Here is a 56,758-nt window from a genome sequence, read left to right as displayed (position 1 = left end):
CACTTCGAATGTTTTTGCGGTATCGCCTTCAAAGCCCAACAGATGCCCGACGATAATCATGTGCCCCGTACTGGAGACGGGAAGAAACTCGGTAAGCCCCTCAACGACACCAAGAATGGCCGCCACCAGCAGGGAGTGCATATCGCTCATCAAATAAACCCCTAAAAAGATATAAAAAACGGCTCATCCAGTGGAGAAGCCGCGAAAAGCCGTATCTATGACCTGAATACTAGCGTTTGGTTTAACGATGATGAATTTAAAAACTTTTTTTCGGATTTAGGCCACGCTCGATAATCACGCCGACATTTTTTGCCCGCGCCACTGCGCCAGGTTTGCTCAGCTTGATGCGCACCCAGGGGGAGTTAAAGCGCGCAAGCAGCAACTCTGCCACCTCTTCCGCGACGCGTTCGACCAGCGCAAAACGCGCGCCTTCGACATGCCCGACCACGGTATCGGCAATGTCTGCATAACTCAGGCAATCCTTAACATCATCACTTTTTGCCGCCTGGCGGTTATCCCACGCCATTTCGATATCGAACACCAACTGCTGTTCAATGGTCTGTTCCCAGTCGTAAACACCAATGGTGGTGATCACAGAAAGCTGTTCGATAAATACAATGTCCATTTTTCTCCGCCTGCTTACTTGCGCCTGGGCCATGCCGCCAGGCCGCTTATTGAGTGGTTATCTTTCAGAATTTGCACAAAACCCGGATACCACTTTGCGTAATTTATGCGTATTATCCACGGATGCAGAGAATAAAACGACATTTTCAAAACGGAACAGCGTTATGAGTGCAATCGCGCCTGGGATGATTTTCCTTGCGTACCTTTGTGGCTCAATCTCCAGCGCCATCCTTGTCTGCCGCCTTGCAGGTTTCCCTGACCCGCGAGAGAGTGGCTCCGGTAATCCCGGTGCTACCAACGTATTACGTATTGGCGGCAAGGGCGCAGCCGCAGCGGTACTGATTTTTGATGTTTTAAAAGGCATGCTGCCGGTCTGGGGTGCCTATGCGCTTGGCGTTACGCCCTTCTGGCTGGGTCTTATCGCTATCGCCGCCTGTCTGGGCCATATCTGGCCGGTATTCTTTAAATTTAAAGGCGGTAAAGGCGTGGCCACCGCGTTTGGCGCGATTGCGCCGATCGGCTGGGATTTAACGGGCGTAATGGCAGGTACCTGGCTGCTGACGGTGCTGTTAAGCGGCTACTCGTCGCTGGGCGCGATTGTCAGCGCGCTGATTGCGCCGTTCTATGTCTGGTGGTTTAAACCGCAGTTCACCTTTCCGGTGGCGATGCTCTCATGCCTGATCCTGCTGCGTCATCATGACAATATTCAGCGTTTGTGGCGGCATCAGGAGAGCAAAATCTGGACGAAGCTGAAAAGGAAGAAGCGGCAGGATAAAGCGTAGATTTGCCCGGCGCGTGAAAACACCGGGCAACACTCATTTACGCGGCGGGAAGTTCCGCCAGCGGCCAGCGCGGACGCACCGTCACGCCAAGCCCGACATCATGACCCGCTTTCAGGCGCACCATGCCAGCATAAGCAATCATCGCCCCGTTATCGGTACAGAATTCCGGGCGCGCATAGAACACTTCCCCGCGACGTTTTTCCATCATCTGACCCAGTTTCGCACGCAGCGTACGGTTAGCGCTGACGCCGCCCGCCATCACCAGCCGGGTAAAACCGGTTTGATCCAGCGCGCGCTTGCACTTAATCATCAGCGTATCGACCACCGCATCCTCAAAGGCGCGCGCGATATCTGCCCGGGTCTGATCGTCATTACCACTATTACGAATAGTGTTAGCGGCAAAGGTCTTCAGGCCGGAGAAGCTGAAATCGAGCCCTGGTCGGTCGGTCATTGGACGCGGGAAGACAAAGCGCCCCTCTGTTCCTTGCGACGCCATCTTCGATAGCATCGGCCCGCCCGGGTAATCAAGACCCAGCAGTTTGGCCGTTTTGTCGAACGCTTCGCCGGCAGCATCATCAATAGACTCACCAAGCAGTTCATAATGACCGATGCCGGTCACGCTAATCAGTTGCGTGTGACCGCCGGAAACCAGCAGCGCGACAAACGGAAACGCTGGCGGGTTCTCTTCCAGCATCGGTGCCAGCAGGTGCCCTTCCATATGGTGCACGGCAATCGCCGGAACATCCCAGGCGAAGGCCAGCGAACGCCCAATGGTCGCACCGACCAGCAGCGCGCCGACAAGGCCTGGACCCGCGGTATAGGCCACGGCATCAATCTGTTTGGCGGTTAATCCGGCCTCTTTTATAGCAGCCTGAATCAGCGGCACGGTTTTGCGCACGTGGTCGCGGGAAGCAAGCTCCGGCACCACGCCACCGTAATCGGCGTGCAGTTTTACCTGACTGTAGAGTTGGTTAGCGAGAAGACCCTTCTGGTCGTCATAGATAGCGATGCCGGTTTCATCGCAGGATGTTTCAATACCCAGTACGCGCATGGCTCTGTTTACCTCTTTGCAATAGCGCGCAGTGTAGGGCGAATGCGGGGCGATGTAAAACTTTGCTCACTTGTGCAGCTGAGTTCGTGTATACTCCTCACCCTTACAAAAGTCCCCTTTCAAAAAGGGCGGCGGTGCTTTACAAAGCAGCACCAGTTGCAGTAAAATTCCGCACCATTTTGAAATAAGCTGGCGTGAACGCCAGCGGCAAACCGATTTAATCAAAGGTGAGAGGCACATGCCGGTAATTAAAGTACGTGAAAACGAGCCGTTCGACGTAGCTCTGCGTCGCTTCAAGCGTTCCTGCGAGAAAGCAGGTGTTCTGGCGGAAGTTCGTCGTCGTGAGTTCTATGAAAAACCGACTACCGAACGTAAACGCGCTAAAGCATCCGCTGTGAAACGTCACGCGAAGAAACTGGCTCGCGAAAACGCACGCCGTACTCGTCTGTACTAATTACTGAGGGCGAGCGCCCTCTGTGTTAGACCGAGTTGTAGTTGTAAGGCCGTGCTTCCGAAAGGAATGCGCGGCTTATTTTCGTTTATAACCTGATATAATTTTCGCCTTTTCAGCAACTTACCGCTGATGAGCATAACGAAAACTATATAAGATCAAAACGGGGCCTATGGCTGGACGAATCCCACGTGTTTTTATCAATGACCTGCTGGCACGTACCGACATCGTCGATCTTATCGACGCGCGCGTAAAGCTAAAAAAGCAGGGCAAGAACTACCACGCGTGCTGTCCATTCCATAACGAGAAAACCCCCTCTTTCACCGTGAACGGTGAAAAACAGTTTTACCACTGCTTTGGTTGTGGCGCGCACGGCAACGCCCTCGACTTTTTAATGAACTACGACAAGCTCGAGTTCGTCGAAAGCGTCGAAGAGCTGGCGGCAATGCACAACCTCGAAGTGCCGTTCGAAGCAGGCAGCGGACCGAGCCTGATAGAGCGCCATCAACGGCAAACACTCTATCAGTTGATGGACGGGCTGAATGCTTTTTATCAGCAGTCGCTGACCCAATCCGCCGCAGAGCCTGCTCGTCAGTACCTCTCCAGGCGTGGTTTGAGCAGTGAAGTCATTACGCGATTCGCTATTGGTTACGCGCCGCCCGGTTGGGACAACGTTTTAAAGCGTTTCGGCAACAATAGCGAAAACCGCAAGTCGCTGATCGATGCAGGCATGCTGGTCACAAACGATCAAGGACGCAGTTACGATCGCTTCCGCGAGCGGGTGATGTTTCCGATTCGCGACAAGCGCGGCCGGGTGATTGGTTTTGGTGGACGCGTGCTGGGCAACGATACGCCCAAATACCTGAACTCCCCGGAAACGGACATTTTTCATAAGGGCCGCCAGCTATATGGCCTCTATGAAGCGCAGCAGGATAAGGATGAACCGCAGCGGCTGTTAGTGGTCGAAGGTTACATGGACGTGGTGGCGCTGGCGCAATATGGCATTAACTATGCCGTTGCATCGCTTGGCACTTCCACGACGGCGGATCATATTCAGCTGCTGTTCCGGGTGACCAAAAACGTCATCTGCTGTTACGACGGTGACCGTGCCGGCCGCGAAGCCGCATGGCGGGCGCTGGAAACCGCGCTGCCCTATATGAGCGACGGGCGTCAGCTGCGTTTTATGTTTCTGCCGGATGGCGAAGATCCGGATACGCTGGTGCGTAAAGAGGGCAAAGAGGCGTTCGAAGCGCGGATGGAGCAGGCTCAGCCTCTCTCCACGTTTCTGTTTAACAGCCTGTTGCCGAAGGCGGATCTCACCACGCCGGATGGGACAACACAGCTTGCCGCGCTGGCACTGCCGTTGATCAACCAGGTGCCGGGCGAAACGCTACGCATTCAGTTACGCCAGATCCTCGGCAACAAGATCGGCATATTCGACGATGCACAGCTCGATCGATTAATGCCGAAGCAGGTGGAGAGCGCGGCGGCGCGCCCTGCCCCTCAGCTAAAACGCACAACCATGCGTATACTGATAGGGTTGTTGATCCAGAATCCGGAGCTTGCACCAAAAGTGCCTTCGCTGGCCGGTCTTGATCAATCCAGACTGCCTGGACTTGGCTTATTTGCAGAACTGGTCAACACTTGTTTGTCTCAACCTGGTCTGACAACTGGGCAGTTATTGGAACATTATCGCGGCACGAATGAGGCCGCAACCCTTGAAAAACTGTCAATGTGGGACGATATAGCAGATAAGGACATCGCTGAAAAAACCTTTACCGACGCGCTCAATCATATGTTTGATTCGATGCTTGAACGGCGACAAGAAGAGTTGATAGCTCGCGATCGCACGCACGGTCTAAGCAGCGAAGAACGCCGGGAGCTCTGGCAGTTGAACCAGGAGCTGGCTAAAAAATAAATTCAACGGCTTAAGTGCCGATAATCGTTCGGGTTGATCCCGACAGCCGCGACGAGGGCCAGCGGCAAAAATATAAATACACCCTCGCGTTAAATGTTGGCGGTTTATTTCGCTAACCGACACCAACCTCATGAATTTAAGTGTGGATACCGTCTTATGGAGCAAAACCCGCAGTCACAGCTGAAGCTTCTTGTTACCCGTGGTAAGGAGCAAGGCTATCTGACCTATGCCGAGGTCAATGACCATCTGCCGGAAGATATCGTCGACTCCGATCAGATCGAAGACATCATCCAAATGATCAACGACATGGGCATCCAGGTGATGGAAGAAGCGCCGGATGCTGATGATCTGTTGCTGGCTGAAAACTCCAACAACACAGACGAAGATGCTGAAGAAGCCGCTGCACAGGTACTGTCCAGCGTAGAGTCTGAAATCGGACGAACTACCGACCCGGTGCGCATGTATATGCGCGAAATGGGCACCGTTGAACTGCTGACCCGTGAAGGCGAAATCGACATCGCCAAACGTATTGAAGACGGGATTAACCAGGTTCAGTGCTCCGTTGCCGAGTATCCGGAAGCTATCACCTATCTGCTGGAACAGTACGACCGTGTTGAAGCAGAGCAGGCTCGTCTCTCCGATCTGATCACCGGTTTCGTCGATCCGAACGCCGAAGAAGATATGGCGCCAACGGCGACCCACGTCGGCTCTGAGCTCTCCAGCGAAGAGATGGACGACGATGAAGATGAAGAAGAAGACGACAGCGATGACGACAGCGACGATGACAACAGCATCGACCCTGAGCTGGCGCGTGAGAAATTCGCTGAACTGCGCACGCAGTACGAGCTGACTCGCGATACTATCAAAGCAAAAGGACGCAGCCACGCTGCCGCACAGGAAGAGATCCTCAAGCTGTCTGAAGTCTTCAAGCAGTTCCGTCTGGTGCCGAAGCAGTTCGACTACCTGGTAAACAGCATGCGCGTGATGATGGATCGCGTACGTACCCAAGAACGCATCATCATGAAGCTGTGCGTTGAACAGTGCAAAATGCCGAAGAAAAACTTCATCACCCTCTTCACCGGTAATGAAACCAGCGAAACCTGGTTCAACGCCGCGCTGGCCATGAACAAACCGTGGTCTGAGAAGCTGAAAGATGTGACTGAAGAAGTGCAACGCGGCCTGATGAAGCTGCAGCAGATTGAAGAAGAGACCGGCCTGACGATTGAGCAGGTTAAAGATATCAACCGTCGTATGTCTATCGGCGAAGCGAAAGCGCGTCGTGCGAAGAAAGAGATGGTGGAAGCGAACTTGCGTCTGGTTATCTCTATCGCCAAGAAATACACCAACCGTGGTCTGCAGTTCCTCGATCTGATTCAGGAAGGGAACATCGGCCTGATGAAAGCGGTTGATAAGTTCGAATATCGCCGTGGTTACAAGTTCTCGACTTATGCAACCTGGTGGATCCGTCAGGCAATCACCCGCTCTATCGCGGATCAGGCGCGCACCATCCGTATTCCGGTGCATATGATTGAGACAATCAACAAGCTCAACCGTATCTCTCGCCAGATGCTGCAGGAGATGGGTCGCGAGCCGACGCCGGAAGAGCTGGCTGAGCGTATGCTGATGCCGGAAGATAAGATCCGCAAAGTGCTAAAAATTGCCAAAGAGCCAATCTCCATGGAAACGCCGATTGGCGATGATGAAGATTCGCATCTGGGTGATTTTATCGAGGATACTACCCTTGAGCTGCCGCTGGACTCTGCAACTACCGAGAGCCTGCGCGCTGCAACGCACGATGTGCTGGCTGGTCTTACCGCTCGTGAAGCGAAGGTGCTGCGCATGCGTTTCGGTATCGACATGAATACCGACCATACGCTGGAAGAAGTGGGTAAACAGTTCGATGTTACCCGCGAACGTATCCGTCAGATCGAAGCGAAGGCGCTGCGCAAACTGCGCCACCCGAGCCGCTCTGAAGTGCTGCGTAGCTTCCTAGACGATTAATCGTCACACCAGACAAAAAGCTCCCCGACGGGAGCTTTTTTTTGCCTGTTATTTACAACCCGCGCGACGCCAGCGCCTCATCCAGCTCGCGATAGGCTTCAACCAGTTTCTCTGACGACGCGCGGTTCAGGCCGCTGGGATTGGGCAGCACCCAGATTTGCGTCACGCCAATGGTCATCTCCTGCCTCCCCCACTTCGCACCGCGAACGCTAAAGGCTTGCTCAAAAGCCTGCTTGCCAAGCACTGCCAGCGCGGCGGGCTGATACTCCTCTATTTTATGTACCAAATCCCTGCCGCCGGTACGCAGCTCATGCAGCCCGACTTCTGTCGCCTGCACGGTCGGACGCTGCACGAGCATGGTGATGCCGCAGCGCGTATCCAGCAGATGGTGCTCATCCTCCGGGCGCAACTGCTGGTCGGTAAAGCCGGCCTGATGAATCACTTTCCAGAAGCGATTTCCCGGATGCGCAAAATGAAAACCCGTATGGGCAGAGGATTTCCCCGGATTAATGCCACAAAACACGACGCGCAGCCCCGGCGCCAGAATATCGTGGATCATGCTTTACTCCCGATTAGAAACGATAAACTTAAGTATAAGAGATTGAAAATGCGCTGTTTATAAAAACATCAGCCGGGCGATTCCTGCTGGATTGCGAGGGTAAGTTACTCTATAATTCACCGCCACGGCCCCTTAGCTCAGTGGTTAGAGCAGGCGACTCATAATCGCTTGGTCGTTGGTTCAAACCCAACAGGGGCCACCAAATTTTAGCTTTAAAATCATATAAATAAGCCACTTTTAACGAAGTGGCTTTTTTGTTGCCTTGTTGGCAAACGGCAGCAAAATGGCGGCAGGAATTTGTAGTTTGTTGTGGTCAGGGCTGTTTGGCCAACGATATGAAGCCACGGCATCGCTTGCGCTTCTGATAAGCAGGAAGCCACCTCACGTTACTGGATAGCCAGCAAAACATAGCTCTGCAATGCGTTATCAGATATTTATTGTTTAGGTATGTTTTCAAAAAGTTATCGCCTAAAATCACCGTTTTGCACGGGAAGATTGCGATGACGTCTTATACAGAACTCAAAGAGTGCATCCGCCTTGAAATCATCGGGCATGACAAACCGTTTTCATGGCGAAAAGCGCTACTGCGCACAAGGCGCAACCCCAAGAAGCACTTTATGTTCTGGTGGCGCATCGCGTCATACCTGTATGCACAAAACAGCAAGTTCAAAAAGCGTATGGCGCGCCGGATTGAAAACCGGCTCAAATACCGTCACAGCGTCGATATCTCCCTCTCCTGCCGGATTGGCAAGGGCTTAAACATTGCTCATCTGAATGGAATTGTGATTACGGATAACTGCGTCATCGGCGACTATGCCGACCTTAAGCAAGGCATCACCATTGGTCTGCGGACCGACAGCGCCGATGCGATGATTCAGATTGGCAATAATGTGGATATTGGCTGCAATTCGTCGATTCTGGGCGGGAAGATCACCATTGGCGACAATGTGACCATCGGTGCGCATTCGCTGGTGCTTCAGAGCATCCCCGGCGACACGGTGTATAAAAATAAGATCACGCCAGTGTGCACCCCCAAACGACCGCAGCAGGGAAGTTAGGCACGACCGACTTGAATCAGCGCCACAACACCCTTAACCACACACCCTTAATACACTTCTACCAGTGAGAGTTCACTGGCATGGTAATTCCTGGAGACAAAGTTTAGTAGGTGACGAGGCTCTCTTTACCCCTTAATCTACTGAACCTACCAGATAAACTGAGCCTAAACAGCACGCAAATTCCAGTCACACTTTGTCACATCTTTATTGACATTAGGAATAATCCGAGTAAAATTTCCCAGCAAAATTAATAACAACATTCTCGATAAGTCATTCCTTATCTCAATTTTTTGCATCAAAAATTTCGCAGCAAATTAAAAATCAAAACATAAATGCATGCTGTGGAGTAACGCCAGCATTGATTTATAAAAAAAATAATAAAAAATCTTTGAATAGTTCTAAAAACTTATTTGATATATTTATTATGAACAACCAGGTAAATATGGAATTTTTAAAAGAGTGCTTACGAGTAGAAGTCATTGGCGGGAAGGATAAAAAATTCTCATGGGGAAGAGCCTTGCGACATGCATGGCGCCAGCCAAAGCGCCGTTTTCTTTTCTGGTGGCGGATTGCATCCTATCTTAATGATAAAAAAGGAAAAAGATGCAAGAAAATCGCACATTTCCTTAATCGTAGATTAATGAAGAAATATAATACTGAGATTGGCCTTGGTGCAAAAATTCAACCTGGGCTCTTCGTCGCTCATTATAATGGCATTGTAGTTTCGTTATATTGCGATATCGGTAAGAATTTCCTGATCCGGCAAAATACCACCATCGGTATCAAAACCCCGGGAAGAAAAGATGAAGACTACAGAATCAAAATTGGCGACGATGTCGTTCTTGGTGCTAATTGCTGCATCATATCTGATGATATCCGTATCGGAGATAACGTAAAAATCGGTGCGATGACATTCGTGAATAAAGATATTCCTGATAATAATGTCTACTACACCAAAAAAGAGACGGTTCAGGTGCTGAGAGAGGCGTAAGCCTCCTTACACCTACTGGACGTGGTTACGCCTTATCCAGGCAGAGGCGTTGCGACATTTTCAGAGCCATTTACCTGGCCCCTTAGGGGCGTTTTCGCCCTCATTTCACCGAATTACACCGCCATAAGCGCAATTTTCATAGAAAGACTAACGCATTGAAATATGCCCATGTAATATGAGGCCGGGCTATTGCGACTTTCGCCTTCGTGGTCCAGATTTGATGAATAACTACTCCCCTTAACAGACTCATTAAGCGCTTTGACGAAACGCCATGAACAAACCCATAAAACGGCTTGAAATCATCAAATACGCCATTGAACTGGAGGATGACAGCATCATCCTCAGCCAGCTTCCGTTGCTGAAAACGGAAGTGACCGACCCGGAGTTAGCGTTTATTGTTCACGCGCTCGAAGAGAAGAACTACAGCGATGCGATGCGCGCCATTACCTCGTGGCTACAGAGCCAGCGCTCGGTCGTCAGTTGGCAAGATCCCCAGGTTTCCGCCAGTAAGCTTGAACTTAAAGCGCTGGAAGAGCAGCTTCGCGAACTTATCGACAAGCGCAACGCGCGCATTCAGCAACTGGATGAATTTAACGATCTCTACTTAACCCGTCTCGGGCCACTGATGTCGCAGATCCTGCGCCTGCGTAAAATGCTGGCCGAGGCCGCGGTGCGTCGCCAGGAAGCGGAAGCACGTCGCCGTGAGGCTGATTATCTGCGCTGCCAGAAATACCTTTCGCAGGCGGTGAATGTGCTGGTGACGCTCACGCAGCGCTGGCAGAGCATGCCGCCGCACTCGATGCAGGCGGCTGAAGCGCGTAAACATCTCCAGCAGCAAAGCGAACTGATCGCCTCCCTGCTGGCAGAAGCACAGGAGCTGGAGCGCGGTCTGACGCGTGAAGAGGAGCCGACGCGCCAGGCGCGCGACGAAGCGCGTCAGGAGTACGAAAGCTATCAGGAGCAGCAGCACGACGCGGAAAAACGCTTCAGCTTCGAGCAGAAGATGTCGGAAGAGGAGCGCCATGAGCTGAAGCGCCTCTGGCGGCAGGCGAGTAAACTCTGTCACCCCGATCTGGTCGACAGCGAGATGAAAAACGATGCCAACAGCATGATGGTGCAGCTCAACCAGGCCCGTCAGCGCGGCGATCTGAGCGCTATTCGCTCCATGCTCAGCCGCCTGCAAAAAGGGCTGGAGCCGCTGATGGCCAGCGACAGGCTGAATGACGTGCAGCGTCTGCGTCAGCGCATTGTGGAAGTGAAGCAGCACATCGCCACGCTGATTGAAGAGTTAATGACGCTGGACAAAGAGGAGACCTGGCAGCTAGTCTCTTCCCTCGGCGATCGGGAAACCTATTTCCGTCAGCAGGAGAAAGCGCTGGCAGAGATCCGTGAATCCCTTGAGCAGCAGGTTAACGAAGCCGAATACGACGAAGTTGCCTGATATGCGCCCGGCGCTCTGCCGGGCCGTAATTACTTTTTATGCCAGTAAGCCTGCGCGCGAACGCACTGCTGATCGATAGCGTCCGTTTCAAACTGCGCCTTCAGGGATTTCACCACCTCCCCCTCCCCGGTCAGCCAGATAAAATAGTCCTCTTCCGGCACCGTTAGCGCTGCCAGTTTCTGCGCAACCACCTGCGGGTTATGTCCAATCACATACTCAATATCAAAGCCTTTCAGGTGCGCGAGGTAATCCTGATAATCGGCATTGTCGATGGTTACCAGCGCCGTCACCTGCGGGCGCAGCGCCAGCTGGCTTATCGCCTCCAGCCGACGGCGCAGTGCCGGCATACCGGACTCATCGCATACATAGAGTTGCCAGGCGTAATCTTCCGGCACCACCAGCGAACCGCGCGGCCCGCCGATAGTCAGATGATCTCCGGCCTGCGCGTGAAGCGCCCAACTGCTCGCCACACCACCGTCGTGAATATAAAAATCGAGGGTCAGCTCATGGCGGCTGGCATCATAGAGCGGCGTATAGTCACGCGACAGCGGACGCGGCCCGTCGCCCCAGTTAATGCCCTCATCCGTTACCTCTGGCGGAACAAAGGGAGCGCCCTCCTGCGGGAAGAAGACTTTAGTGTGATCGTCGAAACCGCGTGAGCTAAAGCCATCGAGCTGCTCGCCGCCAAGCACAATGCGCTGGAAGCCCTCGCTTGCCCGCTCAACGCGCAAAACGGTTAACTGGCGAAAACGCAGCTCATTGCGCACGCGCTGCGGATAGCGTGAAGAAGTTGTGGTCATAATCGGCCCTACTGAATGTGAAATCGATATATCTAAATTTTGTGCAAATGATAATGATTGTTGTTTGTAGCGAAGGCAAGATCTTTTTAAGATATAGCGACAACTAAGAGCACGCGCTGACAAAACCACTATTTAAAATCATAATTATCAACAAGATAAAAATATGGCATTAAACGATCCTATTAACAGACAGGGTTTAGATATAGATTAGATATATCTAATTAAGACGGAGAGTAAGATGCGCCATTCACAGAAGAGTCACGATCACCCACATCAAGGCGGCCGTCGGCAGCGCTTTTTCGGTCACGGGGAGTTACGCCTGGTGGTGCTGCATCTGCTGCGCGACAGCGCCAGCCACGGGTATGAGCTGATTAAAGCCATCGAAACGCTGACCGAGGGAAACTACACGCCCAGCCCCGGCGTGATCTACCCGACTCTCGATCTATTGCGCGATCAGCAGTTGATTACTATCAGCGATGAGGAGAGTGGGCGCAGGGTGATTGCGATAACGCGACACGGTCAGCAGTGGCTGGACGAGAGCCAGCAGCAGCTGGCGCAGATTCTGGAGCGGGTTAAAGCACGGAATGTCGGCTATCAGTTGCGCAGAGATCCGCAGATGAAACGGGCACTGGCGAACTTTAAAGCCGTGCTCGATCTGCGCGTGAATCAGCAGGCGCTCAGCGCCGCGCAGCTTAAACAGATAATTGGCATTATCGACCGCGCGGCGCTGGAGATATCCCAGCTGGATTAAGCCGGCATTGGCGCTTCACGCAGGCGGAAGACCTTCACCAGTTCGCGCAGATGCAGCGCCTGGTCGTTCAGTGCCGCCGCCGCCGCGACGGACTCTTCCACCAGGCTTGAGTTTTGCTGGGTGGTGGAGTCAATCAGGCCGATAGCACTGTTGATCTGCGAAATGCCGTCGGTCTGTTCGCGGCTCGCCTGGCCGATTTCACGCAGGATCACATCCATCTCTTCGACGTTGGTCACCATACCGTTAATCAGTGCGCTGGCTTTCTCCACCAGCGCCATCCCTTCACGGGTCTGGCTGGCTGAGCTCTCGATCAGATGGCGAATATCATTCGCCGATGAAGCGCTTTTCTGCGCCAGCTGACGCACTTCACCCGCCACCACGGCAAAACCACGGCCATGCTCACCGGCACGTGCCGCTTCCACCGCGGCGTTCAACGCCAGAATGTTGGTCTGGAAGGCAATCGCATCAATCAGGTTGATGATATCGGACATGCGGTTAGAGGTATCGTTGATCACCCGCATCTTCTCGGTGACCTGCATCATCATCTCGCCATTGCTTTTCACCACCGTCGCCGCATCGGCCGACAGCGTGGTGGCTTCAGAGGTGTGATCGGCGGTGTTCTTCACGGTTGCGGTGATCTGCTCCATGGATGCCGCGGTCTGCTCAACGGAACTCGCCTGCTCTTCCGTGCGTGCCGCCAGATCCTGGTTACCAGCAACAATCTGCGCCGCCGCGCTGGAGATATTTTCAGAGCCGTTCTGCACCTGATGCACAATCTCCACCAGGCGGTTTTTCATCTCCATCAGCGCGCGCAACAGCGTCCCGGTTTCATCGCGATGACGCGAGTCAATCGAACGGGTTAAGTCACCGTCGGCAATCGCTTCAGCAAAAGTCACTGCTTCGCGAAGCGGACGAGTGATCATACGCGCGATCACCACGCCAATCAGGCTTCCGAGGGCAATACTGATCGCCGCCAGCGCAATCAACAGCAGGCGGTTAGAGCCAAAGTCATTCTGCACCTGCTGACCCGCGTCACGCATCTGCCGATCCTGGATGGCGATCAGCTCCTGCACTTTCGCTTTATAGGCCTTCTGGACAGTGATGGTATTGGTCATCATCTCCTGAATGGCGGCCGGGCGATCGTTGCGTTTTACCGCATCGAGAATACGAAAACGGGAGTCGAGGTACTGCTGGCGCACGGTGCGAATATCAGCAAGGATTTGCTGCGACTGCTCGTCGCGCAGGTTCTTCGATAAGTCTGCCAGTATAGTCGTAATACGCGCGCTGATGGCCGCCAGCTCTTTTTGAGAATCAGCCGACCATTTGCCGTCCGTATCTAACAGCATTAATTGTTGCGTACTGACGAACGTCTGGAAATTATCAATCAGCTGGTTTGCTTTAACGGTCGTGGGATAATCCTCATGCACAATTTCTTGCATACCGTTGTTGGCACGATTAAGGCTAAAAAGCGAGAAACAGGAACTCACCACCATCAATACAATAAAGAATCCGAATGCCAGAAATAATTTCGTACCGATTTTTACATCATGTAAAAACATATCTTCTCCGTGGATTTGAATGTCTTGCTGACAAAAGCCTTGAACCCTAATTCAGAAGGCACGCTTAAGTCCCCGGCGCGAATGGAAAGCCTGCCGCCACCAGACGTTATCGGTAACGTAAATGCTAACTTTATGAGTTTGATCGTTTTTTTATTAAATTAATTGCCCATTGGATAGCCATGAGCTATCAATTTAGCGTCATTGATCGTTATTTGTTTCGTTTTCTTATTATTTCATGGATATATTAATGGGAGTTAACTAGAGTTAATTGGAAATTAAATTTCAAGCTAACTAATTTATTCAATCCAGCCCTAACAAAATATCATTTAATAAAAAAGTAACAATTAAGAATAAATTATTAACATCAAACCGCATTACCAGAAATAAAAAAACCGCCAGCAGAGGCGGCGGTTTTTTTAATTAAATATTTCTTAATGCAATACGGAAACCGCGTCCTGCAGCCGACCTGCGCGCTGTTTCACCATTGACGACACCTCCGCGCTCTGTTCAACCAGCCCGGCGTTTTTCTGCGTAATCGCATCCAGCTCCGCCACGGCGCGCGTCAGATCCGCAAGCCCCGTCGCCTGCTCAGAAGTAGACTGGCTAATCTGGGCAATCAAGGCGGTGACATCTTTAACCTGGGCCACAATATCATCCATCGTGCGGCCCGCTGCGTGAACCTGGTCGGAGCCTGACTGCACTTTGCTGGCACTGGCATCAATCAGTTTACGGATATCATTCGCGGCGTTAGCGCTGCGGCTGGCCAGGTGACGAACTTCCCCGGCAACCACCGCGAAGCCTTTGCCCTGCTCCCCTGCTCGCGCGGCTTCAACCGCGGCGTTCAGCGCCAGAATGTTGGTCTGGAAAGCGATATCGTTAATCAGCGCGGTGATGGAGCCGATACGCTGCGTGCTGTCGGCAATCTCATCCATGGTTTTCACCACCGTTTCCATTGCTTTACCGCCGTGAGCGGCGGCGTTGCTGGCAGAGCTGGAGAGCTTATCCGCCGCAGACGCCGTTTCCGAGTTGCTCTGTACCGACGCGGCCATCTGGCCCATTGTCGCCACGGTCTGCTGCACGTTAACTACCGTCTGGCGCGTACGCTCATTCAAATCATCGTTGCCCTTCGCCAGCGTTTCGCTGCCGTTAAGCACGCTGCTCACCTGACCAGAGACATCGTTAATCAGCCAGCGGCACATCAGCCCCAGTTGTCCGACAGAACGCAGGATCAGCCCCACTTCATCGCTGCGGTTAAGGAAATCGACGCTGTTACGATCGCCTGTTGCCACACTCAGCGCCTGCTTTGCCACATTCTCGACCGGACGAACAATCTGCCACTCAAACGCCAGCGCGCCCAGCAGCATTACCAGCGTACTGACCAGCATCGACACGGGATGCGCACCGGTAAACCACAGCGCCGCTAGCTGCGCCACCCACAGCAGCGTCATGACGCTGCGCGCGCGCCAGCGCAGCGGCAGCGTGGCCACTTTCCCGAGTACGCCTTTACCCAGCACCAGGCCTTTATGCAGGCGCTTTTTGCTGCTTCCTTCATTTAATGCGCTGTATAGCGGCTCGACTGCCGCGATCTCCTGCTCCGTTGCGCGGGTGCGAATCGACATATAGCCGGTCACTTCGCCGTTACGCACCATCGGAATCGCATTCGCGCGCACCCAGTAGTGATCGCCATTTTTACGGCGGTTTTTCACAATACCGCTCCACGGCTCGCCCTGTTTCAGGGTGAACCACATATCGGCAAATGCCGCTTTCGGCATATCGGGATGGCGCACAACATTGTGCGGTTGGCCGTTTAACTCATTGAGGTGATAACCGCTGGCATGAATAAACGCATCGTTAGCGTGAGTGATGTAGCTCTGCGTATCAGTGGTGGACATCAGCGTGGCGTCATCGTCCAGCGGAAAGTTGCGCTGGCTGACATAAAGAGGAGAAGACATGGTTGCGTCCTGTGCAGGTTATATTGCCGTGAAAAAATTATTGCGAATGTTATTTCGGCGATAATGAATTTATCTTTAGTTGTTAAATTTGATTTAGATCGCAAATCGGCAGAAAACCCTGATTTTGATAGGTTTGTTAAGATATTGATTTTAATAGTTTCAGCTTGAAAACACTTAGTTAAGCTTACCGGTTATGCCCCATTTTCATGCATTCGACGCACTTTTTTGGCGCAAAGGGCTTTTTCACTCTCTTGCGACGCCTCTTTTAACAATGCTGTAACCTATTTTTTGCCCAGGCGGCATGATTAAATCTTGTACGATTTGGCTTTCACCTGGCGTTTATCCCGATTTCTCTGCCCACCGCCGAAGTGGCGTAATCCCTGCAATACTTTAATCAGTATCATGTGATACGCGACTCCTGGAGCTTATTTTGAACAGGTTACCTTCCAGCGCATCCGCTTTAGCGTGCAGCGCTCACGCCCTGAATCTCATTGAGAAGCGAACGCTTGATCATGAGGAGATGAAAGCTTTAAACCGAGAGGTTGTGGATTACTTTAAAGAGCATGTTAACCCGGGGTTTTTAGAGTATCGAAAATCTGTAACTGCCGGCGGGGATTACGGAGCCGTAGAGTGGCAAGCAGGCAGTCTGAATACGCTTGTCGACACCCAGGGAGTGGAGTTTTTAGATTGCCTGGGTGGATTTGGTATTTTCAATGTGGGGCACCGTAATCCAGTTGTCGTTTCCGCCGTACAGAACCAACTCGCCAAACAACCTCTGCACAGCCAGGAGCTTCTCGACCCGCTACGGGCGATGCTGGCAAAAACGCTGGCGGCGCTTGCGCCCGGCAAACTCAAATACAGCTTCTTTAGCAACAGCGGCACGGAGTCCGTCGAAGCGGCGCTGAAACTGGCGAAAGCGTATCAATCTCCGCGCGGAAAGTTCTCCTTTATCGCCACCAGCGGCGCGTTCCACGGTAAATCCCTTGGTTCGCTCTCGGCGACGGCGAAATCGACCTTCCGTAAACCCTTTATGCCGCTGCTGCCGGGCTTCCACCATGTGCCGTTTGGCGATATCGACGCCATGCGCAGGGCGCTCTGCGAAGGGCAGAAAACCGGGGATGAGGTTGCGGCGGTGATCCTCGAGCCGATTCAGGGTGAAGGCGGCGTGATCCTGCCTCCGCCGGGCTACCTGCCTGCGGTGCGTAAGCTGTGTGATGAATTTGGCGCGCTGCTCATCTTTGATGAAGTGCAAACCGGTATGGGGCGCACCGGCAAGATGTTCGCCTGCGAGCATGAAAACGTGCAGCCGGACATTATGTGTTTAGCCAAAGCGCTCGGCGGCGGCGTGATGCCGATTGGCGCGACCATCGCCACCGAAGAGGTCTTCTCGGTGCTGTTTGATAACCCGTTTCTGCACACCACCACCTTTGGCGGCAATCCGCTGGCCTGTGCGGCGGCGCTGGCGACCATCAATGTGCTGCTGGAAGAGAACCTGCCGGCGCAGGCAGAGCAGAAAGGCGACATGCTGCTGGATGGCTTCCGTGCGCTGGCGCGTCAGTATCCCGATCTGGTACAGGATGTGCGCGGGCGCGGCATGCTGATGGCGCTTGAGTTTGTGAATAACGAGACGGGGTACAATTTTGCCAGCCAGATGTTCCGCCAGCGCGTGCTGGTGGCCGGTACGCTCAATAATGCGAAAACCATTCGTATTGAGCCGCCGCTCACGCTCACCATTGAGCAGTGCGAACAGGTGCTGCGCGCCGCAGGCGAAGCATTGTCCGCGCTGCGCGTTTCGGTAGAGCCGGTGTAACCCCTGCCCGATGGCGCTTCGCTTATCGGGCCTACAAACTGCACTCGCCGTAGGCCGGATAAGGCGTAGCCGCCATCCGGCGCTTCTGCCCGATGGCGCTTCGCTTATCGGGCCTACAAACCGCACTCCCCCGTAGGCCGGATAAGGCGTCAGCCGCCATCCGGCGCTTTTGCACGATGGCGCTTCCCTTACCGGACCAACAAACCGCACTCACCGTAGGCCGGATAAGGCGTAGCCGCCATCCGGCATTTACTCTGCCCGCGCTTTTTTGAATTCCATCACAATCATTCGCTCCCGCTTTTCCCTTCTGTTGCCGCGGCGGCTAAAGTAGAACTCATCCGACCACATAACAATAATTTTACATTGGAAGAGAGCATGAGCCACTACCCGTCGCTGTTCGCCCCGCTGGATTTGGGTTTTACCCAGCTTAAAAACCGTGTGCTGATGGGGTCGATGCACACCGGTCTGGAGGAGCGCCCGGACGGCGCAGAGCGGCTGGCTGCCTTCTACGCCGAGCGCGCTCGTCATGGCGTGGCGCTGATTGTCACGGGCGGCATCTCGCCCGCCCACTCCGGGGTAACCATGGAGGGTGCCGCAGTGCTGAACGATATCAGCCAGTTGCCGCACCATCGGCACATTACCGACGCGGTGCATCAGGAGGGGGGCAAAATTGCGCTGCAGATCCTGCACACCGGGCGCTACAGTTTTCAGCCCAACCTGGTCGCCCCTTCCGCCATTCAGGCGCCGATCAACCGCTTCAAACCTCATGAACTGAGCCATGATGAAATACTTAGCCTGATTGAGGATTTCGCGCGCTGCGCGCATCTGGCCCAGCAGGCCGGTTACGACGGTGTCGAGGTGATGGGCTCAGAAGGCTATCTGATTAACCAGTTTCTCGCCGCGCGTACCAACCAGCGGGAAGATGAATGGGGCGGTGATTATGCTCGCCGGATGCGTTTTCCACTCGAGGTGGTGCGGGCGATCCGTGAGCGCGTCGGGGAGAACTTCATCCTGATCTATCGCCTGTCGATGCTCGATCTGGTGGAAGGTGGCGGCACGCTGGATGAGACCATCGCGCTGGCGCAGGCCGTTGAAGCGGCAGGCGCTACGCTTATTAATACCGGGATCGGCTGGCATGAAGCGCGGATCCCAACCATTGCCACACCGGTGCCGCGCGGGGCGTTTAGCTGGGTGACGCGCAAGCTGAAAGGCAAAGTCAACGTTCCGCTGATCACCACCAACCGCATTAACGATCCGCAGGTGGCCGAAGCGATCCTTGCCCGTGACGATGCGGATATGGTGTCGATGGCGCGCCCTTTCCTCGCTGATGCGGAGCTGCTAAGCAAAGCGCAGAGCGGCCGGGAAGAGGAGATCAACACCTGCATTGGCTGCAACCAGGCGTGTCTGGATCAGATCTTCTACGGTAAAGTGACCTCCTGCCTGGTCAACCCGCGCGCCTGCCATGAAACGCTGATGCCGATCTACCCGGCAGAGCAGAAGAAAAACCTCGCGGTGGTTGGCGCAGGACCCGCCGGACTGGCTTTTGCGGTGAATGCCGCCGCGCGCGGGCATAGCGTAACGCTGTTTGATGCGCAGGCAGAGATCGGCGGGCAGTTTAACGTCGCCAAGCAGATCCCCGGTAAAGAGGAGTTTTATGAAACCCTGCGTTACTACCGGCGGATGATCGACAAAACCGGCGTCGCACTTTGCCTCAATCAACGTGTCGATCCCGGTATGCTGACGCTGTTTGATGAGGTGATCCTCGCCTGCGGCATTGAGCCGCGCATGCCGCTTATCGACGGCATCGATCATCCGAAGGTGCTGAACTATCTCGATGTACTGCGCGATAAAGCGCCAGTCGGTGAACGCGTGGCGATCGTCGGCTGCGGCGGGATCGGCTTTGATACCGCGGTCTATTTAAGCCAGCCGGGGGAGTCCACCAGCCAGAATATCGCTGAATTCTGCGTAGAGTGGGGCATTGATACCAGTCTGAATGAGGTCGGCGGCTTGCGTCCGGAAGGGCCGCAGTTGCCGAAAAGCCCGCGGCAGATTGTGATGCTGCAACGCAAAGCCAGCAAGCCAGGCGACGGGCTGGGGAAAACCACCGGCTGGATCCACCGCGCCACGCTGCTGTCGCGTGGGGTGAAGATGATCCCGGCGGTGAGTTACCAGAAGATCGACGATGAGGGTTTACATATTCTGGTCGGCGGCGAGCCGCAGGTGCTGGCGGTGGATAATGTGGTGATTTGTGCAGGCCAGGAGCCGCGACGCGAGCTGGCCGAACCGCTGCGCGAAGCCGGTAAACCGGTGCATTTGATTGGCGGCTGCGATGTGGCGATGGAGCTGGATGCCCGCCGGGCGATAGCCCAGGGCACGCAACTGGCGTTAACCATTTAACAAAATGCCTGATGGCGCTACGCTTATCAGGCCTGCGGGGTTTGAGAATTTGTAGGCCGGATAAGGCGTAAGCCGCCATCCGGCAAAGCGCCTGATGGCGCTACGTTTATCAGGCCTACGGAGTTTGAGACTTGTAGGCCGGATAAGGCGTAAGCCGCCATCCGGCAAAGGGCCTGATGGCGCTACGCTTATCAGGCCTACGGAGTTTGAGACTTGTAGGCCGGATAAGGCGTGAGCCGCCATCCGGCAGAGCGCCTGATGGCGCTGCGCTTATCAGGCCTACGCGTTTGAGATGTTGATGACCGGATGAGGCGTGAGCCGCCATCCGGCAAAGCGCCTGATGGCGCTGCGCTTATCAGGCCTGTGGAGTTTGAGACGTTGTAGGCCGGATAAGGCGTAAGCCGCCATCCGGCAAAGGTTTGATGGCGCTGCGGTTAGCGCTTTTTGCGCACTTTAACCGATTTGAGGATCACGAACTTATTGTTGGTCGCTACCGTTTCGCAGTTGCCGAACACGCGTTTCAGCTTGCGGAAATAGTCGAGATGGCGGTTGCCGACAATACGTAATTCACCGCCATACTTCAGGCAGCGGCGCGCATCGTTAAACATCTGCCAGGCAATGTGATCGGTGATGGCGCTCTGCTGATGGAACGGCGGGTTACAGAGCACCGCCGCAAAGCGATCCGGCTCAATGCCGGAGAGCGCGTTATTGATCATAAACTCGCAGCGCTCTACATCCGCTGGCAGGTTGCTCTCCACGTTCAGACGCGAAGAGGCGACCGCCATGGCCGACTCATCAACAAACAGCACCTGCGCCTGCGGGTTATTCGCCAGCAGTTGCAGACCAATCACGCCATTGCCGCAGCCGAGGTCGACCATCTCGCCCTCTACATTTTCCGGCAGATGTTGCAGGAAAAAGCGTGCGCCAATATCCAGCCCGCTGCGGGAAAAAACATTCGCATGGTTATGAATGGTCCAGGGCGTACCATCCAGCGTCCAGCTTGCCAGCAGCGAGGTTTCAACAGGCGCGGGAGCGTTAAAGGTGCAGTTGATTAGGCGCGCTTTGCGCCATGCCAGCGTCGTGGTGGTCGGGCCGAGGATCTTTTCAAACAGCGCCATCGTTGAATTGTGAATATCGCGGGTTTTCGCGCCGGCGATAATTCGCGTCTGCGGCGTAACCACGTCACGCAGAGCGCGCAGTTGCTGCTCAAGCAGCGCCAGCTGTTTTGGTATTTTGATCAGCACTAAAGCCGGATTGGCCGGCAGCGGGCTGAGGCAGTCCTGAAAGGTGACCGCCTCTTCATCGAGATCGTTAATGCGCAGGTTGTGCTGCGTTGCCAGCTCGGCAATAAAGGAGTCGTTAATCGACACCGGATGATGGGCCGCCAGCGCGCAGGCCAGCGCGCCGAAGCTGTCATTGAAGATCAGAACCGGGCCATCGACCGCATCCACCTGTTGCAGAAGATATTCATCCGCTGCATCCCACGCCTGTAGCGACGCCTCTTCCACGCCGACAGGGAATCTGTCTAAAGTGAATGACTGTCCGTTTAACTCAACCTGGCTCATCGACCCTCCGCAATGCTAAAATTCGCGCGTTTTATCGCTCAATTACGTAAGGATGTAAACACATTTCACCATGAAGACCCTCACCTATCTTCAGGGCTATCCTGAATCCCTGCTGGCGCAGGTACATACGCTGATTGAGCAGAACCGTCTGGGCGAGGTGCTGGCAAAACGCTACCCCGACAGCCACGGCGTCACCACCGATAAAGCGCTCTATCACTATACGCAAGAGATGAAAAACCAGTTTCTGCGTAACGCCGCGCCGGTCAATAAAGTGATGTATGACAGCAAAATTCACGTGCTCAATAATGCCCTTGGCCTGCACACCGCCATTTCCCGCGTGCAGGGCGGCAAGCTGAAAGCTAAAGCGGAGATCCGCGTCGCCACCGTTTTCCGCGATGCGCCGGAAGCTTTTTTGCGCATGATTGTGGTGCACGAACTGGCGCACCTGCGCGAGAAAGAGCACAACAAAGCTTTTTACCAGCTCTGCTGTCATATGGAGCCGCAGTACCACCAGCTCGAGTTCGATACCAGGCTGTGGTTGACTCATCTCGCCTTGCGCTAAGCATGCGCGCCAGCGCACTGGTTTTGTCATGTTGACGTGATAGAGTGACAGCGGAACCCTTTAACGGAGAAGTAGCGCCTTTATGATACGTTTCGCTGTCATAGGGACGAACTGGATCTCGCGCCAGTTTGTCGATGCCGCCCATGAAACGGGCAAATACAGACTCACCGCCGTCTATTCCCGCAGCCTTGAACAGGCGCAAACCTTCGCCACCGACTACCCTGTCGAGCATCTCTTTACCTCACTTGAGGAGATGGCGCAGAGCGATGCGATTGACGCGGTCTATATTGCCAGCCCCAACTCCCTCCACTTTGCTCAGACGCAGCTGTTTCTCAGCCATAAAAAGCATGTGATCTGCGAAAAACCGCTGGCCTCAAACCTGCGTGAAGTGGAGGCCGCCATCGCCTGCGCCCGTGAAAATCAGGTGGTGCTGTTTGAAGCCTTCAAAACTGCCAGCCTGCCAAACTTCCTGGCGCTGAAGCAGTCGCTGGCGAAAGCGGGTAAGCTGCGCAAAGCCTTTATTAACTACTGCCAGTACTCGTCGCGCTATCAGCGTTTTCTCTACGGCGAAAACCCCAACACCTTCAACCCCGCGTTCTCTAACGGGTCGATTATGGATATCGGCTTTTACTGCCTCGCCTCAGCGGTGGCGCTATGGGGCGAACCGCACAGCGTGCAGGCTTCCGCGAGCCTGCTTTCAAGCGGCGTCGACGCGCACGGCGTGGTGGTGATGAATTACGGCGATTTCAGCGTCACGCTGCAACACTCGAAAGTGAGCGATTCGGTGCTGGCGAGTGAGATTCAGGGCGAAGCGGGTTCGCTGGTGATTGAAAAGATTTCCGAGTGCCAGAAGCTCTCCTTTATCCCGCGCGGCGGCAAAGCGCAGGAGCTGACGCAGCCGCAGCATATCAACACCATGCTGTATGAAGCCGAAACCTTCGCGCGGCTGGTGGAGGAGAATGAGGTCAATCATCCGGGGCTTGCGATCAGCCGTATTACGGCAAAACTGCTAACGGAGATCCGCCGCCAGACCGGCGTCGTCTTCCCGGCCGATGATCTCAGCGCCCAGCTCCCTGCGTAAAGCTTCGTAAGAAGCGCTGGCGACACATTGACCAGCTCAATGTGTTGACATAATTTGTTACCAGCAAAGGGGAGTAACTTCTTCGCCGGTGGGTCGTCATTACGGTGCGTTAAGCACCCGGTCGCCGGGCGTCGTTATCGACGTAAGTGAGACCTTGCCGGAAGGCGAGATCCCCCTGCACCAGGCAAGCGGCTAACGTCTTCTGACGTTGGCCGTTTTTGTTTGCGTGAGGATCTGGTGATGAATAGTGTTGGCACACCGATGTTATGGGGCGTTTTTGCCGTTGCCGTGGTGGTTATGCTGGCGATCGACCTTCTGCTTCAGGGGCGTCGCGGCGCGCATACGATGACCATGAAGCAGGCGGCCGTGTGGTCAGTGGTGTGGGTTAGCCTGTCACTGCTGTTTAATGCCGCCTTCTGGTGGTATCTGACGCAAACCGAAGGGCGCGCGGTCGCAGATACCCAGGCGCTGGCGTTCTTAACCGGTTATCTGATTGAAAAAGCGCTGGCGGTGGATAACGTCTTCGTCTGGCTGATGCTGTTCAGCTACTTTGCCGTCCCTGCGGCACTGCAACGCCGGGTACTGATCTACGGCGTACTTGGGGCGATCGTGCTGCGTACTATCATGATCTTCGCCGGCAGCTGGCTGATTACCCAGTTCTCATGGCTGCTCTACGTTTTCGGTGCCTTCCTGCTCTTTACCGGCGTGAAGATGGCGCTGGCGAAAGAGGATGAGAAGGGCATTGGCGATAAACCGGTGGTGCGCTGGCTGCGTAGCCATCTGCGCATGACCGACAGCATCGAAAGTGAGCACTTCTTTGTGCGCAAAAACGGTCTGCTGTATGCCACGCCGCTGCTGCTGGTGCTGATTCTGGTCGAGCTGAGCGATGTGATCTTTGCCGTCGACAGCATTCCGGCAATCTTCGCCGTCACCACCGATCCCTTTATCGTCCTCACCTCTAACCTGTTTGCCATTCTGGGGTTGCGCGCGATGTACTTCCTGCTGGCGGGCGTAGCGGAGCGCTTCTCAATGCTCAAATATGGTCTGTCAGTGATTCTGGTGTTTATCGGTATCAAGATGCTGATCGTCGATTTCTTCCATATCCCGATCGCCATCTCCCTTGGCGTGGTGGGCGGTATCCTGGTGCTGACGCTGCTAATTAATAGCTGGGTTAACTACCAGAACGACAAGAAAAACCGCGCGTAAGCCGTAAATCGCCGCTCTGCCACCCCCGCGAGCGGCGATTCATCGTGCCCTGTCGTGCTGGTCACAAAATGCCGACAGCAAAAATGAAAAAGACGCGCCAGAGCGTAAAAGTAGAAATCTCTCTCTTCCCTGTTCTCGCAGAGTTCATATACTCCTTTCAGCAAACAATTGTTACATCCTGACAAAGCTCTGTTTAAAAGAGCAGCGGGGTGTGATTCCACAACACGAAAGGAAAATGGCATGACAACGCACCGCTCGTCAGGGTTGCTGCAACGTTTCGTTGATGGCAGCCTGGTGAAACAGATTCTTCTTGGCCTCGTTCTGGGGATTTTACTGGCGTGGATCTCGACGCCCGCCGCTATCGCTACCGGTATTCTCGGTACGCTGTTTGTCAGCGCCTTAAAAGCCGTTGCGCCGGTGCTGGTATTGATGCTGGTGATGGCGTCTATTGCCGGACACCAGCAGGGCCAGCGCACCCACCTTCGTCCGGTGCTGGTGCTCTATTTATTAGGTACGTTTACCGCTGCGCTTACCGCCGTGCTGGCAAGTTTCCTCTTCCCCTCCACTTTGCAGTTAGTCCCCGGTGCCAGCGATGTAACGCCACCTTCCGGCATTGTCGAGGTGCTGCGCGGCTTGCTGACCAGCATGATCGCCAACCCGGTAACGGCAATCATGAATGCCAACTATATCGGCATTCTGGTGTGGGCCGTCGGGCTGGGTTTTGCCCTGCGTCACAGCAGCGAGACGACGAAAAAGATGGTGCAGGATATGTCGGGTGCCGTCACCTTTATGGTGCGGATCGTGATCCGTTTTGCGCCGATTGGCATTTTCGGTCTCGTCTCCTCGACCCTTGCCACCTCTGGTTTTGGTGCGCTGTTAGGCTATGCGCAACTGCTGGTGGTGCTGGTGGGCTGCATGGCGTTTGTCGCGCTGGTCATTAACCCGCTGCTGGTCTACTGGAAGATCCGCCGCAACCCCTACCCGCTGGTCTTTACCTGCCTGCGCGAAAGCGGCGTAACGGCCTTTTTCACCCGCAGCTCGGCGGCGAATATCCCGGTCAATATGACGCTGTGTGAAAAGCTTAATCTCGATCGCGACACCTACTCGGTCTCCATTCCGCTTGGGGCGACGATTAATATGGCGGGCGCGGCGATCACTATTACCGTGCTGGCGCTGGCGGCGGTGCATACGCTGGGCATTACGGTCGATCTGCCGACGGCGCTGCTGCTGAGCGTGGTGGCTTCGCTCTGTGCCTGTGGCGCATCCGGCGTGGCGGGCGGCTCGCTGCTGCTGATCCCGCTGGCCTGCAACATGTTTGGTATCTCTAATGATGTTGCCATGCAGGTGGTGGCGGTCGGCTTTATCATCGGCGTGTTGCAGGACTCCTGCGAAACCGCACTCAACTCCTCAACCGATGTGCTGTTTACCGCTGCGGTGTGTCAGGCGGAAGATGAGCGGCTGGTAAAGAACGCGCTGCGTAGCTGAGCGGCGGAGAGGCAAAAAAAAGCGGCGCTGTCAGGGTAGCGCCGCTTTGCTTACTGCACTTCTCAGTGCGATTTATAAAGTTACACCACTTTTGAAGATGGCTAACTCACGGAAATCATTTTTCTCATTGCAGGTCTGCTTGCCGTTGGCGATCTCTACAATCACATCAACAAACTCCTCCAATAGCTGCGGCATTGCTTTGCCGTGGATCAACTGACCTGCATCAAAATCGATCCAGTGTCTCTTTTTGGCTGCCAGCTCACTGTTGGTGGCAATTTTCACCGTCGGCACAAAACCGCCGTAGGGCGTCCCGCGACCGGTGCTGAACAGCACCATATGGCAGCCGGCACCGGCTAACGCGCTGGTCGCGACCGCATCGTTGCCCGGTGCGCTCAGCAGGTTGAGGCCGTGAGTTTGCAGACGCTCGCCGTAGCGCAGCACATCAACCACCTGGCTGGCACCCGCTTTCTGCGTACAGCCCAGCGACTTCTCTTCAAGCGTAGTGATGCCGCCCGCTTTGTTGCCCGGCGACGGGTTCTCATAGATCGGCTGATTGTGGGCAATAAAGTACTGTTTGAAGTCGTTAACCATGGTCACGGTCTTCTCAAAGGTACTTTCGTCACGGCAATGGCTCATCAGAATGCGCTCAGCACCGAACATCTCCGGCACTTCGGTCAGCACCGTGGTGCCGCCGTTGCCAATCACATAATCGGAGAAACGGCCCAGCATCGGGTTGGCGGTAATACCGGAAAGCCCGTCAGAGCCACCGCACTCGAGGCCAAACTTCAGCTCGCTCAGTTTACCCGGCTCGCGCTGATCGTTACGCATCGCCTCATAGAGCGCGCGCAGATGCTCAAGCCCCGCCTCCACTTCGTCGTCCTGGTGTTGGCAGACCATAAAGTGGACGCGTTCAGCATCAAATTCGCCCAGCGTCTGGCGGAAAGCGTCAACCTGGTTGTTTTCACACCCAAGGCCGATCACCAGCACCGCGCCCGCATTTGGATGACGCACCATATTTTGCAGCATGGTGCGCGTGTTGATGTGGTCATCGCCCAGTTGCGAACAGCCGTAGGTGTGGCTGAAGAGGTAAACGCCGTCGATATCTTCGGCGTCGTGGGTCTCTTTCAGGAAGCGGTTCTGGATCTGACGGGCGATGCCATTGACGCAGCCGACCGTCGGCAGGATCCACAACTCATTACGGATCCCCACTTCCCCGTTCGCCCGGCGGTAGATCTGCACGTCACGATCGCCCGCCTGGCTGCCCTCATCCTGAAAATCAGGTTGATAGCTATACTCGTCCAGATCGCTGAGGTTCGTCCGCGCATTGTGGGAATGGATATACTCGCCCGACGCGATATCTGACGTCGCATGACCAATCGGCAGACCATATTTGACAATATTTTCGCCCTGCTTAATGGCGTGCAGCGCAAACTTATGCCCGCGCGATACGGCCTGGCGCAGCTGTACGGTCTGGTTGTCGATAACGACTTCCGCGCCTTCAGCAAGATCGGCCAGCGCTACTGCGACGTTATCCAGCGAATGGATCTTGATGTATTGCATATCAACCTCAAACGGCCCTAGTTCAGTTCAATCGCGAAGTAATCACGCGCATTGTTAAAGCAGATGTTTTTCACCATTTCACCCAGCAGCTGAATGTCAGCCGGAGCTTCGCCCGCTTCCACCCAGCGGCCAATCATCTGGCAGAGGATGCGGCGGAAATATTCATGACGGGTGTAGGAGAGGAAGCTGCGGCTGTCGGTCAGCATGCCGACAAAGCGGCTCAGCAGGCCAAGCTGTGCAAGCTGGGTCATCTGACGCTCCATGCCATCTTTCTGATCGTTAAACCACCAGCCAGAGCCGAACTGCATTTTGCCCGGCATGCCTTCGCCCTGGAAGTTACCGATCATCGTACCCAGCACTTCGTTATCGCGCGGGTTCAGGCAGTAAAGGATGGTTTTCGGCAGCAGGTTATCTTCATTCTGCTTGCTCAGCAGTTTAGAGAGCTCTTCCGCCAGCGGACGGTCGTTAATGGAGTCGAAACCGACATCCGGGCCGAGCAGTTTGAACTGACGCTGGTTGTTATTACGCAGCGCGCCGATATGGTACTGCTGCACCCATTCGCGACGGGCATACTCCGCGCCGAGCCACACCAGCACCGCGGTTTTAAACTGCGCCACCTCTTTTTCGCTCAGGGTTTCACCCGCCAGACGACGCGCCAGAATAGCGTCGAGCTCTGATTCAGATGCTTCAGCAAACAGCACAACATCTAGCGCGTGGTCAGAGACTTTACAGCCGTGTGCGGCAAAGTGATCGAGGCGTTTAGTCAGCGCGGTTTGCAGATCGGTAAAGCGGCGGATCTCGGTATCAGAGACTTCACCCAGTTTCGCCATGTAGTCGTTAAAGGTCGCCTGTTCAATATTGAAGGCTTTATCCGGACGCCAGCTCGGCAGCACTTTGGTACTGAAAGCCGTCTCTTTAGCAATTGCCGCATGGTGCTCCAGGGAGTCAATCGGGTCATCGGTGGTGCCGACCATTTTGACGTTCATCTGCTGCATGATGCCGCGCGCGGAGAAGCTATCCTGCGCCAGCAGTGCGTTACCGCGCTCCCAGATCTCATCAGCCGTCGCGGGTGACAGCAGCTTACCTGTAATACCAAACGGGCGGCGCAGCTCAAGATGTGTCCAGTGGTATAACGGGTTGCCAATGGTGTGCGGTACGGTCGCTGCCCAGGCGTCAAACTTCTCACGATCCGACGCATCACCGGTACAGAGGCGCTCCGGCACGCCGTTAGTGCGCATCGCGCGCCACTTGTAGTGGTCACCTTTCAACCAGATGTCATACAAGTTTTTGAAACGATAATCTTCTGCGATCTGCTGCGGCGGCAGGTGGCAGTGGTAGTCGAAAATCGGCTGGTCTTTGGCGTAGTCGTGGTACAGACGGCGGGAAAATTCGGTATCTAGCAGGAAATCTTCGGTCATAAACGGGGTCATTATCGTCTTCCTCTCAACGAGTGCGTCTGATGTCTACCTTAATGCTGTCAAAGTTATCACACCAATTTCTATAGACCGAAGGTATTTTCGTGAGTTGGATCAATAAAAGCAGACAAAAACAGAGACGCTAATTGGTTAAATCCCCCGCCAGGCCGCGCCAAATCTGGCTCTCCACGCCTGAGTTAAAGACCACACAAAGAAAAACGCTTTTGTGATGTCACTCACCTTTTCAAGTTGTATGACAAGTTATCTTGCTGCCGTCGAATTGATAACCCGACGGAATGCATTCCCGATAAAACGTTAATCGGAATTAACGGTACGGACGCCGACTTACAAACAGAACGTTTACTGATGGCAGGCTTGGGCCGTAGCGGAACCTCTTTCCGGTTACGCCCTCCCGTTTCCACCCTCCGATGCGAGCGAAGGGTGTCCGCGCAAGCGGTAATAACATAACGATGAGGTTTACATGCGTAAAATCAAAGGATTACGTTGGTACATGATAGCGCTGGTGACGGTCGGCACCGTGCTTGGCTACCTGACACGTAACACCATAGCGGCAGCCGCTCCGACGTTGATGGAAGAGTTGCACATCTCGACTCAGCAATATTCGTATATCATCGCGGCCTATTCCGCAGCCTACACCATCATGCAGCCGGTTGCAGGCTACGTCCTCGACGTTCTCGGTACCAAAGTTGGTTACGCCTTCTTCGCAATTACCTGGGCTATCTTCTGCGGCGCGACCGCACTGGCTGGCAGCTGGGGCGGTCTGGCACTGGCGCGCGGCGCGGTGGGCGCAGCTGAAGCGGCGATGATCCCGGCGGGCCTGAAAGCGGCTTCTGAATGGTTCCCGGCAAAAGAGCGCTCCATCGCCGTCGGCTACTTCAACGTCGGTTCGTCAATTGGTGCGATGATTGCACCGCCGCTGGTGGTATGGGCGATCGTTATGCACAGCTGGGAGATGGCGTTCATTATCTCCGGCGTACTGAGCTTTATCTGGGCGATGGCCTGGCTCATCTTCTATAAGCACCCGCGCGATCAGAAAAAATTGAGCGAAGAGGAGCGTGAATACATTATTGGCGGCCAGGAAGCACAGCATCAGACCAACAACGGCAAGAAAATGTCTGTTCGCCAGATCCTTGGCACCCGCCAGTTCTGGGGTATCGCGCTGCCGCGTTTTCTGGCTGAACCAGCCTGGGGTACCTTTAACGCCTGGATCCCGCTGTTCATGTTCAAAGTGTATGGCTTTAACCTGAAAGAGATTGCGATGTTCGCCTGGATGCCGATGCTGTTCGCGGATCTCGGTTGTATCGTGGGTGGTTATCTGCCGCCGCTGTTCCAGCGCATCTTCGGCGTGAACCTGATTGTGTCGCGTAAAATGGTGGTCACCATGGGCGCGCTGCTGATGATTGGCCCAGGCATGATTGGTCTCTTCACCAGCCCGTATGTGGCGATTGGCCTGCTCTGTATCGGTGGCTTTGCGCACCAGTCTCTCTCCGGTGCATTGATTACGCTCTCTTCCGATGTCTTTGGTCGTAACGAAGTGGCAACTGCCAACGGCCTGACCGGGATGGCGGCGTGGATGGCAAGCACCATGTTCGCTCTGGTGGTCGGTGCGCTGGCGGATACCATCGGCTTTAGCCCGCTGTTCGCAGTACTGGCGCTGTTTGACCTTATGGGTGCAGTGCTCATCTGGACGGTGCTGAAAAACAAATCTGCCGAAGAGGTAGCAAAAGAGCAGGCTGTCGGCTCGCCCGCGGCACAGAGTTAGCCCCGCTTTTTTAAAACTATTTAAAGCCGCCTGAGGGCGGCTTTTTCGTTATTGACAATGGTGAGAAGGCGCTAAAAGTGGTATAACAAATCCTATTATTGCCCTCTCCTCTGGAGCCTGTATGGAAATCTCCGAACCACGACGTCTCTACCAGCAACTTGCCGCCGAGCTTAAAAGCCGGATTGAGCAAGGCGTTTATCTTGTGGGAGAGAAGCTGCCCGCCGAACGCTTTATCGCCGATGAGAAGAGCGTCAGCCGGACCGTGGTGCGTGAAGCGATCATCATGCTTGAGGTGGAAGGGTATGTCGAAGTGCGTAAAGGCTCCGGCATTCACGTCATCTCCAATCAGGCACGCCATACACAAGCGCCGGATGAGAATCTTGAGTTCGCCAGCTACGGTCCTTTTGAGCTGCTGCAGGCGCGCCAGCTGATTGAGAGCAATATCGCGGAGTTCGCTGCTACGCAGGTGACGAAGCAGGACATCATGAAGCTGATGGAGATTCAGGACAAAGCGCGCAAAGAGAAGTGCTTTCGCGACTCTGAATGGGATTTGCAGTTCCACGTACAGGTGGCGCTGGCAACGCAGAATACGGCCCTGGCCGCTATCGTTGAAAAGATGTGGACGCAGCGCGTGCACAACCCCTACTGGAAGAAACTGCACGACCATATCGATCTGCGCACCGTTGATAACTGGTGCGACGATCATGACCAGATCCTGAAAGCGCTGATCCGTAAAGATCCCCACGGCGCGAAGCTGGCGATGTGGCAGCACCTGGAGAACACCAAACAGATGCTGTTTAACGAAACCAGTGACGACTTTGAGTTCAATGCCGACCGCTACCTCTTCGCCGATAACCCGGTCGTTCATCTCGATACGGCGGCTAACGGCACGAAATAAAAAATCCTCTACAGGCGCGCACTTACACCGCGCCTGTAAGAATTTTGGGTAAGTGAAAAGTATAGAGTGTCAGCGTGTGTAAATACCCTCGCCTCTTTCCGCCTTCCCCCGGCAAAATCACTTCTGAGCGCTTTTCTGACTGACGCATTACCTCAGCCTTTGTTACAATTGGATGCATTTCGCTTCTGTGTGAGTCAGCGCTTGCTCACAGCGCCTCACCAGGATGACCCCTGCACCGGATGTGCCACGAGCGACCATAATGTATGAGAACGTATCGCCGTGCTGTTTCGTACGTAGCAGACGTGACGTAAACCGATGTACCAGGAACACCGAATGGAACTTTTAAGCCAGTTACTTCACGCCCTTTGGAGCCAGGATTTTGAGACACTGTCGCAGCCTGGCATGATCGGCATGCTCTATTTCGTTTTATTTGTCATTTTATTTCTGGAAAACGGTTTGCTGCCGGCGGCGTTTCTGCCCGGTGATAGCCTGCTGGTGCTGGTTGGCGTATTGATTGCCAAAGGTGCGCTGGGCTATCCGCAAACTCTGTTACTGCTTACCGTCGCTGCAAGTACCGGCTGCTGGCTGAGCTACATTCAGGGGCGCTGGCTTGGCAATACGCGGCTGGTGCAGAAATGGCTCTCTCATCTTCCGGCCCACTACCACCAGCGCGCGCACCATCTGTTCCACAAACATGGGCTGTCGGCGCTGTTAGTCGGGCGCTTTATCGCATTTGTTCGCACATTGCTGCCAACTATTGCCGGACTCTCTGGTCTGAGCAATACGCGTTTTCAATTTTTCAACTGGATGAGCGGCCTGCTGTGGGTGCTGATCCTGACAACGCTGGGTTACCTGTTGGGCATCACGCCGGTGTTTAAAAAGTATGAAGATGCGTTGATGTCCTGTTTGATGCTGCTTCCGGTGGTGCTGCTGGTGATTGGCCTGGTTGGCTCACTGGTGGTGTTGTGGAAGAAAAAACATAGCAATCGGAGCTAAAAGACAATGGAACTGCGTGCGCCTTTTCTGCGCTGGGTATTTACAAGCCTCACTGCTGCGGCGCTCTTTTGCGTGCTGTTTCTCGCCTGGACGGCGGTGCAAAATCGCGAGTCGACGCTTGCGATCCGCCCGCTGACGCAAAACATTACCGTGCCGGATGGATTCTCCATCTGGCATCATCTCGACGCCAACGGCATTCACTTTAAAAGCATCACCCCGCAGGATGACACCCTGCTGATTAAATTCGACTCCAGCGAGCAGAGCGCTGCCGCCAAGGCCGTGCTGGATCGCACTCTCCCCCAGGGGTATGTCATTGCCGCTCAGGATGATGCCGACACCCAAACTTCTGCGTGGCTTAACCGCCTGCGCAACAGCACGCATCGATTCGGATAATCTCTCCAGGATTCTGAATCTTTTCACTAACTTTGGTGTTTAGCCGTTACTTAACTATGCTTGAGTAACGGGACCAGGGTTCACATTACGTAACTGGATGCTGGCGTACCCTGTTTCGCCAGCTAACAACGGAAGGTTATCGATTATGAAAAACCGCATCGCTATGGCGCTGGCTCTTTTTTCCGTTAGCGCTCTTTCCCATGCTGCTTCCCCGTGTCAGGAAAAGGAGCATGAGATCCAACGCGAAATCAGCTATGCCGAAAAGCATAACAATCAGAGCCGTATTGACGGGTTGAATAAAGCCCTGCGTGAAGTTCGCGCCAACTGTTCTGATGAGAAGCTGCGCGCTGCGCATCAGAAGAAAATCGCTGAACAGAAAGAAGAGATTGCCGAGCGCCGTCGTGACCTGAGCGAAGCGAAAGAGAAAGGCGATGCGGACAAGATACACAAGCGGGAGCACAAGCTGAAAGAGGCTCAGCAGGAGCTGAAATCTCTTGAAGCGCGTGACTACTGATTAAATGGAAATGACCACACACTCACCTGGAGAGAATTATGTCGAAAGATAATGCTGACCATCTGCGCGCTGAGTTGAAATCGCTGGCGGACACCCTGGAAGAAGTGCTGGGTAATTCTGGTGAAAAATCGAAAGAAGAGCTGAGCAAGCTGCGTACCAAAGCGGAAAAAGCGCTGCGTAACAGCCGCGACCGCCTGGGCGATACCGGCGATGTTATTGCTCGCCAGACCCGCGAAGCCGCTGCCCGTACCGATGAGTACGTGCGTGACAATCCGTGGGCCAGCGTTGGCATCGGCGCCGCAATCGGCGTGGTGTTAGGCGTTCTGATGTCGCGTCGCTGATATGGCGGATTCACGATACGCGCAAGGGCCTGGCAAAAGCGCGCTCGGGATTGGTCAGCGTATGCTGACCATTCTGGTTGAAATGGTTGAGACCCGCCTGCGGCTGGCGGTTGTTGAGCTTGAAGAAGAGAAAGCCAACTTATTCCAGCTGCTCCTGATGGTGGGGCTGACCATGCTTTTCGCTGCATTTGGCCTGATGAGTCTGATGGTGCTAATTATTTGGGCCGTCGATCCGCAATATCGCTTGAATGTGATGATTGCAACCACCGTAGTGTTACTTGTGCTGGCGCTGATAGGCGGCATTTCGACACTGCGTAAAGCGCGGGCCTCGACACTGCTGCGTCACACGCGTCAGGAGTTGTCGAACGATCGCGCCTTGCTGGAGGACGATAAATCGTGAGCAGCAAAGCCGAACGTCTGAAGCGTAAAGCGCAATTGCTCAGCATGATCCAGCAGCAACGTCTGGATCTTACCGCCGGGCGTCGGGACTGGCTTGAAGCCACCGGCGCTTACGATCGCGGCTGGAACACGCTGTTAAGCCTGCGCTCATGGGCGCTGGTAGGCAGTAGCGCAATGGCTATCTGGAGCGTTCGCCATCCTAATATGCTGGTGCGCTGGGCCAGACGCGGTTTCGGCGCCTGGAGCATGTGGCGGCTGGTGAAATCCACCGTTAATGCGCAGCGCTAAAGCGTCACTTGCTTGCTAACACGGGCGATCCTGGGATCGCCCGTTTGCTTTTCTGCTTAGGCAATTTTTTTGAAAGATTTCGACAGTTTTCCTAGCTAACAATATATTCACTCCGCGATTACTATCCTCTCCATCAACTGCAAGCCCGCGGCACACGCCGTTTCTTACACAATTTTTACTGCATAGCGCCTATGCGGTTCCTGGAGAGAAAGATGAAAAAATTAGAAGATGTTGGTTTCCTGGTTGCTCGTATTCTGATGCCGATCCTGTTTATCGTTGCAGGCTGGGGCAAAATCACCGGCTATGCAGGCACTCAGCAATATATGGAATCGATGGGCGTACCGGGCTTCTTCCTGCCACTGACCATCCTGCTTGAGTTTGGCGGCGGTCTGGCCATTCTGTTCGGCTTCCTGACCCGCACTACTGCGCTGTTCACCGCTGGCTTTACGCTGCTGACGGCGTTTATCTTCCACAACAACTTTGCGGAAGGCGCGAACTCCATTATGTTCATGAAAAACCTGACCATCGCTGGCGGCTACCTGCTGCTGGGCATCACCGGTCCGGGCGCGTTCAGCATCGACCGAGTACTGAATAAAAAGTGGTAAGCGCTCTATACTGACTGAATACACCAAAGCGAGGAGTTCACTCCTCGCTTTTGCTATCAGAAGGAGAAGCAGCAATGGGACAACTGATTGACGGCGTCTGGCACGACACCTGGTATGACACCAAATCCACCGGCGGACGCTTTAAACGTTCAGAATCGGCGTTTCGCAACTGGCTGACCGCCGATGGCGCTGCCGGCCCCTCTGGCGAAGGCGGGTTTGCCGCTGAAAAAGATCGCTACCATCTCTATGTTTCGCTCGCCTGCCCGTGGGCACACCGCACGCTGATCCTGCGTAAGCTGAAGGGCCTGGAGCCGTTTTTACCGGTTTCGGTCGTGCATCCGCTGATGCTGGAAAATGGCTGGACGTTTGGCGATGATTTTCCCGCCGCAACGGGCGACACCCTCTATCAGCACGAATTTCTCTATCAGCTCTATCTGCATGCCGATCCGCACTACAGCGGGCGCGTAACGGTACCGGTGGTGTGGGATAAGAAGAATCACACCATCGTCAGCAATGAATCGGCGGATATTATTCGCATGTTCAATACCGCATTCGACGGGCTGGGTGCCAAAGCGGGGGATTACTATCCGCCTGAACTGCGCGAGAAGATTGACGAGCTGAATGGCTGGATCTACGACAATGTGAATAACGGCGTCTATAAAGCCGGTTTCGCCACCAGCCAGCAGGCCTATGATGAAGCGGTATCCGGGGTATTTAGTGCGCTGGAGCGCCTGGAGCAGATCCTTGGACGGCACCGCTATTTGACGGGCGATCGCCTGACCGAAGCGGATATCCGTTTATGGACAACGCTGGTGCGCTTTGATCCGGTCTATGTGACGCACTTTAAATGCGATAAGCGCCGCATCAGTGATTACCTCAACCTGCATGGCTTCCTGCGCGACATCTACCAGATGCCGGGCATTGCCGAGACGGTTGATTTCGCGCATATCCGCAATCACTACTATCGCAGCCATAAAACGCTGAACCCGACGGGGATTATCTCCATCGGCCCGTGGCAGGATCTTGATGAACCGCACGGTCGTGACAGCCGTTTTTCCTGAACTTTCGGGCGCGTCACATCGCGCCCAAATAATTCCCCGCCCGACTTATCCCTTTGTAAATTTGCCGTCTATTCTTACTGTTATCGTTGTTAAAACAACGGATTGACCGTTGACCGAGGTAAAAATGGACTGGTATTTCTGGGTACTTCGTAATTACGCCACTTTCCACGGACGCGCCCATCGCCGCGAATTCTGGATGTTCACACTCGTTAACATCATCCTGTTCGGCGTGCTGAATGTGATTGATCGTATCGTGGGCTGGCACCACATCTTAAGCCTTGTTTATGCCCTGCTGATGCTGGTGCCGACGCTGGCGGTACAGGTGCGCCGCCTGCATGACACCAACCGCAGCTGGCGCTGGCTGCTGCTGATGATTATTCCGCTGTTTGGCTCGCTGGTGCTGCTCGCGTTTTATAGCCAGCGCGGCACGCCGCAGGAGAATGAGTTCGGCCCGGAGCCGCAGCCCTTCCCGCAAACCGTGCATGCGACCGAGCGCGGCGCATAGCGTTATTTACCGGCAAAAAGCTTGGGGATCTCGCGCAGACACCAGGCTTTGCCCTCGCCCATGCTGTCGCGGCGCCAGGCCATAATAATATCCACCTGGCCGCTGTACTCCGGGCTGACTACGCGCAGGCGGCCCTCGGCAATATCACGCTCAACTAACGGATAGGGCATGGTGGCGACGCCCAGCCCGGCGAGTAGCGCCTGGCGTTTATCTTCAATTGTACTGACCGTCAGCCTCGGCTGTTTATCCAGCAACTGAACCGTAAGCACCGGGCGTTCGCGGGCGGTATCTGCCACCGCCACGCCGCGATACTTCACGCGTGTGATCTCGGAGAGCGGCTCCGGCTCCTGATGAATCGGGTGCTCGGGCGCGGCGACATAGACGTTCATCACGGTATAGAGCTTGCGGGAGTTGATCTCCGACGAAGAGCGAAAGTGCATATCCGGCGCGATAACAATATCCGCCCGCCCCTGCTCGAGCCGCTCCCAGGCACCTGCCAGCACTTCGGTGATAATCGATAGCTGGGTAGTGGCTTTCGCCGCCAGCCTCTCCACCAGCGGAAACAACTCTACCGTTGGCACCAGCGCTTCCGTTACCAGCGTTAAATGGGTTTCCCAGCCGCGCGCCAGCGCTTCGGCATCGGTCGTTAATTTATCAGCCGCTTCCAGCAGAACGCGCCCGCGCTCCAGCAGCATACGCCCGACATTGGTGAATTTGGTGCGGTGACCGGAGCGGTCAAATAGCACCACATCCAGCTCTTCTTCAAGTTTTTGCATGGTGTAGCTGAGCGCGGAGGGGACACGCCCCAGTTCATCCGCAGCGGCGGCAAAGCTTCCGCGCCGGTCAATTGCATCCATCACGCGCAGTGCTTCCAGCGTCAGTGCCCTTTCTTTGGCCATAGGTGTTCTCATTCAGGAAATTTGAACATACCGGGCAGAATATCTGGCTAACAATGCAGCGTCCATCCCTTTAACATTGTTTTAAGTAAAGAGAGGTCAAGAATAATGATTACTACCCGAACGGCAAAACAGTGCGGACAAGCTGACTTCGGCTGGCTTAAAGCCCGCTACACCTTCTCCTTTGGACACTACTTTGATCCCAAACTGCTGGGTTATGCGTCACTGCGCGTGTTGAACCAGGAAGTGCTCGCACCAGGGGCTTCTTTCCAGCCGCGCGCCTACCCGAAAGTGGATATTCTGAATCTGATTCTGGAAGGTGAAGCGGAGTACCGCGACAGCGAAGGTCATCATGTGCAGGCCAAAGCGGGTGAAGCGCTGCTTATCGCAACCCAGCCTGGCATCAGTTACAGTGAGCACAATCTGAGTAAAGACAAGTCGCTTACGCGCATGCAGCTATGGCTGGATGCCTGCCCGGAGCGGGAAAACGCGCCGGTGCAGAAGCTGACCCTTGCTGATGATGCCTGCCAGTTGCTGGCCTCGCCGGATGGCGACAAAGGTAGCCTGCAGTTGCGCCAACAAGTGTGGTTGCACCATATTTCGCTGAATAAAGGCGAAGAGCTGAAAATCGAATTACACGGACCGCGAGCCTATCTGCAGTCCATTCACGGGACGGTGCATGCCGTCACCCATCACAAAGAGCAAGAGGCCCTCACCTGCGGTGACGGCGCTTTCATTCGTGATGAAGCCACTATCACGCTGGTCGCCGACACGCCGCTTCGCGCGCTGTTGGTGGATTTACCAGTGTAATGAACATTTTTATCAGGTGAGTAAATGAGTATCCGCACTATGTACAGTTCGTTCGATCGTGTCACCACGAGCCAGGAGAGTTCCGCCGCTGCCAACCAGGCGTTCGGGTTTGAAGAGATGCTGACGGAACTGGAAGTGATCGTCGAAGAAGCCGTTGTCCGTCTTGCTGAGGAAGAAGAAGCCGCCTGATTGCCAGCCCCGGCGCACGCCGGGGTTATGTTCCTGCCTTTATGAAGCCGCGCGCAGTGAAAGCGCCTTCTCCTGCCTGAACACCTCCTGCATAAACCGCCGTAAAATCTCTGCCGCACCCGGCGCGGGCGTTACGCCAGCGATTAAGCTATCTGTGTCACCCCCCTCTTTTTCGATATGGGGACGGTTAAGCCGTAACAGATCGGTGGCGATCTCCGGTCGCATTTCGGGGTGAAACTGCACCGAAAACGCGTTTGGCCCGTAACGCACGATCTGATGCGGATCGTGAATTGAGGCACCGAGCACCGTAGCGCCAATGGGTAAACGGGTAACCGTCTGTCGATGGGTCAGGTGGGCAGGAAAGCTCCCTTCAAGATGCGCAAGCAGCGGTTCGTGAGCGGCGGCGGCATTGAGATAAACGGTTTTGGTTCCCGCTTCACGGCCATCCTTGTGATACTGCACATCGCCGCCCAGCGCCCAGGCCATCAGTTGATGACCATAACAGACGCCAAACAGCGGCATTTCCACCGCCATCGCCTCGCGGATCCACGCGGCGGTCTGCTCGCTCCAGGGCAATCTGTCCGTAACCATCGCCCAGGATCCGGTGATGATCGCCGCCCGGCGCGGATCCGGTGCCGGCAGCGCTTCGCCTTCGAAAACGCGGATCACCTCGACATCATCAAGTTCGCATCCCAGCAGTTGGCAAAACCAGAGCGGCACATCGCCGTGCGCGTCGCGCATGGTCTGCGGAGCGTTCCCCATCTGGAGAATCAAAATCGATTTTTGTTCCATAACAGCAACGCCTCCCATGGCGAAAAAATAGACATGTGCCAGACAGGTTAGCGCGTTTCGCTGCCAGGATGATCGATTAATTGTTTATGAATTAGACAGAATTAGCTTAGAGAGCGTAAAAAAAGCCCAGCGTCGAAGCCGTTCGTAGGCGTGATAAGCGCAATTTGTAGGCTTGATAAGCGCAGCGCCATCAGGCATTTACACCCATTGCCGGATGGCGGCTCACGCCTTATCCGGCCTACGCAAATACCGGGACCAGTTGTCGTTGTAGGCCTGATAAGCGCAGCGCCATCAGGCATTTGCACCCACCGCCGGATGGCGGCTCACGCCTTATCCGGCCTACACAAATGCCAGGATCGGTGGTTGTTGTAGGCCTGATAAGCGCAGCGCCATCAGGCATTTGCACCCACCGCCGGATGGCGGCTCGCGCCTTATCCGGCCTACGCGAATGCCGGGAGCGGTCGTTGTAGGCCTGATAAGCGCAGCGCCATCAGGCATTTACACCCAATGCCGGATGGCGGCTCACGCCTTATCCGGCCTACGCAAGTGTCGGGAGCTGTCGTTGTAGGCCTGATAAGCGCAGCGCCATCAGGCATTTGCACCCATCGCCGGATGGCGGCTCGCGCCTTATCCGGCCTACGCAAATGCCGAGAGCTGTCGTTGTAGGCCTGATAAGCGCAGCGCCATCAGGCATTTGCACCCACCGCCGGATGGCTTACGCCTTATCCGGCCTGAAAAAGCAAAAACCCCGCCGAGGCGGGGTTTTTTAAGAGGTGAAACTGACCGATAAGCCGGGTTCTGTCGTGGACAGTCATTCATCTAGGCCAGCAATCGCTCACTGGCTCAAGCAGCCTACCCGGGTTCAGTACGGGCCGTACCTTGTGAACCCCTATTTGGCCTTGCTCCGGGTGGAGTTTACCGTGCCGCGAACTGTTGCCAGACGCGCGGTGCGCTCTTACCGCACCCTTTCACCCTTACCTGATCCCGCTTGCGCGGGCCATCGGCGGTTTGCTCTCTGTTGCACTGGTCGTAGGCTTGCGCCTCCCAGGCGTTACCTGGCACCCTGCCCTATGGAGCCCGGACTTTCCTCCCCTCCGCCCGTCTCCCCCGAAGAGGACGACGACGAAGCGGCGACTGTCTGGTCAGCTTCGGCGCGCAGTATAGAGGGTTTGCGCCCGCGTGTCACCCTTCCGTCGACATTCCCACCGCCAGCGTCGCCGCGATATTTCGCGAGGCGCGGTAAATGTTGTCAAACGCGCCGCGAAACGCCTCCTCCAGCGTGCCGATAGTGGTCAACACACTGAACACCGCGTCGATACCGTACTGATGCACCACGCCGACATCGCTGGTCAAACTGCCGGCGATACCAATCACCGGCTTATGGTATTTTTTCGCTACCTGCGCCACGCCCACCGGCACCTTGCCATGAATGCTCTGGCTGTCGATGCGCCCTTCGCCCGTCACTACCAGCGTGCAGTCGTGAATATGCTCCTCCAGGTTGAGCGCCTGGGTAACAATCTCAATGCCACTGCGCAGCTCCGCACCGAGAAACGCCATCAGCGCTGCCCCCATACCGCCCGCCGCGCCCGATCCCGGCACGCACTTCACATCGATATGCAGATCTTTTTTGATCACGTCAGCGAAGTGATCGAGGCTGCGATCCAGCTCGATGATCATCGCTTCCGTCGCCCCTTTTTGCGGGCCAAATATACGCGATGCGCCGCTCTCGCCGGTGAGCGGGTTGGTCACATCACAGGCCACGCGGATCGTGCACTTCTGCAAACGCGGATCGAGGCCAGAGAGATCAATATGATTAAGTCCGATCAGGCTTCCGCCGCCGTGACCAATCTCTTTGCCGTTGGCATCCATAAGACGCGCACCCAGCGCCTGCACCATACCGGCTCCGCCGTCATTGGTCGCGCTGCCGCCGATACCGATGATAATGTTGCTCGCGCCCTTATCCAGCGCCTGCAAAATAAGCTCCCCGGTGCCGCGCGACGTGGTAATTAATGGATTACGTAATTCGGGCGCAACCAGTGCCAGCCCGCTTGCCGCCGCCATCTCAATAAAAGCAGTCGCGCCATCGCCCGAGCTTCCCCAGCAGGCCTCAACCGGCTCGCCCAGCGGGCCGGTCACGCGGGCGGTATGCATCGTGCCCTGCGTGGCGGCGATCATGGCCTCAACGGTACCCTCACCGCCATCCGCGACAGGAACAGAGACATAGTGCGCATCGGGAAAGATCTCCCGAAATCCTTTTTCTATTGCCTGCGCGACCTGCGTCGCAGAGAGGCTTTCTTTATAAGAGTCTGGGGCGATTACGATTTTCATAGTGGTGAGCCTGGTCAAGCCGCGCACGTCACCCTGCAGGCCAGAGGTAGACTGCAAAGGTGGAGATCAAGAGAAGCAAGGGCGCGCCTGCGCCCTTTCTGATTAACGAGTGACTTCGACTTTCGCCAGTTTCTCGTAGTAGCACGCCAGCGCGCTGTGATCGGAGGTACCCATGCCGTCTGCACGCAAGGCCTGCATCATCTCCATCACCGCGGCGGTCAGCGGCAACTGCGCGCCCACGCCGTGCGAGGTATCCAGCGCATTTGCCAGATCTTTGATATGCAGATCGATGCGGAAACCCGGTTTGAAGTTGCGATCCATCACCATCGGCGCTTTCGCCTCCAGCACCGTGCTGCCCGCAAGACCGCCGCGAATTGCCTGGAAGACCAGATCCGGGTTAACGCCCGCTTTCGTCGCCAGGGTTAAGGCTTCCGACATGGCGGCAATATTGAGCGCCACAATCACCTGGTTTGCCAGCTTGGTGACGTTCCCCGCACCGATATCACCGGTATGCACCACCGATCCCGCCATCGCTTTCATCAGGTCGTAGTGCTTATCAAACACCGCTTTGTCGCCGCCAACCATCACAGAGAGCGTGCCGTCGATCGCTTTGGGTTCGCCGCCACTGACCGGCGCATCCAGCATCTCCACACCTTTCGCTTTCAGCGCTTCGCTGATTTCACGGCTTGCCAGCGGCGCAATGGAGCTCATGTCGATCAGCACCGTGCCCGCTCTCGCCCCTTCAATAATGCCGCCTTCACCCAGTGCCACCTCTTTCACATGCGGCGAGTTCGGCAGCATGGTGATGATGACATCACACTGCTCGGCGATGGCTTTGGCATTGCTCGCGGTTTCGGCACCAGCGGCAACAAGCTCGCCCACCGCGTCACTGTTGCGATCAACGACCACCAGTGAGTAACCGGCTTTGATGAGGTTTTTGCTCATGGGTTTGCCCATAATGCCGAGGCCAATGAAACCGACTTTCATCGTCATAATTGCGTCTCTCTTTTTCAGGTGGTGAGGTTATTTTTTAAAAGCGTCGGCGAGTCGCTGCGTCGCCGCACGGAATACGCCCAGATCGCTGCCGACGGCAACCACGGTCGCGCCCCACTCCAGGTAGCGACGCGCGTCCGCCTCAACCGGTGCCAGGATGCCGCTCGGTTTGTTGTGTGCCTTCGCGCGGGCGAAAATATGCTGAATGGTGCGCTGCACTTCCGGGTGCGCGGCATTGCCGAGGTAACCGAGCGTCGCCGCCAGGTCGCTTGGCCCGACAAACACGCCGTCCACGCCGTCGGTCGAGAGGATCGCGTCAAGGTTATCGACACCCGCCTGGCTCTCTATCTGCACCAGAATCGAGATATTGGCGTTGGACTGGCGGAAGTAGTCCGGCACGGTGCCGAACATATTGGCGCGGTGCGATACGGAGACGCCGCGAATGCCTTCCGGCGGATAGCGGGTCGCCGCTACGGCCAGCAACGCATCCTCTTCACTCTCGACGAAGGGAATCAGGAAGTTATAGAAACCGATATCGAGCAGGCGCTTGATGATCACCGCATCGTTGGTGGGCACGCGTACAACCGGCGCGCTGACGCTGCCTTTGAGCGCCATCAGCTGCGGTACAAAAGTGAGTACATCATTGGGCGCGTGTTCACCGTCGAGCAGCAGCCAGTCGAAACCCGCAAGCCCCAGCACTTCCGTGCTGATATGGCTACCCAGCGCGGACCAGCAGCCAATCTGAACCTGCTGCGCGGCCAGCGCGGCCTTGAATTTGTTAGGGAAGATATCGTTAGTCATCTTTTGTACCTTAAATGTGTTGGTGCTTATTTCTTCAGTTCCATACGTTTGATGTCGCCGACGACAAACAGGTAACAGACCATCATCATCAGGGCCGAACAGCCGACGAACACCAGCGCGCCGTTGAAGGAGTGCAACTCTTTTACCATGTAGCCGATAACCAGCGGCGTCGCGATAGAGGCCACATTACCAAAGACGTTAAACACGCCGCCGCACAGGCCGACAATCTCTTTTGGCGCGACGTCGGAAATCACCGGCCAGCCGAGCGCCCCAAAACCTTTGCCGAAGAAGGCCAGCGCCATCAGCGCGACCACCAGCGCGGTGTTGTTGGTGTAGTTACAGAGGATAATGCTGGAAGCGAGCAGCATCCCCATCACGATAGGCACTTTACGCGCCACGGTCAGGGATGAGCCACGTTTGATCAGGTAATCGGAAAAGAGCCCGCCCAGCACGCCGCCGACAAAGCCACACAGCGCCGGAATGGAGGCCACAAAGCCCACTTTGAGGATCGACATCCCCTTCTCCTGCACCAGGTAGATGGGAAACCAGGTGAGGAAGAACCAGGTGATGGTGTTGAGGAAGTACTGACCAAAGAAGATGCCCAGCATCATACGGTTGCTCAGCAGTTGCTTGATGTAATCGAGCTTCGGCCCGGCTTTCTTGTCGTCGCCCGTTTTTTTATGGTCCATGTCGACCACCGCGCCGTTCGCCGCAATGTACTCCAGCTCTTCGCGGCTCATACGCGGATGGTCGGTTGGGTTATGCACAAACTTCACCCACGCAAAGGTCAGCACAAAACCGATCGCGCCCATCACCGTAAAGACATGCTCCCAGCCCCAGGCGTAGGTCAGCCAGCCGAGCAGCGGCGAAAAGAGCGCCAGCGAGAAGTATTGCGCCGAGTTAAAGAGCGCCGAGGCGGTACCACGCTCCTTCGCTGGAAACCATGCCGCAACAATGCGCGCATTCGCCGGGAAGGAGGGCGCTTCAGAGAAACCGAGCATAAAGCGCATGATAAACATCGAAACCCCGGCCCAGGCGAGCGGGAACACATCAACAAAACCCTGCAAGAAAGTGAAGAGCGACCAGAAAAAGAGGCTGTAGGTGTAGACGCGTTTGGAGCCGAAGCGGTCGAGCAGCCAGCCGCCGGGGATCTGCATCAGCAGGTAGGCCCAGCCGAAGGCGGAGAAGATGTAACCCATCGAGACGGAATCGAGTTGTAGCTCTTTGGCGACATCGGTTCCGGCAATAGAGAGCGTGGCACGGTCAGCGTAGTTAACTGCGGTGACAATAAATATAATCAGCAGAATTAAATAACGGGTAGGAATCGCCCGTTTTGCTTCGACGGTTTGTTCAATAGCCATTTTAATTTCCTCGGACACCGCTAACTTTTAAATATATTTATTTGGGTGGTTTATCTGATGATATTTAACAACGCAGAGTTAATTCAGATAACAGATACAGAGATTTAATTAGCCCTCAGTATAAACAGCGCCGGGAGAGCACACATTGTAACCTTGCTCAATTTTTTAACTGTCCTGAAAGATTATTTTGAGCATATGCCCATAAAGCTGGGCGCTGATGCACACTTCTTGCATTATGCCGCCGCGCAGCATGCGGCCCGGCGTTAATAAGTGATATGCGTCACATTTTAATAGTTGAACACCTGACATTCTTATTTCCAGTAAACAAGACTTTTCTTGCTGATATTAATTCCAGAGTAAAGAACGGGTTTCTCTATTGTGAGTGATGCAGCGTACAGTGAGCGGGAGATAAATTAATAATGTCCGACATTGAAATAAGAGAGCAAATGCCTGGCGCGTTTTATATTAAGGTTCACGACACCGATAATGTCGCGATTATCGTTAACGACAACGGCTTAAAAGCCGGTACCCGCTTCCCGGATGGTCTGGAGTTGATTGAACATATTCCGCAGGGGCATAAAGTCGCGCTGGTCGATATTCCTCATCACGGCGAGATCGTGCGCTATGGCGAAGTGATCGGCTACGCCGTGCGCCCGATCCCGCGCGGCAGCTGGATCGATGAATCCCTCGTTGAGCTGCCGACGGCCCCTCCGCTCAACACCCTGCCGCTGGCGACCAAAGTGCCCGAACCCTTGCCGCCACTAGAAGGATACACCTTCGAAGGCTACCGCAATGCGGATGGCAGCGTCGGCACGAAAAACCTGCTCGGCTTAACCACCAGCGTGCACTGCGTTGCCGGGGTGGTGGATTATGTGGTGAAGCTGATTGAGCGCGATCTGCTGCCAAAATACCCGAATGTCGACGGCGTGGTTGGCCTTAACCATCTTTACGGCTGCGGCGTGGCGATTAACGCCCCAGCGGCGGTGATCCCAATTCGCACTATCCACAACATCTCCCTTAACCCGAACTTCGGCGGCGAAGTGATGGTGATTGGCCTCGGCTGTGAAAAATTGCAGCCGGAGCGGCTGCTACAGGGAACAGATGATGTGCAGGCGATCCCGGCAGACGGCGCCAGCATTGTGCGTTTGCAGGATGAGCACCACGTGGGCTTCCGCTCAATGGTAGATGACATTTTGCAGGTCGCCGAGCGGCATCTGATAAAACTCAACCAGCGCAAACGCGAAACCTGCCCGGCGTCGGAACTGGTGGTCGGCATGCAGTGCGGCGGCAGCGACGCCTTCTCCGGCGTGACCGCTAACCCGGCGGTGGGCTTTGCTTCCGATCTGCTGATCCGCTGCGGCGGCACGGTGATGTTCTCGGAAGTAACAGAAGTGCGCGACGCGATCCACCTGCTCACCCCGCGCGCTATCAACGAAGAGGTAGGCAAACGCCTGCTGGAAGAGATGGCCTGGTACGATAATTACCTGGATCTTGGCAAAACCGATCGCAGCGCTAACCCATCGCCCGGCAACAAAAAAGGCGGGCTGGCTAACGTGGTGGAAAAAGCGCTGGGCTCGATTGCCAAATCAGGCAAGAGCGCCATTTCCGAGGTGCTCTCTCCCGGACAGCGCCCGACCAAACGCGGCCTGATCTACGCCGCCACGCCGGCCAGTGATTTCGTCTGCGGCACCCAGCAGGTGGCCTCCGGCATTACCGTGCAGGTCTTTACCACCGGTCGCGGCACGCCCTATGGGCTGATGGCGGTACCGGTGATCAAAATGGCGACCCGTACCGAGCTGGCAAACCGCTGGTATGACTTGATGGATATTAACGCGGGCACCATCGCTACCGGCGAAGAGAGTATTGAAGAGGTGGGCTGGAAGCTGTTCCACTTTATTCTCGATGTCGCCAGCGGGCGTAAAAAAACCTTTTCCGATCAATGGGGATTGCATAACCAGCTGGCAGTGTTTAACCCGGCGCCGGTGACCTGATCCCCGCAAGAAGATGTATAAACCTCACCCTTAGCATGGCTCCGGCCATGCTTTTTTTTGCCCCTCTCCCTTTCATTCTCTTTCCCTCCCTTTCGAAAGTTTCGCTTTTACGATTCAAATCACAAAAAACCATTCCGAAAGACTATATCTTCTTTCGAAGAAAATAAACGAAAGGGTTCGGAGGCAGGATGTTTATCATTTCAACAAAAACCATGCTCACTAAGGCGCAGCGCGAGGGCTACGCGGTGCCTGCCTTTAATATCCATAACCTCGAAACGCTTCAGGTTGTCGTTGAGACCGCCGCCGAGCTACGCTCACCGCTGATTGTAGCGGGTACACCAGGGACCTTTAGCTACGCCGGAATCGGCAATATTGTTGCCATTGCCGCCGATCTGGCAAAAACCTATAACCAACCGCTGGCGATCCACCTCGATCACCATGAAGAGCTTGCCGATATCGAGCGCAAAGTACACGCCGGGGTGCGCTCGGTGATGATCGACGGCTCTCACCTCCCTTATGCCGAAAATGTGGCAGTGGTAAAAGCCGTTACCGACTTCTGCCATCGCTATGACGTCAGCGTTGAGGCGGAGCTGGGGCGTCTTGGCGGTCAGGAGGACGACCTGATCGTCGATGCCAAAGACACACGCTTTACCAATCCACAGCAGGCGCAGGATTTTATCGCAAAGAGCGGCATCGACTCGCTTGCGGTGGCGATCGGCACCGCGCACGGCCTCTACAGTGAGGAGCCGAAGCTCGATTTCGACCGGCTGGCGGAGATTCGTCAGGCCGTCGAGGTTCCGCTGGTGTTACACGGCGCTTCCGGCCTGCCTGCGGCCGATATTCGCCGCGCTATCGGCCTTGGCGTCTGTAAGGTCAACGTCGCTACCGAACTCAAAATCGCCTTTTCCGACGCGCTTAAGGCATACCTGCTCTCATACCCGAATGCCAGCGATCCGCGCCACTACATGGTTCCGGCCAAAGCCGCCATGAAAGAGGTGGTACGCAAAGTCATCCACGATTGCGGCTGTGAAGGGAAGCTGTAAGCCCACCCATTTAACCGGAGAATCACGTGAAAGAGATTATTGCCCGCCATAAAGCGGGAGAGCACCTTGGTATCTGTTCCGTCTGCTCGGCCCATCCGTTAGTGATTGAAGCCGCGCTGCGCTTCGATTTGCATACCGGTAACAGCGTGCTGATCGAAGCGACATCCAACCAGGTTAACCAGTTTGGCGGCTATACCGGTATGCAGCCGGCCGATTTCCGCGACTTTGTCTATGCCATCGCCCGCGAGGTCGGATTTCCGCTGGAGCGGCTGATCCTTGGTGGCGATCACCTTGGGCCTAACTGCTGGCAGAACGAGCATGCCGATGTGGCGATGGAGAAAGCGATCGCGCTGATCGAAGCTTACGTTGCCGCCGGGTTTAGCAAGATCCACCTTGATGCCTCAATGTCCTGCGCGGACGATCCGGTACCGCTGGCTCCGCAGGTGGTGGCGGAGCGCGCCGCGCGCCTGTGTCTGGCTGCGGAGCAGACGGCAAGCGAGGTGCAGAAACAGGCGCTGACCTATGTCATCGGCACGGAAGTACCGGTGCCGGGGGGCGAGGCCAGCAGCATCAGCGCGGTGCACGTTACCCATGTGGAAGATGCCGCACGCACGCTGGAAACTCACCGTGTCGCCTTCGAAGCGCTGAGGCTTGAAGCGGCGATGAAGCGGGTTATCGCCATTGTGGTTCAGCCGGGAGTAGAGTTCGATCATACGCAGGTGATTCATTACCAGCCTCAGGCCGCCGAAGCGCTTTCCGGCTGGATCCGCCAGACGCCGATGGTCTATGAAGCCCACTCGACGGATTACCAGTCCCGCCACGCCTATCGCGCGCTGGTACGCGATCATTTCGCCATCCTGAAAGTTGGCCCGGCGCTGACCTTTGCCTTGCGCGAAGCGATTTTCGCCCTCGCGCAGATGGAAAACGAGCTGATTGCTCCGGAGAGTCGTAGCCGGGTGCTGGAGGTGATTGACGAAGTGATGCTGAACGAGCCGGACTACTGGAAGAAGTATTACCACCCCACCTGGAGCCAGGCGATGGTCGATATCCACTTCAGCCTCTCTGACCGCATCCGCTACTACTGGCCCCACCCGCGCATCCGCCAGGCGGTGGAAAAACTGCTCGCGAATCTCGACACCGTCAGGCTGCCGCTGGGGCTGATTAGCCAGTTTATGCCTCTACAACTGGAACGCGCGTCGCTAAACGAGATAGTCACAACGCCACGCAGCCTGATTATTGACAAAATACAGGACGTATTGCGTGCCTATCGCTATGGATGCGCCCCTGAAACTGCCTGTTAAGCGGAGTGTGTATGAGCCAACTGTTTGTCCGAACCGGAGTGGATTTTACCTCGCGCCAGCAACTGCTGGCACACATTGGCGAGGAGATGCTGGCAAAAGGCGTCGTCCATGAAAGCTACCCCGCCGCGCTGCTGGCGCGCGAGGAAAACTACCCAACCGGCATCGCGCTGGAGCGTCATGCGATCGCCATTCCCCACTGCGAGGCGAGCCACGCCCTCTCCCCGGCGCTCTATCTGATTCGTCCGCGCAAACCTATTTTTTTTCAACAAGCTGACGATGATGGCGAGGTTGCCGTCTCGCTGATTATTGCCCTGATTGTTGAAAACCCGGCGGCGCAGCTGACGCTACTGAGAAAACTGTTTAGTGAGCTACAAAACCCGAACACGCTGGACGCGCTGCTGAACGCTGCGGATGACGATCTGGCGAGATGTTTTCGGGAGACGTTCCTGGAGCCTGAGACATGCGGTCAGGCTTAATAACATACTGATAATAAAAGGAGTACCCTATGAAACGTAAAGTGATTGTCGCCTGCGGCGGTGCGGTCGCCACCTCCACGATGGCGGCAGAAGAGATCAAAGAGCTATGCGATACGCACCACATCGAACTCGATCTTGTGCAGTGTCGGGTAAATGAGATCGAAACCTATATGGACGGGGCGGATCTCATCTGCACCACCGCGAAAGTGGATCGCGCCTTCGGTGATATTCCTGTTGTGCACGGTATGCCCTTCGTTTCAGGAGTCGGCATTGAGGCGCTACAGCAAAAAATCCTGACCATTCTCGTGGGGTAACGCTATGTTTAGCGAAATAATGCGTTATATCCTCGACTTAGGTCCTACCGTGATGCTGCCGGTGGTGATCATTATTTTCTCGAAGCTGCTGGGGATGAAACTCGGCGACTGCTTTAAATCGGGTCTGCATATTGGCATTGGCTTTGTCGGCATCGGCCTGGTGATCGGCCTGATGCTCGACTCCATCGGCCCGGCGGCAAAAGCCATGGCGGAACATTTCCAGATCAACCTTCAGGTCATTGATGTTGGCTGGCCGGGATCGTCACCGATGACATGGGCATCGCAAATTGCGCTGGTTGCTATCCCTGTCGCTATCGCCGTGAATATCATCATGCTGGTAACGCGCATGACGCGGGTGGTCAACGTGGATATCTGGAATATCTGGCACATGACCTTTACTGGCGCGATGCTGCATCTCGCCACCGGCTCTTACTGGATTGGCATTCTCGGCGTGGCGGCGCACGCGGCGTTCGTCTATAAACTGGGCGACTGGTTTGCCAAAGATACGCGGGATTTCTTTGGCCTCGAAGGCATCGCCATTCCTCATGGCACCTCTGCCTATCTGGGGCCGGTTGCCGTGCTGGTGGATAGCCTCATCGACAAAATCCCCGGCCTGAGGCGTATTCATTTCAGCGCCGACGATATTCAGAAACGCTTCGGGCCATTCGGCGAACCGGTCACCGTCGGTTTTGTGATGGGGATTGTAATTGGGCTGCTGGCTGGTTATGACCTGAAAGGCGTGCTGCAACTGGCGGTGAAAACCGCAGCCGTTATGCTGCTGATGCCACGGGTGATCAAACCGATTATGGATGGCCTGACGCCGATTGCGAAGCAAGCGCGTAAACGTCTGCAGGCAAAGTTCGGCACCCAGGAGTTTTTGATCGGTCTCGATCCGGCGCTGCTGCTGGGCCATACCTCGGTGGTCTCCGCCAGCCTGATCTTTATCCCCTTGAGCATTCTGATTGCGGTGCTGGTGCCGGGTAACCAGGTGCTGCCATTCGGTGACCTGGCGACCATTGGTTTCTTTGTGGCAATGGCGGTTGCGGTGCATCAGGGCAACCTGTTCCGCACGCTGATCTCCGGGGTGATTATTATGAGCATGACCCTGTGGATCGCCACACAAACCATCGGTCTGCATACGCAGCTGGCCGCCAACGCGGGCGCGCTAAAATCAGGCGGGATGGTGGCCTCGATGGACCAGGGCGGTTCCCCCGTCACCTGGCTGCTCATTCAGCTCTTTACCTGGCAAAATCTGGTCGGTTTCATGGTTATCGCCGCGATTTACCTGAGCGGCGTCCTGCTTACCTGGCGCAGAGCGCGCCACTTTAAAGCGGCAGAGAAAGCGGCTGCTACGCCGGAAAGCCAGCCCGCATCGTGATCGTTGGGGAGCTTTCGCTCCCCTGTTACATCCTGGAGAGTGTTATGAAATCAGTGGTTATTCATGCTGAGGGCAACGTCTGCGTTGAAGATCGCCCTGAACCCCAGTTGCAGCATGCGGATGAGGTGAAGGTGAGAGTAGTCAGCTCCGGCCTGTGCGGCTCGGATATTCCGCGCATCTTCGCTAACGGCGCGCATTCTTACCCTATTACCCTTGGGCATGAGTTCAGCGGTTATGTAGAAGCCTGCGGCCCGGCGGTCACCGATCTGCACGCTGGCGACGCCGTGGCCTGTGTACCGTTGCTGCCCTGCTTTGACTGCCCTGCCTGCCGCCGGGAGTACTACTCGCTGTGCAAACGCTACCAGTTTATCGGGTCACGCTGCGACGGCGGCAATGCTGAATACATTGTTGTTAAGCGGCCCAACCTGGTTCGCTTACCTGCGGATCTGCCCATTGAAGATGGGGCGTTTATTGAACCGATAACCGTTGGCCTGCACGCGTTTCACCTCGCCGGCGGCTGCAAAGATAAAAACGTGGTGATCGTCGGGGCCGGCACCATCGGGCTGCTGGCAATGCAGTGCGCACGAGCCTTAGGGGCGAAAAGCGTCACCGCCATCGATATCAACCCTGACAAATTAGCGCTGGCCACTGCGCTCGGTGCTACCCTCACCTTTAACAGCCGCGAGCAGAGCGCGGCTGACATTCTCGCCGGGCTGGAAGCAGAGAGCTTCGACCAGCTTGTGCTGGAAACGGCTGGCACACCACAAACGGTCTCGCTGGCTATCGAAATTGCCGGGCCGCGTGCGCAGGTGGCGCTGGTGGGGACGCTCCATCACGACCTTACGCTTACCGCCACGATATTTGGGCTGATTTTGCGTAAAGAGCTGACGCTTATCGGCAGCTGGATGAACTACTCCGGCCCCTGGCCCGGAGAGGAGTGGCATACCGCGGCGCGTTTGCTGACGGAAAAACGCCTCGCCCTTGAGCCGCTGATCGCCCATCGCGGTGGCCCCGAAAGCTACGCGCGCGCGGTGCAGGCGCTAAATGGCAAACCGATGCAGGGAAAAATCCTGCTGCGCCTTGATTAAGCGACTGAGCCAGCAACCTGCGCTGGCTCACATTTCCTTTCGAAAGTTAACGTTCACGTTTCACAAACCTTCGATTACACTACGGAGAGTTAATTCGCAGGCAAATCAACATGAACTCATTTGAACGAAGGAATAAGATCGTCGATCTGGTGAATGCGCAAGGAAGTGTGCTGGTTATTGACCTCTCCAACAGCTTTGGTATTTCAGAAGTCACTATCCGCGCCGATCTGCGGCTGCTGGAAGAGAAAGGTCTGGTAACGCGCTTTCACGGCGGCGCAGCGAAGCCGGGCAGTTATATGCTCGACAGCGAAAATCAGGAAGTGGTGCTGGAAGATCGCTACAAACTGGCGAGCGACCCGAAGAAGCGTATCGCTCAGTCAGCGGCGGCGATGATCGATGAAGGGATGACGATTATCCTCGACAGCGGCAGTACTACCATGCTGATTGCCGAAGCGCTGGCGAAAAAAAGCAATATCACCGTCATCACTAATAACCTCCCCGCCGCGTTTGCTCTGTCGGAAAATAAGGACATTACGCTGGTGGTGTGTGGCGGCACCTTGCGACATAAAACCCACTCAATGCACGGCACGATTGCAGAGCGATCGCTGCAGGGTATCAGCGCCGATATTATGTTTGTCGGTGCAGATGGCATCGATCCGACTCATGGCATCACCACCTTTAATGAAGGCTACTCCATCAGCAGCGTCATGGCGGCGGCGGCGCATAAGGTTGTGGCAGTGGTGGACGCCAGCAAATTCAACCGACGCGGCTTTAATCAGGTGCTGCCGATGGAGAAGATCGATTGCGTGATCACCGACGAAGGGATTGGTGAGAAAGAGAAAGCGGCACTGAGAAAGCTGGGTAAGGATCTTCGGGTGGTTTAATACCCTGCTGGCGTTGTTAGCGGGCCGCTGTCATTTTACCTGCCAGTGGCCCCCTTTCTTCGCTCCGACACGCAGCAGCTTTCCCTTTTGTTGCAGCGAGTGCAGATAGCGCTCCACCGTGCGCGCGCTTACCGCCAGTTCGCTGGCAAGCGCCTTTGCAGAGAGATCCGGCCGCCTTTTAAGCAGGCTTAACACCGCGCGTTCAGCCTCGGTGAGGGAGAAATTTTGTTCCGACATCTCTTCCGACACGCTATCCGACAAGGTGAATGACGGATTAAGCCCCTCGATCAACGCCGCGTTGACCGCCGAGAGCATAAAGGCGACGAATGCCGTACAGTCACTGGCTTTATCGCACTCTCCGAGCACCTGGTAATAGCGGTCCTGCTGGTAATGAATGATGGTTTCTACCGGCAGCCAGGCCAGTTCGGAGCGCCACTCACTAAGGATAAGCGTCTGCCATAAGCGGCCCATGCGTCCGTTGCCATCGGCAAAGGGGTGAATAAATTCAAATTCGTAATGGAAAACTGAACTGGCGACTAACGGATGCAAATCTGTGGTGGCGAGCCATTCCAGTAGCTCATCCATAAGGTGCGCGACCCGTGAAGCGGGCGGTGCCATATGGATTAATTGCGTTTCACGATAGATACCGACGTTACCGCGCCGAAAATGGCCGGGATTATCCACCAGCCCAAACGTCAGCAGGCGATGCGCTTCCAGCAAGTCGGCAACACGTCCGCTTTTCCAGCGAGTCATGGACTCATAGGCGTTTATCGCATTGCGTACTTCCTGAATATCTTTTGCCGGTGCCAGCACGCGCTTCCCTTCCAGCACGGCGGTAACCTGCTCTGTCGTCAGGCTATTATGCTCAATCGCCAGCGAAGCCTGGATGGTACGAATACGGTTATTCTTGCGCAGCAGCGGTGAAGAGCGCCCGGATTGCGCCGCCCAGTGTCCCAGCAACTCCGCGATCTCAACGACCTGGTTGAGGATCGCGGCGGTGATGGTAAAGGGAGGCACATAGCGGCTCATCGGTGTTACCCCTGGTTATCCAGCGCATATTTATAGAGGGCGTTTTTCTTCACGCCGTGGATTTCTGCGGCTAGCGCGGCGGCTTTTTTCAGCGGCAGTTCGGCTTGCAGCAGTGCCAGCGTGCGCAGCGCATCGGCGGGCAGCGCGTCCTCCTGCGCTTTATGGCCTTCTACAATCAGCACCATCTCGCCTTTGCGGCGGTTCTCATCCTCTTTCACCCACGCCAGCAGCTCGCCGACCGGCGCGCCCTGAATGCTCTCCCAGGTTTTGGTCAGCTCGCGCGCCAGCACCACGTAACGGGACGGGCCCCAAACCGCGACCATATCCTCCAGGCTCTCCAGCAGGCGATGGGTTGATTCGTAGAAGATCAGCGTGCGCGGCTCGGCCTCAATCGCTTTGAGCGCGTCGCGGCGGCCTTTTGATTTCGCTGGCAGAAAGCCTTCGTAACAGAAGCGATCGGAGGGCAATCCTGCCGCACTGAGGGCGGCAATCGCCGCGCAGGGGCCGGGCAGCGGCACGACAAGGATACCGGCTTCGCGGCAGGTACGCACCAGGTGGTAGCCGGGATCGTTAATCAGCGGCGTGCCCGCATCCGAGACGAGGGCAATGTTCTGCCCCTCTTTCAGCTTCGCCACCAGCATTTGCGCTTTTTGCTGCTCGTTATGGTCGTGAAGGGCAAACATCCGCGCGTTGATGGCGAAATGTTGCAGCAGTAAACCGGTGTGGCGGGTATCCTCAGCGGCAATCAAATCAACGTCTTGCAACACGGTTAATGCGCGTTGGGTAATATCAGCCAAATTCCCGATGGGAGTAGGTACAATGTAAAGCTGACCTTGAGAATTCTCCGCCGATTCGTGTTGTTTCATTGTTTCATCCGTATTGCCGATTTAATATTGAGCACTGCGTAAAAAATATCACTGGATACAGTATGCTACCGTCAAAATTTCTTCGTTCGAAAGCCACGCGCTGCCTGCCTGTGGTGCTGGCCGCCCTGCTGTTCGCGGGCTGCGGCACACAGTCAACAGACCAGAGCACCTCGCATATGCAGGGCTCAGCGCAGGCTGATTCTGCCTACTACCTGCATCAGATGCAGCAAAGCACAGATGATAGCAAGACCAACTGGCAATTACTCGCCATTCGTGCACTGCTCAAAGAGGGCAAAACCCAGCACGCCAACGAGCTGTTTGGTCAGCTGCCGCAGAATCTGAACGATACGCAGCGTAAAGAGTACGCGCTGCTCGCCGCCGAAATGAAGCTGGCGCAGCGCGATGTAGCCGGTGCGCAGGCGTTACTTGATAAGATCGATCCCGCTGAGCTTGAGAAGAACCAGCAGGCGCGTTACTGGCAGATCGCCATTGCCGCCGCGCAGGGTAAACCCTCCCTGACGCTGCTGCGCGCCCTTATCGCCCGCCAGCCGCTGTTGACGACGCCGGAAGAGCAGCAGAAAAATATCGATGCCACCTGGCAGGCGCTCTCCTCCATGACCCAGGATCAGGCCAAAGCGCTGGTGATCAACGCCGATGAAGTGACCTTACAGGGCTGGCTCGATCTGCAACGGATGTGGTTCGACAACCGCAACGATGCCAAAATGCTGAAAGCCGGTATCAGCGACTGGCAGACCCGCTACCCGCAGAACCCGGCGGCGAAAATGCTACCGACTCAGCTCTCCAACCTGCAAAATTTCAAACCGGCATCGACCAATAAAATCGCCCTGCTGCTGCCGTTAAACGGCCAGGCGGCGGTATTTGGTCGCGCCATCCAGCAGGGTTTTGAAGCGGCGAAAAACGGCGCTTCTCCGGTCTCCGGCCCGGCTGTTCCGCAGCAGGTCGCGCAGGCCGCCACCTCTGACGTGGTAAGCCCTTCACAGGCAAATGTTGCCGACCTGACCAATGGCGATGCGCAGCAGAACGTCGCCGCACCGAATGCCCAGCCGGTCCAGGCTCCGGATAGCGCGGCGCAAAGCGCTCCTGCCAGCGAAGCGCAGCCTGCTGAAAATACGCAGCAGCCAGCGGCAAATACGGAGCAACCGGCTGCAAATGCGCAGCAAACGCCTGCGGTGACAGCACCACAAACCACGCCATCTCAGCCCGTCGCCGTTACCGCCCAATCTAACTCGGGAGCGGAGCTGAAAATCTACGACACCAGCGCGCAGCCGATGGATCAGATCCTCAACCAGGTTCAGCAGGATGGCGCAAGCATCGTCGTTGGCCCGCTGTTGAAAAACCACGTTGAAGAGCTGATGCGCAGCCATACCACGCTCAATGTGCTGGCGCTTAACCAGC

Annotated in this window: 54 protein-coding genes, 1 tRNA gene and 1 other RNA gene (2 of these 56 running past the window's edge); 37 read left to right on the top strand and 19 right to left on the bottom strand. The window is 55.5% G+C overall.

The window, feature by feature from the left end:
- Positions 1–150, bottom strand: the 5' end (the start) of a protein-coding gene (gene bacA, locus N7V53_RS19835; RefSeq protein WP_023480824.1) for an undecaprenyl-diphosphate phosphatase. Its footprint begins 672 nt before the window's first position; 150 of the gene's 822 nt are visible here — the first part of the coding sequence; the start codon lies at positions 148–150; its stop codon lies beyond the left edge, outside the window.
- Between the two features lie 106 nt (positions 151–256).
- Entirely contained in the window at positions 257–625 is a 369-nt protein-coding gene (gene folB / locus N7V53_RS19830) for a bifunctional dihydroneopterin aldolase/7,8-dihydroneopterin epimerase (RefSeq protein WP_279794611.1), read from the bottom strand.
- A 163-nt stretch (positions 626–788) separates the two neighbouring features.
- Here folB and plsY point away from each other — a divergent pair, with 163 nt between their 5' ends.
- The gene (plsY, locus tag N7V53_RS19825) at positions 789–1,406 is read left to right on the top strand and encodes a glycerol-3-phosphate 1-O-acyltransferase PlsY (protein WP_023480785.1); all 618 of its coding nucleotides are present in this window, start codon (positions 789–791) and stop codon (positions 1,404–1,406) included.
- 37 nt (positions 1,407–1,443) lie between these two features.
- Here the strand turns inward: plsY and tsaD are convergent, their stop codons facing one another.
- Positions 1,444–2,457 (bottom strand): tRNA (adenosine(37)-N6)-threonylcarbamoyltransferase complex transferase subunit TsaD, encoded by a 1,014-nt coding sequence (gene tsaD / locus N7V53_RS19820; RefSeq protein ID WP_023480705.1) that lies wholly within the window; start codon positions 2,455–2,457, stop codon positions 1,444–1,446.
- Positions 2,458–2,695: 238 nt separating this feature from the next.
- On the opposite strand from tsaD, the gene rpsU reads away from it, so the two are divergent.
- The 3 genes from rpsU to rpoD all read left to right on the top strand — a co-directional run bounded on the left by rpsU (position 2,696) and on the right by rpoD (position 6,827).
- The gene (rpsU, locus tag N7V53_RS19815; RefSeq protein WP_001144069.1) at positions 2,696–2,911 is read left to right on the top strand and encodes a 30S ribosomal protein S21; all 216 of its coding nucleotides are present in this window, start codon (positions 2,696–2,698) and stop codon (positions 2,909–2,911) included.
- A 169-nt stretch (positions 2,912–3,080) separates the two neighbouring features.
- Positions 3,081–4,826, top strand: a complete 1,746-nt coding sequence (dnaG, locus tag N7V53_RS19810) for a DNA primase (protein ID WP_023481053.1) — start codon at positions 3,081–3,083, stop codon at positions 4,824–4,826.
- A gap of 156 nt (positions 4,827–4,982) precedes the next feature.
- A complete protein-coding gene (rpoD, locus tag N7V53_RS19805) occupies positions 4,983–6,827 on the top strand; it encodes an RNA polymerase sigma factor RpoD (protein ID WP_023480889.1) in 1,845 nt (614 codons plus the stop codon).
- Between the two features lie 52 nt (positions 6,828–6,879).
- On the opposite strand, the gene mug is transcribed toward rpoD, so the two are convergent.
- On the bottom strand, positions 6,880–7,386 hold the full coding sequence (gene mug / locus N7V53_RS19800) for a G/U mismatch-specific DNA glycosylase (protein WP_279794608.1): 507 nt from the start codon (positions 7,384–7,386) through the stop codon (positions 6,880–6,882).
- Between the two features lie 126 nt (positions 7,387–7,512).
- On the opposite strand from mug, the gene N7V53_RS19795 reads away from it, so the two are divergent.
- The 4 genes from N7V53_RS19795 (at position 7,513) to N7V53_RS19780 (ending at position 10,876) form a co-directional block, all read left to right on the top strand.
- Positions 7,513–7,588, top strand: a tRNA-Ile gene (locus tag N7V53_RS19795).
- 298 nt (positions 7,589–7,886) lie between these two features.
- Positions 7,887–8,444, top strand: a complete 558-nt coding sequence (locus N7V53_RS19790) for a serine acetyltransferase (protein WP_279794607.1) — start codon at positions 7,887–7,889, stop codon at positions 8,442–8,444.
- A 358-nt stretch (positions 8,445–8,802) separates the two neighbouring features.
- Complete coding sequence (locus tag N7V53_RS19785; RefSeq protein WP_347882232.1) at positions 8,803–9,435, top strand: DapH/DapD/GlmU-related protein; 633 nt, start codon at positions 8,803–8,805, stop codon at positions 9,433–9,435.
- A 271-nt stretch (positions 9,436–9,706) separates the two neighbouring features.
- Entirely contained in the window at positions 9,707–10,876 is a 1,170-nt protein-coding gene (locus N7V53_RS19780; protein ID WP_023480724.1) for a molecular chaperone DnaJ, read from the top strand.
- Between the two features lie 29 nt (positions 10,877–10,905).
- Here the strand turns inward: N7V53_RS19780 and N7V53_RS19775 are convergent, their stop codons facing one another.
- Positions 10,906–11,676, bottom strand: a complete 771-nt coding sequence (locus tag N7V53_RS19775) for a siderophore-interacting protein (RefSeq protein ID WP_279794606.1) — start codon at positions 11,674–11,676, stop codon at positions 10,906–10,908.
- Positions 11,677–11,914: 238 nt separating this feature from the next.
- Between N7V53_RS19775 and N7V53_RS19770 the strand changes: the two genes are divergently transcribed.
- On the top strand, positions 11,915–12,427 hold the full coding sequence (locus N7V53_RS19770) for a PadR family transcriptional regulator (RefSeq protein ID WP_279794605.1): 513 nt from the start codon (positions 11,915–11,917) through the stop codon (positions 12,425–12,427).
- Here N7V53_RS19770 and N7V53_RS19765 read toward each other — a convergent pair.
- Together N7V53_RS19765 and N7V53_RS19760 are read right to left on the bottom strand one after the other, a co-directional pair.
- Complete coding sequence (locus N7V53_RS19765; RefSeq protein WP_279794603.1) at positions 12,424–13,986, bottom strand: methyl-accepting chemotaxis protein; 1,563 nt, start codon at positions 13,984–13,986, stop codon at positions 12,424–12,426. The genes N7V53_RS19770 and N7V53_RS19765 overlap by 4 nt on opposite strands.
- 431 nt (positions 13,987–14,417) lie before the next feature.
- The gene (locus N7V53_RS19760) at positions 14,418–15,938 is read right to left on the bottom strand and encodes a PAS domain-containing methyl-accepting chemotaxis protein (RefSeq protein WP_023480707.1); all 1,521 of its coding nucleotides are present in this window, start codon (positions 15,936–15,938) and stop codon (positions 14,418–14,420) included.
- 430 nt (positions 15,939–16,368) lie between these two features.
- On the opposite strand from N7V53_RS19760, the gene ygjG reads away from it, so the two are divergent.
- The gene (gene ygjG / locus N7V53_RS19755) at positions 16,369–17,748 is read left to right on the top strand and encodes a putrescine aminotransferase (RefSeq protein ID WP_279794601.1); all 1,380 of its coding nucleotides are present in this window, start codon (positions 16,369–16,371) and stop codon (positions 17,746–17,748) included.
- Positions 17,749–18,123: 375 nt separating this feature from the next.
- On the top strand, positions 18,124–20,145 hold the full coding sequence (locus N7V53_RS19750) for an NADPH-dependent 2,4-dienoyl-CoA reductase (RefSeq protein WP_279794600.1): 2,022 nt from the start codon (positions 18,124–18,126) through the stop codon (positions 20,143–20,145).
- A gap of 434 nt (positions 20,146–20,579) precedes the next feature.
- Here N7V53_RS19750 and rlmG read toward each other — a convergent pair whose 3' ends face one another.
- On the bottom strand, positions 20,580–21,710 hold the full coding sequence (gene rlmG, locus N7V53_RS19745) for a 23S rRNA (guanine(1835)-N(2))-methyltransferase RlmG (protein ID WP_279794598.1): 1,131 nt from the start codon (positions 21,708–21,710) through the stop codon (positions 20,580–20,582).
- A 70-nt stretch (positions 21,711–21,780) separates the two neighbouring features.
- Here rlmG and N7V53_RS19740 point away from each other — a divergent pair, with 70 nt between their 5' ends.
- The 4 genes from N7V53_RS19740 (at position 21,781) to sstT (ending at position 26,044) form a co-directional block, all read left to right on the top strand.
- Entirely contained in the window at positions 21,781–22,272 is a 492-nt protein-coding gene (locus N7V53_RS19740) for a M48 family metallopeptidase (RefSeq protein WP_023480715.1), read from the top strand.
- An 82-nt stretch (positions 22,273–22,354) separates the two neighbouring features.
- Complete coding sequence (locus tag N7V53_RS19735) at positions 22,355–23,353, top strand: Gfo/Idh/MocA family oxidoreductase (protein ID WP_279794596.1); 999 nt, start codon at positions 22,355–22,357, stop codon at positions 23,351–23,353.
- A 240-nt stretch (positions 23,354–23,593) separates the two neighbouring features.
- Positions 23,594–24,559 carry a TerC family protein gene (locus N7V53_RS19730; RefSeq protein ID WP_023480751.1) on the top strand — a complete coding sequence of 322 codons (966 nt, stop codon included), beginning with the start codon at positions 23,594–23,596 and terminating at the stop codon, positions 24,557–24,559.
- Between the two features lie 240 nt (positions 24,560–24,799).
- Positions 24,800–26,044 carry a serine/threonine transporter SstT gene (gene sstT, locus N7V53_RS19725; RefSeq protein WP_279794595.1) on the top strand — a complete coding sequence of 415 codons (1,245 nt, stop codon included), beginning with the start codon at positions 24,800–24,802 and terminating at the stop codon, positions 26,042–26,044.
- A gap of 72 nt (positions 26,045–26,116) precedes the next feature.
- On the opposite strand, the gene N7V53_RS19720 is transcribed toward sstT, so the two are convergent.
- Both N7V53_RS19720 and uxaC read right to left on the bottom strand, forming a co-directional pair.
- Complete coding sequence (locus N7V53_RS19720) at positions 26,117–27,604, bottom strand: altronate dehydratase family protein (RefSeq protein WP_279794594.1); 1,488 nt, start codon at positions 27,602–27,604, stop codon at positions 26,117–26,119.
- Positions 27,605–27,621: 17 nt separating this feature from the next.
- Positions 27,622–29,034, bottom strand: a complete 1,413-nt coding sequence (gene uxaC, locus N7V53_RS19715; protein WP_279794593.1) for a glucuronate isomerase — start codon at positions 29,032–29,034, stop codon at positions 27,622–27,624.
- Positions 29,035–29,500: 466 nt separating this feature from the next.
- Between uxaC and N7V53_RS19710 the strand changes: the two genes are divergently transcribed.
- From N7V53_RS19710 to N7V53_RS19660, 11 genes are all read left to right on the top strand, one after another.
- Entirely contained in the window at positions 29,501–30,802 is a 1,302-nt protein-coding gene (locus tag N7V53_RS19710) for an MFS transporter (RefSeq protein WP_279794592.1), read from the top strand.
- A gap of 121 nt (positions 30,803–30,923) precedes the next feature.
- Positions 30,924–31,700: a transcriptional regulator ExuR gene (gene exuR, locus N7V53_RS19705; protein WP_042715469.1), complete on the top strand. Its 777-nt coding sequence runs from the start codon at positions 30,924–30,926 to the stop codon at positions 31,698–31,700.
- A gap of 333 nt (positions 31,701–32,033) precedes the next feature.
- Entirely contained in the window at positions 32,034–32,696 is a 663-nt protein-coding gene (yqjA, locus tag N7V53_RS19700; protein ID WP_023481014.1) for a DedA family general envelope maintenance protein YqjA, read from the top strand.
- Between the two features lie 6 nt (positions 32,697–32,702).
- Positions 32,703–33,089, top strand: coding sequence for an EnvZ/OmpR regulon moderator MzrA (gene mzrA, locus N7V53_RS19695; RefSeq protein WP_023480845.1), 387 nt, complete (start codon positions 32,703–32,705; stop codon positions 33,087–33,089).
- Positions 33,090–33,234: 145 nt separating this feature from the next.
- A complete protein-coding gene (locus N7V53_RS19690; protein ID WP_270221562.1) occupies positions 33,235–33,603 on the top strand; it encodes a DUF1090 domain-containing protein in 369 nt (122 codons plus the stop codon).
- Between the two features lie 38 nt (positions 33,604–33,641).
- Entirely contained in the window at positions 33,642–33,944 is a 303-nt protein-coding gene (locus N7V53_RS19685) for a YqjD family protein (RefSeq protein WP_023480772.1), read from the top strand.
- Between the two features lies 1 nt (position 33,945).
- A complete protein-coding gene (locus N7V53_RS19680; RefSeq protein ID WP_034813644.1) occupies positions 33,946–34,344 on the top strand; it encodes a phage holin family protein in 399 nt (132 codons plus the stop codon).
- Positions 34,341–34,631 (top strand): YqjK-like family protein, encoded by a 291-nt coding sequence (locus N7V53_RS19675; protein WP_042715463.1) that lies wholly within the window; start codon positions 34,341–34,343, stop codon positions 34,629–34,631. The genes N7V53_RS19680 and N7V53_RS19675 overlap by 4 nt, the downstream gene beginning before the upstream one ends.
- A gap of 212 nt (positions 34,632–34,843) precedes the next feature.
- Positions 34,844–35,236 carry a DoxX family protein gene (locus N7V53_RS19670; RefSeq protein WP_023480714.1) on the top strand — a complete coding sequence of 131 codons (393 nt, stop codon included), beginning with the start codon at positions 34,844–34,846 and terminating at the stop codon, positions 35,234–35,236.
- A 74-nt stretch (positions 35,237–35,310) separates the two neighbouring features.
- Positions 35,311–36,297, top strand: coding sequence for a glutathione S-transferase family protein (locus tag N7V53_RS19665; RefSeq protein WP_279794589.1), 987 nt, complete (start codon positions 35,311–35,313; stop codon positions 36,295–36,297).
- 124 nt (positions 36,298–36,421) lie between these two features.
- Positions 36,422–36,802, top strand: a complete 381-nt coding sequence (locus N7V53_RS19660) for a DUF805 domain-containing protein (RefSeq protein ID WP_023481024.1) — start codon at positions 36,422–36,424, stop codon at positions 36,800–36,802.
- Positions 36,803–36,804: 2 nt separating this feature from the next.
- Here N7V53_RS19660 and N7V53_RS19655 read toward each other — a convergent pair whose 3' ends face one another.
- The gene (locus tag N7V53_RS19655; RefSeq protein ID WP_023480756.1) at positions 36,805–37,701 is read right to left on the bottom strand and encodes a LysR family transcriptional regulator; all 897 of its coding nucleotides are present in this window, start codon (positions 37,699–37,701) and stop codon (positions 36,805–36,807) included.
- A 105-nt stretch (positions 37,702–37,806) separates the two neighbouring features.
- Here N7V53_RS19655 and N7V53_RS19650 point away from each other — a divergent pair, with 105 nt between their 5' ends.
- Together N7V53_RS19650 and N7V53_RS19645 are read left to right on the top strand one after the other, a co-directional pair.
- The gene (locus N7V53_RS19650) at positions 37,807–38,508 is read left to right on the top strand and encodes a pirin family protein (RefSeq protein WP_023480793.1); all 702 of its coding nucleotides are present in this window, start codon (positions 37,807–37,809) and stop codon (positions 38,506–38,508) included.
- A 24-nt stretch (positions 38,509–38,532) separates the two neighbouring features.
- On the top strand, positions 38,533–38,697 hold the full coding sequence (locus tag N7V53_RS19645) for a hypothetical protein (RefSeq protein ID WP_023480931.1): 165 nt from the start codon (positions 38,533–38,535) through the stop codon (positions 38,695–38,697).
- A 39-nt stretch (positions 38,698–38,736) separates the two neighbouring features.
- On the opposite strand, the gene N7V53_RS19640 is transcribed toward N7V53_RS19645, so the two are convergent.
- The 6 genes from N7V53_RS19640 to N7V53_RS19615 form a co-directional block, all read right to left on the bottom strand.
- Positions 38,737–39,489 (bottom strand): glutamine amidotransferase, encoded by a 753-nt coding sequence (locus N7V53_RS19640; protein ID WP_279794588.1) that lies wholly within the window; start codon positions 39,487–39,489, stop codon positions 38,737–38,739.
- Positions 39,490–40,260: 771 nt separating this feature from the next.
- Positions 40,261–40,639, bottom strand: an RNA gene (gene rnpB / locus N7V53_RS19635) — RNase P RNA component class A.
- A 32-nt stretch (positions 40,640–40,671) separates the two neighbouring features.
- The gene (garK, locus tag N7V53_RS19630) at positions 40,672–41,817 is read right to left on the bottom strand and encodes a glycerate 2-kinase (RefSeq protein WP_279794587.1); all 1,146 of its coding nucleotides are present in this window, start codon (positions 41,815–41,817) and stop codon (positions 40,672–40,674) included.
- A 102-nt stretch (positions 41,818–41,919) separates the two neighbouring features.
- Positions 41,920–42,810 carry a 2-hydroxy-3-oxopropionate reductase gene (gene garR, locus N7V53_RS19625; protein WP_023480910.1) on the bottom strand — a complete coding sequence of 297 codons (891 nt, stop codon included), beginning with the start codon at positions 42,808–42,810 and terminating at the stop codon, positions 41,920–41,922.
- A 30-nt stretch (positions 42,811–42,840) separates the two neighbouring features.
- Positions 42,841–43,611 (bottom strand): 2-dehydro-3-deoxyglucarate aldolase, encoded by a 771-nt coding sequence (garL, locus tag N7V53_RS19620; RefSeq protein WP_023480795.1) that lies wholly within the window; start codon positions 43,609–43,611, stop codon positions 42,841–42,843.
- Between the two features lie 26 nt (positions 43,612–43,637).
- Positions 43,638–44,972, bottom strand: a complete 1,335-nt coding sequence (locus N7V53_RS19615; RefSeq protein WP_023481004.1) for an MFS transporter — start codon at positions 44,970–44,972, stop codon at positions 43,638–43,640.
- Positions 44,973–45,391: 419 nt separating this feature from the next.
- Between N7V53_RS19615 and garD the strand changes: the two genes are divergently transcribed.
- The 8 genes from garD (at position 45,392) to N7V53_RS19575 (ending at position 53,447) form a co-directional block, all read left to right on the top strand.
- Entirely contained in the window at positions 45,392–46,963 is a 1,572-nt protein-coding gene (gene garD, locus N7V53_RS19610; protein WP_023480764.1) for a galactarate dehydratase, read from the top strand.
- A 188-nt stretch (positions 46,964–47,151) separates the two neighbouring features.
- Positions 47,152–48,006 carry a tagatose bisphosphate family class II aldolase gene (locus N7V53_RS19605; protein WP_023480776.1) on the top strand — a complete coding sequence of 285 codons (855 nt, stop codon included), beginning with the start codon at positions 47,152–47,154 and terminating at the stop codon, positions 48,004–48,006.
- Between the two features lie 26 nt (positions 48,007–48,032).
- Positions 48,033–49,307 (top strand): tagatose-bisphosphate aldolase subunit GatZ, encoded by a 1,275-nt coding sequence (gatZ, locus tag N7V53_RS19600; RefSeq protein WP_023480985.1) that lies wholly within the window; start codon positions 48,033–48,035, stop codon positions 49,305–49,307.
- Positions 49,308–49,318: 11 nt separating this feature from the next.
- Positions 49,319–49,783, top strand: a complete 465-nt coding sequence (gatA, locus tag N7V53_RS19595; RefSeq protein WP_023480748.1) for a PTS galactitol transporter subunit IIA — start codon at positions 49,319–49,321, stop codon at positions 49,781–49,783.
- A 29-nt stretch (positions 49,784–49,812) separates the two neighbouring features.
- The gene (gatB, locus tag N7V53_RS19590; protein ID WP_023481001.1) at positions 49,813–50,097 is read left to right on the top strand and encodes a PTS galactitol transporter subunit IIB; all 285 of its coding nucleotides are present in this window, start codon (positions 49,813–49,815) and stop codon (positions 50,095–50,097) included.
- Positions 50,098–50,101: 4 nt separating this feature from the next.
- On the top strand, positions 50,102–51,475 hold the full coding sequence (locus N7V53_RS19585) for a PTS galactitol transporter subunit IIC (protein WP_023480954.1): 1,374 nt from the start codon (positions 50,102–50,104) through the stop codon (positions 51,473–51,475).
- 44 nt (positions 51,476–51,519) lie between these two features.
- Positions 51,520–52,563 (top strand): galactitol-1-phosphate 5-dehydrogenase, encoded by a 1,044-nt coding sequence (gene gatD / locus N7V53_RS19580; protein ID WP_023480755.1) that lies wholly within the window; start codon positions 51,520–51,522, stop codon positions 52,561–52,563.
- A 110-nt stretch (positions 52,564–52,673) separates the two neighbouring features.
- A complete protein-coding gene (locus tag N7V53_RS19575) occupies positions 52,674–53,447 on the top strand; it encodes a DeoR/GlpR family DNA-binding transcription regulator (protein WP_023480920.1) in 774 nt (257 codons plus the stop codon).
- A 30-nt stretch (positions 53,448–53,477) separates the two neighbouring features.
- Here the strand turns inward: N7V53_RS19575 and N7V53_RS19570 are convergent, their stop codons facing one another.
- Entirely contained in the window at positions 53,478–54,476 is a 999-nt protein-coding gene (locus tag N7V53_RS19570; RefSeq protein ID WP_023480725.1) for a Fic family protein, read from the bottom strand.
- Between the two features lie 5 nt (positions 54,477–54,481).
- On the bottom strand, positions 54,482–55,342 hold the full coding sequence (rsmI, locus tag N7V53_RS19565) for a 16S rRNA (cytidine(1402)-2'-O)-methyltransferase (RefSeq protein WP_279794585.1): 861 nt from the start codon (positions 55,340–55,342) through the stop codon (positions 54,482–54,484).
- Between the two features lie 62 nt (positions 55,343–55,404).
- Between rsmI and N7V53_RS19560 the strand changes: the two genes are divergently transcribed.
- Positions 55,405–56,758 carry the 5' portion of a penicillin-binding protein activator gene (locus N7V53_RS19560; RefSeq protein ID WP_279794583.1) on the top strand. Its footprint extends 806 nt past the window's final position, so only the first 1,354 of its 2,160 coding nucleotides appear in the window; it begins with the start codon at positions 55,405–55,407; the stop codon falls past the right edge of the window.

Source organism: Kosakonia sp. HypNH10, from assembly GCF_029850615.1.
GTDB classification, from domain to species: domain Bacteria; phylum Pseudomonadota; class Gammaproteobacteria; order Enterobacterales; family Enterobacteriaceae; genus Kosakonia; species Kosakonia cowanii.
This window is presented reverse-complemented; position numbering and strand designations above follow the sequence as displayed.

Bases quoted from the DNA above. Each gene is read 5' to 3' on its own strand.
- N7V53_RS19605 (WP_023480776.1), top strand. From the start codon at position 47,152: ATGTTTATCATTTCAACAAAAACCATGCTCACTAAGGCGCAGCGCGAG.
- N7V53_RS19730 (WP_023480751.1), top strand. From the start codon at position 23,594: ATGAATAGTGTTGGCACACCGATGTTATGGGGCGTTTTTGCCGTTGCC.
- N7V53_RS19575 (WP_023480920.1), top strand. From the start codon at position 52,674: ATGAACTCATTTGAACGAAGGAATAAGATCGTCGATCTGGTGAATGCG.
- N7V53_RS19660 (WP_023481024.1), top strand. From the start codon at position 36,422: ATGGACTGGTATTTCTGGGTACTTCGTAATTACGCCACTTTCCACGGA.
- N7V53_RS19570 (WP_023480725.1), bottom strand. From the start codon at position 54,476: ATGAGCCGCTATGTGCCTCCCTTTACCATCACCGCCGCGATCCTCAAC.
- garK (WP_279794587.1), bottom strand. From the start codon at position 41,817: ATGAAAATCGTAATCGCCCCAGACTCTTATAAAGAAAGCCTCTCTGCG.
- mzrA (WP_023480845.1), top strand. From the start codon at position 32,703: ATGGAACTGCGTGCGCCTTTTCTGCGCTGGGTATTTACAAGCCTCACT.
- N7V53_RS19760 (WP_023480707.1), bottom strand. From the start codon at position 15,938: ATGTCTTCTCCTCTTTATGTCAGCCAGCGCAACTTTCCGCTGGACGAT.
- N7V53_RS19710 (WP_279794592.1), top strand. From the start codon at position 29,501: ATGCGTAAAATCAAAGGATTACGTTGGTACATGATAGCGCTGGTGACG.
- uxaC (WP_279794593.1), bottom strand. From the start codon at position 29,034: ATGACCCCGTTTATGACCGAAGATTTCCTGCTAGATACCGAATTTTCC.
- N7V53_RS19690 (WP_270221562.1), top strand. From the start codon at position 33,235: ATGAAAAACCGCATCGCTATGGCGCTGGCTCTTTTTTCCGTTAGCGCT.
- N7V53_RS19790 (WP_279794607.1), top strand. From the start codon at position 7,887: ATGACGTCTTATACAGAACTCAAAGAGTGCATCCGCCTTGAAATCATC.
- N7V53_RS19680 (WP_034813644.1), top strand. From the start codon at position 33,946: ATGGCGGATTCACGATACGCGCAAGGGCCTGGCAAAAGCGCGCTCGGG.
- N7V53_RS19640 (WP_279794588.1), bottom strand. From the start codon at position 39,489: ATGGAACAAAAATCGATTTTGATTCTCCAGATGGGGAACGCTCCGCAG.
- N7V53_RS19720 (WP_279794594.1), bottom strand. From the start codon at position 27,604: ATGCAATACATCAAGATCCATTCGCTGGATAACGTCGCAGTAGCGCTG.
- sstT (WP_279794595.1), top strand. From the start codon at position 24,800: ATGACAACGCACCGCTCGTCAGGGTTGCTGCAACGTTTCGTTGATGGC.
- N7V53_RS19770 (WP_279794605.1), top strand. From the start codon at position 11,915: ATGCGCCATTCACAGAAGAGTCACGATCACCCACATCAAGGCGGCCGT.
- gatD (WP_023480755.1), top strand. From the start codon at position 51,520: ATGAAATCAGTGGTTATTCATGCTGAGGGCAACGTCTGCGTTGAAGAT.
- N7V53_RS19655 (WP_023480756.1), bottom strand. From the start codon at position 37,701: ATGGCCAAAGAAAGGGCACTGACGCTGGAAGCACTGCGCGTGATGGAT.
- N7V53_RS19650 (WP_023480793.1), top strand. From the start codon at position 37,807: ATGATTACTACCCGAACGGCAAAACAGTGCGGACAAGCTGACTTCGGC.
- N7V53_RS19735 (WP_279794596.1), top strand. From the start codon at position 22,355: ATGATACGTTTCGCTGTCATAGGGACGAACTGGATCTCGCGCCAGTTT.
- N7V53_RS19765 (WP_279794603.1), bottom strand. From the start codon at position 13,986: ATGTTTTTACATGATGTAAAAATCGGTACGAAATTATTTCTGGCATTC.
- rlmG (WP_279794598.1), bottom strand. From the start codon at position 21,710: ATGAGCCAGGTTGAGTTAAACGGACAGTCATTCACTTTAGACAGATTC.
- gatB (WP_023481001.1), top strand. From the start codon at position 49,813: ATGAAACGTAAAGTGATTGTCGCCTGCGGCGGTGCGGTCGCCACCTCC.
- N7V53_RS19670 (WP_023480714.1), top strand. From the start codon at position 34,844: ATGAAAAAATTAGAAGATGTTGGTTTCCTGGTTGCTCGTATTCTGATG.
- gatA (WP_023480748.1), top strand. From the start codon at position 49,319: ATGAGCCAACTGTTTGTCCGAACCGGAGTGGATTTTACCTCGCGCCAG.
- rpoD (WP_023480889.1), top strand. From the start codon at position 4,983: ATGGAGCAAAACCCGCAGTCACAGCTGAAGCTTCTTGTTACCCGTGGT.
- N7V53_RS19780 (WP_023480724.1), top strand. From the start codon at position 9,707: ATGAACAAACCCATAAAACGGCTTGAAATCATCAAATACGCCATTGAA.
- tsaD (WP_023480705.1), bottom strand. From the start codon at position 2,457: ATGCGCGTACTGGGTATTGAAACATCCTGCGATGAAACCGGCATCGCT.
- N7V53_RS19665 (WP_279794589.1), top strand. From the start codon at position 35,311: ATGGGACAACTGATTGACGGCGTCTGGCACGACACCTGGTATGACACC.
- N7V53_RS19775 (WP_279794606.1), bottom strand. From the start codon at position 11,676: ATGACCACAACTTCTTCACGCTATCCGCAGCGCGTGCGCAATGAGCTG.
- garL (WP_023480795.1), bottom strand. From the start codon at position 43,611: ATGACTAACGATATCTTCCCTAACAAATTCAAGGCCGCGCTGGCCGCG.
- mug (WP_279794608.1), bottom strand. From the start codon at position 7,386: ATGATCCACGATATTCTGGCGCCGGGGCTGCGCGTCGTGTTTTGTGGC.
- folB (WP_279794611.1), bottom strand. From the start codon at position 625: ATGGACATTGTATTTATCGAACAGCTTTCTGTGATCACCACCATTGGT.
- N7V53_RS19585 (WP_023480954.1), top strand. From the start codon at position 50,102: ATGTTTAGCGAAATAATGCGTTATATCCTCGACTTAGGTCCTACCGTG.
- garD (WP_023480764.1), top strand. From the start codon at position 45,392: ATGTCCGACATTGAAATAAGAGAGCAAATGCCTGGCGCGTTTTATATT.
- rpsU (WP_001144069.1), top strand. From the start codon at position 2,696: ATGCCGGTAATTAAAGTACGTGAAAACGAGCCGTTCGACGTAGCTCTG.
- N7V53_RS19740 (WP_023480715.1), top strand. From the start codon at position 21,781: ATGAAGACCCTCACCTATCTTCAGGGCTATCCTGAATCCCTGCTGGCG.
- N7V53_RS19750 (WP_279794600.1), top strand. From the start codon at position 18,124: ATGAGCCACTACCCGTCGCTGTTCGCCCCGCTGGATTTGGGTTTTACC.
- plsY (WP_023480785.1), top strand. From the start codon at position 789: ATGAGTGCAATCGCGCCTGGGATGATTTTCCTTGCGTACCTTTGTGGC.
- N7V53_RS19645 (WP_023480931.1), top strand. From the start codon at position 38,533: ATGAGTATCCGCACTATGTACAGTTCGTTCGATCGTGTCACCACGAGC.
- dnaG (WP_023481053.1), top strand. From the start codon at position 3,081: ATGGCTGGACGAATCCCACGTGTTTTTATCAATGACCTGCTGGCACGT.
- exuR (WP_042715469.1), top strand. From the start codon at position 30,924: ATGGAAATCTCCGAACCACGACGTCTCTACCAGCAACTTGCCGCCGAG.
- garR (WP_023480910.1), bottom strand. From the start codon at position 42,810: ATGACGATGAAAGTCGGTTTCATTGGCCTCGGCATTATGGGCAAACCC.
- N7V53_RS19615 (WP_023481004.1), bottom strand. From the start codon at position 44,972: ATGGCTATTGAACAAACCGTCGAAGCAAAACGGGCGATTCCTACCCGT.
- N7V53_RS19685 (WP_023480772.1), top strand. From the start codon at position 33,642: ATGTCGAAAGATAATGCTGACCATCTGCGCGCTGAGTTGAAATCGCTG.
- rsmI (WP_279794585.1), bottom strand. From the start codon at position 55,342: ATGAAACAACACGAATCGGCGGAGAATTCTCAAGGTCAGCTTTACATT.
- yqjA (WP_023481014.1), top strand. From the start codon at position 32,034: ATGGAACTTTTAAGCCAGTTACTTCACGCCCTTTGGAGCCAGGATTTT.